The organism is Kitasatospora sp. NPDC028961, from assembly GCF_055564815.1.
The window spans coordinates 1-49,833 of sequence record NZ_JBVHVO010000030.1; the positions used below are offsets into that span (position 1 = coordinate 1).

44 protein-coding genes and 1 pseudogene are annotated in these 49,833 nt (G+C 75.1%); 14 read left to right on the forward strand and 31 right to left on the reverse strand.

The window, feature by feature from the left end:
- The coding region (locus tag ACZ4UX_RS31720; protein ID WP_465709149.1) for a helix-turn-helix domain-containing protein at window positions 1–468 on the reverse strand (468 nt) is incomplete at its 3' end.
- Between the two features lie 132 nt (window positions 469–600).
- On the opposite strand from ACZ4UX_RS31720, the gene ACZ4UX_RS31725 reads away from it, so the two are divergent.
- Together ACZ4UX_RS31725 and ACZ4UX_RS31730 are read left to right on the forward strand one after the other, a co-directional pair.
- Entirely contained in the window at window positions 601–1,059 is a 459-nt protein-coding gene (locus tag ACZ4UX_RS31725) for an ATP-binding protein (RefSeq protein ID WP_465709150.1), read from the forward strand.
- Entirely contained in the window at window positions 1,049–1,219 is a 171-nt protein-coding gene (locus ACZ4UX_RS31730) for a hypothetical protein (RefSeq protein ID WP_465709151.1), read from the forward strand. The genes ACZ4UX_RS31725 and ACZ4UX_RS31730 overlap by 11 nt, the downstream gene beginning before the upstream one ends.
- A 62-nt stretch (window positions 1,220–1,281) precedes the next feature.
- On the opposite strand, the gene ACZ4UX_RS31735 is transcribed toward ACZ4UX_RS31730, so the two are convergent.
- Window positions 1,282–2,919: an amidohydrolase gene (locus ACZ4UX_RS31735; RefSeq protein WP_465709152.1), complete on the reverse strand. Its 1,638-nt coding sequence runs from the start codon at window positions 2,917–2,919 to the stop codon at window positions 1,282–1,284.
- Between the two features lie 62 nt (window positions 2,920–2,981).
- Window positions 2,982–4,508: an APC family permease gene (locus tag ACZ4UX_RS31740; RefSeq protein ID WP_465709153.1), complete on the reverse strand. Its 1,527-nt coding sequence runs from the start codon at window positions 4,506–4,508 to the stop codon at window positions 2,982–2,984.
- Between the two features lie 136 nt (window positions 4,509–4,644).
- Between ACZ4UX_RS31740 and ACZ4UX_RS31745 the strand changes: the two genes are divergently transcribed.
- Window positions 4,645–5,379: a TetR/AcrR family transcriptional regulator gene (locus ACZ4UX_RS31745; RefSeq protein WP_465709154.1), complete on the forward strand. Its 735-nt coding sequence runs from the start codon at window positions 4,645–4,647 to the stop codon at window positions 5,377–5,379.
- On the opposite strand, the gene ACZ4UX_RS31750 is transcribed toward ACZ4UX_RS31745, so the two are convergent.
- From ACZ4UX_RS31750 to ACZ4UX_RS31775, 6 genes are all read right to left on the reverse strand, one after another.
- Window positions 5,359–5,799: a hypothetical protein gene (locus ACZ4UX_RS31750; protein ID WP_465709155.1), complete on the reverse strand. Its 441-nt coding sequence runs from the start codon at window positions 5,797–5,799 to the stop codon at window positions 5,359–5,361. The genes ACZ4UX_RS31745 and ACZ4UX_RS31750 overlap by 21 nt on opposite strands.
- Window positions 5,800–5,940: 141 nt before the next feature.
- Window positions 5,941–6,591, reverse strand: coding sequence for a hypothetical protein (locus tag ACZ4UX_RS31755; RefSeq protein WP_465709156.1), 651 nt, complete (start codon window positions 6,589–6,591; stop codon window positions 5,941–5,943).
- Window positions 6,588–6,896 carry a hypothetical protein gene (locus tag ACZ4UX_RS31760; protein ID WP_465709157.1) on the reverse strand — a complete coding sequence of 103 codons (309 nt, stop codon included), beginning with the start codon at window positions 6,894–6,896 and terminating at the stop codon, window positions 6,588–6,590. The genes ACZ4UX_RS31755 and ACZ4UX_RS31760 overlap by 4 nt, the downstream gene beginning before the upstream one ends.
- A 306-nt stretch (window positions 6,897–7,202) precedes the next feature.
- Window positions 7,203–7,949: a hypothetical protein gene (locus tag ACZ4UX_RS31765; RefSeq protein WP_465709158.1), complete on the reverse strand. Its 747-nt coding sequence runs from the start codon at window positions 7,947–7,949 to the stop codon at window positions 7,203–7,205.
- An 89-nt stretch (window positions 7,950–8,038) separates the two neighbouring features.
- Window positions 8,039–8,635, reverse strand: a complete 597-nt coding sequence (locus tag ACZ4UX_RS31770; RefSeq protein ID WP_465709159.1) for a PadR family transcriptional regulator — start codon at window positions 8,633–8,635, stop codon at window positions 8,039–8,041.
- Between the two features lie 37 nt (window positions 8,636–8,672).
- Window positions 8,673–10,721 (reverse strand): oxidoreductase, encoded by a 2,049-nt coding sequence (locus ACZ4UX_RS31775; RefSeq protein WP_465709160.1) that lies wholly within the window; start codon window positions 10,719–10,721, stop codon window positions 8,673–8,675.
- 248 nt (window positions 10,722–10,969) lie between these two features.
- Between ACZ4UX_RS31775 and ACZ4UX_RS31780 the strand changes: the two genes are divergently transcribed.
- Window positions 10,970–12,250, forward strand: coding sequence for an FAD-dependent monooxygenase (locus tag ACZ4UX_RS31780; RefSeq protein ID WP_465709161.1), 1,281 nt, complete (start codon window positions 10,970–10,972; stop codon window positions 12,248–12,250).
- A gap of 60 nt (window positions 12,251–12,310) precedes the next feature.
- Here ACZ4UX_RS31780 and ACZ4UX_RS31785 read toward each other — a convergent pair whose 3' ends face one another.
- Window positions 12,311–12,886, reverse strand: a complete 576-nt coding sequence (locus ACZ4UX_RS31785; protein WP_329490340.1) for a TerD family protein — start codon at window positions 12,884–12,886, stop codon at window positions 12,311–12,313.
- A 152-nt stretch (window positions 12,887–13,038) separates the two neighbouring features.
- A complete protein-coding gene (locus tag ACZ4UX_RS31790; RefSeq protein WP_465709162.1) occupies window positions 13,039–14,004 on the reverse strand; it encodes a LysR family transcriptional regulator in 966 nt (321 codons plus the stop codon).
- A gap of 104 nt (window positions 14,005–14,108) precedes the next feature.
- Between ACZ4UX_RS31790 and ACZ4UX_RS31795 the strand changes: the two genes are divergently transcribed.
- Window positions 14,109–14,876 carry an SDR family oxidoreductase gene (locus tag ACZ4UX_RS31795; RefSeq protein WP_465709163.1) on the forward strand — a complete coding sequence of 256 codons (768 nt, stop codon included), beginning with the start codon at window positions 14,109–14,111 and terminating at the stop codon, window positions 14,874–14,876.
- A 121-nt stretch (window positions 14,877–14,997) separates the two neighbouring features.
- Entirely contained in the window at window positions 14,998–15,291 is a 294-nt protein-coding gene (locus ACZ4UX_RS31800; protein ID WP_329490337.1) for a hypothetical protein, read from the forward strand.
- A gap of 111 nt (window positions 15,292–15,402) precedes the next feature.
- On the opposite strand, the gene ACZ4UX_RS31805 is transcribed toward ACZ4UX_RS31800, so the two are convergent.
- Both ACZ4UX_RS31805 and ACZ4UX_RS31810 read right to left on the reverse strand, forming a co-directional pair.
- The gene (locus tag ACZ4UX_RS31805; protein WP_465709164.1) at window positions 15,403–16,959 is read right to left on the reverse strand and encodes a glycerol-3-phosphate dehydrogenase/oxidase; all 1,557 of its coding nucleotides are present in this window, start codon (window positions 16,957–16,959) and stop codon (window positions 15,403–15,405) included.
- Window positions 16,960–17,094: 135 nt separating this feature from the next.
- Window positions 17,095–17,835, reverse strand: a complete 741-nt coding sequence (locus tag ACZ4UX_RS31810; RefSeq protein ID WP_465709165.1) for a TetR/AcrR family transcriptional regulator — start codon at window positions 17,833–17,835, stop codon at window positions 17,095–17,097.
- Between the two features lie 20 nt (window positions 17,836–17,855).
- Between ACZ4UX_RS31810 and ACZ4UX_RS31815 the strand changes: the two genes are divergently transcribed.
- Both ACZ4UX_RS31815 and ACZ4UX_RS31820 read left to right on the forward strand, forming a co-directional pair.
- Window positions 17,856–19,478 carry an FAD-binding oxidoreductase gene (locus tag ACZ4UX_RS31815; protein WP_465709166.1) on the forward strand — a complete coding sequence of 541 codons (1,623 nt, stop codon included), beginning with the start codon at window positions 17,856–17,858 and terminating at the stop codon, window positions 19,476–19,478.
- Window positions 19,475–20,389, forward strand: coding sequence for a diacylglycerol kinase (locus ACZ4UX_RS31820; RefSeq protein ID WP_329490333.1), 915 nt, complete (start codon window positions 19,475–19,477; stop codon window positions 20,387–20,389). The genes ACZ4UX_RS31815 and ACZ4UX_RS31820 overlap by 4 nt, the downstream gene beginning before the upstream one ends.
- Window positions 20,390–20,477: 88 nt before the next feature.
- Here ACZ4UX_RS31820 and ACZ4UX_RS31825 read toward each other — a convergent pair whose 3' ends face one another.
- The 3 genes from ACZ4UX_RS31825 to ACZ4UX_RS31835 all read right to left on the reverse strand — a co-directional run bounded on the left by ACZ4UX_RS31825 (window position 20,478) and on the right by ACZ4UX_RS31835 (window position 22,599).
- Window positions 20,478–21,071, reverse strand: coding sequence for an HAD family hydrolase (locus tag ACZ4UX_RS31825; protein ID WP_465709167.1), 594 nt, complete (start codon window positions 21,069–21,071; stop codon window positions 20,478–20,480).
- A gap of 185 nt (window positions 21,072–21,256) precedes the next feature.
- A complete protein-coding gene (locus ACZ4UX_RS31830) occupies window positions 21,257–21,583 on the reverse strand; it encodes a hypothetical protein (protein WP_359805349.1) in 327 nt (108 codons plus the stop codon).
- Window positions 21,584–21,675: 92 nt separating this feature from the next.
- Window positions 21,676–22,599: a DUF6891 domain-containing protein gene (locus tag ACZ4UX_RS31835; RefSeq protein ID WP_465709168.1), complete on the reverse strand. Its 924-nt coding sequence runs from the start codon at window positions 22,597–22,599 to the stop codon at window positions 21,676–21,678.
- Window positions 22,600–22,765: 166 nt separating this feature from the next.
- On the opposite strand from ACZ4UX_RS31835, the gene ACZ4UX_RS31840 reads away from it, so the two are divergent.
- Window positions 22,766–22,978: a hypothetical protein gene (locus ACZ4UX_RS31840; RefSeq protein ID WP_329490330.1), complete on the forward strand. Its 213-nt coding sequence runs from the start codon at window positions 22,766–22,768 to the stop codon at window positions 22,976–22,978.
- A 61-nt stretch (window positions 22,979–23,039) separates the two neighbouring features.
- Here ACZ4UX_RS31840 and ACZ4UX_RS31845 read toward each other — a convergent pair whose 3' ends face one another.
- On the reverse strand, window positions 23,040–24,617 hold the full coding sequence (locus ACZ4UX_RS31845; RefSeq protein ID WP_465709169.1) for a hypothetical protein: 1,578 nt from the start codon (window positions 24,615–24,617) through the stop codon (window positions 23,040–23,042).
- Between the two features lie 470 nt (window positions 24,618–25,087).
- On the opposite strand from ACZ4UX_RS31845, the gene ACZ4UX_RS31850 reads away from it, so the two are divergent.
- Window positions 25,088–25,339, forward strand: coding sequence for a hypothetical protein (locus ACZ4UX_RS31850; RefSeq protein ID WP_465709170.1), 252 nt, complete (start codon window positions 25,088–25,090; stop codon window positions 25,337–25,339).
- 31 nt (window positions 25,340–25,370) lie between these two features.
- Here the strand turns inward: ACZ4UX_RS31850 and ACZ4UX_RS31855 are convergent, their stop codons facing one another.
- The 7 genes from ACZ4UX_RS31855 to ACZ4UX_RS31885 form a co-directional block, all read right to left on the reverse strand.
- On the reverse strand, window positions 25,371–26,732 hold the full coding sequence (locus ACZ4UX_RS31855) for a DUF2252 domain-containing protein (protein ID WP_329490327.1): 1,362 nt from the start codon (window positions 26,730–26,732) through the stop codon (window positions 25,371–25,373).
- 165 nt (window positions 26,733–26,897) lie between these two features.
- Complete coding sequence (locus tag ACZ4UX_RS31860; protein WP_465709171.1) at window positions 26,898–28,493, reverse strand: multicopper oxidase family protein; 1,596 nt, start codon at window positions 28,491–28,493, stop codon at window positions 26,898–26,900.
- Window positions 28,490–28,972: a hypothetical protein gene (locus ACZ4UX_RS31865; protein ID WP_465709172.1), complete on the reverse strand. Its 483-nt coding sequence runs from the start codon at window positions 28,970–28,972 to the stop codon at window positions 28,490–28,492. Before ACZ4UX_RS31865 ends, ACZ4UX_RS31860 begins: the two co-directional genes overlap by 4 nt.
- Window positions 28,973–29,427: 455 nt before the next feature.
- The gene (locus tag ACZ4UX_RS31870) at window positions 29,428–31,986 is read right to left on the reverse strand and encodes an ABC transporter permease (RefSeq protein WP_465709173.1); all 2,559 of its coding nucleotides are present in this window, start codon (window positions 31,984–31,986) and stop codon (window positions 29,428–29,430) included.
- Window positions 31,983–32,777 carry an ABC transporter ATP-binding protein gene (locus tag ACZ4UX_RS31875; RefSeq protein WP_329490323.1) on the reverse strand — a complete coding sequence of 265 codons (795 nt, stop codon included), beginning with the start codon at window positions 32,775–32,777 and terminating at the stop codon, window positions 31,983–31,985. Before ACZ4UX_RS31875 ends, ACZ4UX_RS31870 begins: the two co-directional genes overlap by 4 nt.
- Window positions 32,778–33,052: 275 nt before the next feature.
- Window positions 33,053–33,841 (reverse strand): aminotransferase class IV, encoded by a 789-nt coding sequence (locus tag ACZ4UX_RS31880; RefSeq protein WP_465709174.1) that lies wholly within the window; start codon window positions 33,839–33,841, stop codon window positions 33,053–33,055.
- Window positions 33,842–33,909: 68 nt separating this feature from the next.
- Window positions 33,910–34,917: a GNAT family N-acetyltransferase gene (locus ACZ4UX_RS31885; RefSeq protein WP_465709175.1), complete on the reverse strand. Its 1,008-nt coding sequence runs from the start codon at window positions 34,915–34,917 to the stop codon at window positions 33,910–33,912.
- A 274-nt stretch (window positions 34,918–35,191) separates the two neighbouring features.
- Here ACZ4UX_RS31885 and ACZ4UX_RS31890 point away from each other — a divergent pair.
- Together ACZ4UX_RS31890 and ACZ4UX_RS31895 are read left to right on the forward strand one after the other, a co-directional pair.
- Window positions 35,192–36,268, forward strand: a pseudogene (locus tag ACZ4UX_RS31890) (glycosyltransferase 87 family protein); the annotation flags it as partial.
- A 101-nt stretch (window positions 36,269–36,369) separates the two neighbouring features.
- Window positions 36,370–37,551, forward strand: coding sequence for a glycosyltransferase family 4 protein (locus tag ACZ4UX_RS31895; protein ID WP_465709176.1), 1,182 nt, complete (start codon window positions 36,370–36,372; stop codon window positions 37,549–37,551).
- Between the two features lie 63 nt (window positions 37,552–37,614).
- Here ACZ4UX_RS31895 and ACZ4UX_RS31900 read toward each other — a convergent pair whose 3' ends face one another.
- From ACZ4UX_RS31900 to ACZ4UX_RS31910, 3 genes are all read right to left on the reverse strand, one after another.
- The gene (locus tag ACZ4UX_RS31900) at window positions 37,615–38,271 is read right to left on the reverse strand and encodes a response regulator (RefSeq protein WP_465709177.1); all 657 of its coding nucleotides are present in this window, start codon (window positions 38,269–38,271) and stop codon (window positions 37,615–37,617) included.
- Window positions 38,256–39,575, reverse strand: coding sequence for a sensor histidine kinase (locus ACZ4UX_RS31905; RefSeq protein WP_465709178.1), 1,320 nt, complete (start codon window positions 39,573–39,575; stop codon window positions 38,256–38,258). Before ACZ4UX_RS31905 ends, ACZ4UX_RS31900 begins: the two co-directional genes overlap by 16 nt.
- Window positions 39,576–39,646: 71 nt before the next feature.
- Window positions 39,647–40,036, reverse strand: a complete 390-nt coding sequence (locus tag ACZ4UX_RS31910; protein WP_465709179.1) for a S26 family signal peptidase — start codon at window positions 40,034–40,036, stop codon at window positions 39,647–39,649.
- A gap of 623 nt (window positions 40,037–40,659) precedes the next feature.
- Here ACZ4UX_RS31910 and ACZ4UX_RS31915 point away from each other — a divergent pair.
- Entirely contained in the window at window positions 40,660–41,862 is a 1,203-nt protein-coding gene (locus ACZ4UX_RS31915) for a carbohydrate-binding protein (protein ID WP_465709202.1), read from the forward strand.
- Between the two features lie 58 nt (window positions 41,863–41,920).
- Here the strand turns inward: ACZ4UX_RS31915 and ACZ4UX_RS31920 are convergent, their stop codons facing one another.
- From ACZ4UX_RS31920 to ACZ4UX_RS31930, 3 genes are all read right to left on the reverse strand, one after another.
- Window positions 41,921–44,872 carry a hypothetical protein gene (locus ACZ4UX_RS31920; RefSeq protein ID WP_465709180.1) on the reverse strand — a complete coding sequence of 984 codons (2,952 nt, stop codon included), beginning with the start codon at window positions 44,870–44,872 and terminating at the stop codon, window positions 41,921–41,923.
- A 2-nt stretch (window positions 44,873–44,874) separates the two neighbouring features.
- Window positions 44,875–46,785 (reverse strand): HSP90 family protein, encoded by a 1,911-nt coding sequence (locus ACZ4UX_RS31925; RefSeq protein WP_465709181.1) that lies wholly within the window; start codon window positions 46,783–46,785, stop codon window positions 44,875–44,877.
- A gap of 116 nt (window positions 46,786–46,901) precedes the next feature.
- Window positions 46,902–47,927: a hypothetical protein gene (locus tag ACZ4UX_RS31930; RefSeq protein WP_465709182.1), complete on the reverse strand. Its 1,026-nt coding sequence runs from the start codon at window positions 47,925–47,927 to the stop codon at window positions 46,902–46,904.
- A gap of 624 nt (window positions 47,928–48,551) precedes the next feature.
- On the opposite strand from ACZ4UX_RS31930, the gene ACZ4UX_RS31935 reads away from it, so the two are divergent.
- Window positions 48,552–48,878 carry a hypothetical protein gene (locus tag ACZ4UX_RS31935; RefSeq protein WP_465709183.1) on the forward strand — a complete coding sequence of 109 codons (327 nt, stop codon included), beginning with the start codon at window positions 48,552–48,554 and terminating at the stop codon, window positions 48,876–48,878.
- A gap of 110 nt (window positions 48,879–48,988) precedes the next feature.
- Here the strand turns inward: ACZ4UX_RS31935 and ACZ4UX_RS31940 are convergent, their stop codons facing one another.
- Window positions 48,989–49,657 (reverse strand): enoyl-CoA hydratase/isomerase family protein, encoded by a 669-nt coding sequence (locus ACZ4UX_RS31940; protein ID WP_359805307.1) that lies wholly within the window; start codon window positions 49,655–49,657, stop codon window positions 48,989–48,991.
- Between the last annotated feature and the right edge of the window lie 176 nt (window positions 49,658–49,833).

A 49,833-nucleotide genomic window follows, 5' to 3' on the forward strand; every position in this document is an offset into this window, starting at 1 on the left:
CTGATCCACCTGCTCCGTCGACAACCACGGGCGGCGCATGTTGTACAGGGCCCGCGCATGCGCTTCTGTCTGCAACAGGCCAGGGACTGCGATCACGCTGTACTCGTGGATCTCAATGGCCCGGGCCTCTTCCTTGGTGAAGGCCTTCGACCATGCCGGATGCCGCGTGCTGACGCGGATCTTCGCTTTCATCACATCGCCCGCGACAACCTTGAGCGCTCCGCCCGCGCCGAGGAGCTCGTCGGCGGCGTTCAAGAACTCGACCCGTGCCGTCCTCCGCCCTCGCTCGACCGCTCCGACAAGGTCCTCGCCGTATCCGACGCGCTGAGCGAACTCCTTCTGGGTAAGACCGGCTCGCTCACGGAACAGCTTCACCAACTTCCCCACCGCACTGAAGAACTCCGCGACCCCCTCGGAACCCTCCGGCAGTTCGCCGTCCTCGAACACCACGCGCTCATCGCCGCCCACAGCAACCACCCCGTCGTTTCGATCGGTTAATCCTCAGCCAACCGACAAGCCGACACTCCGCGCCCGGACAAGCACTCTCCGTACTCGCCCGATCCATGGTCAGACTACTTCCGAGGGACCAGGCTTTGTCACATGAAGTCCGAAATTCCCCTCGACACAGCGACCCCCCGCGCCCACACCGCGCAGCTCACCGCCTCCCCCAAAGGGGCCTCGATCGGGCGCCGGATCGCGAGACAACAACTCACGGCCTGGGGGCTCAACTCCATCGCCACCGAGACCTTCCACTCCGCGCTGCTGGTGATCGCCGAGCTGGCGGCCAACGCCAGCACCCACGGACGGGTGCCGGGCCGCGGGTTCGAGCTCGCGCTCCGCCTCGTCGACAAGCCCCCGGGCGGCGCCACCCTCCGCATCGAGGTGTCCGACTGCCGGGGGGACCGTCACCCCACCGTCCCCGCCTCCTGCGCCGCCCACGCGCAGTCCGGGCGCGGGCTCACCCTCGTCGGCGCGCTCGCCGACCGTTGGGGCAGCATTCCCCGCCACCCCAACGCCAAGACCGTCTGGGCCGAACTCGACCTCCCCCATGCCGCCTGAACGCCCCGGTACCACCCAGGCCACGGTCCTGACCGCGCTCCCCCTCGCCCTCCTGCTCGCCCTCCTCGTCTGGGCGCTCCCCCTCACCGCGCGGCACCATCACCCGGCCCGGCCGCGCCCGGCGCCGAGCGCTCCGACCGCTGCCCCCACCCGCCCCTGAAACCGGTGCTGCACAGGAAGTCGGACCGGCCGACTTCCTGTGCAGCACCGGTCTGCGGGGCATCAGCCCTTCGCGTAGACCAGCTGACCGCCCACGTACGTCCGCTCGACCCGGGTGGCGGCGATCTCCTCGGGCGGGGTGGCGAAGAAGTCGCGGTCGAGCACCACCAGGTCCGCGAGGTGTCCGGTCCGCAGGCTGCCCGCGTCGTCGTGGCCGTTCACATGGGCGGATCCGGCCGTGTAGGCGGCGAGGGCGGTGGCGAGGTCCAGCCGCTGCTCGGGGAGGAAGACCCGGCCGTCGGTCGCGTCGGGTTCCATCCGGTTGACGGCGACGTGGATGCCGGCGATCGGGTCCGGGCTGCTGACCGGCCAGTCGCTGCCCGCCGCGAGGGTGGCCCCGGCCCGCAGCAGTCCGCCGAACGGGTACTGCCAGGCGGCCCGTTCGGGGCCGAGGAACGGGATGGTGAGCTCGTCCATCTGGGGCTCGTGGGCGGCCCAGAGCGGCTGGATGTTCGCGATCGCGCCGAGGGCGGCGAAGCGCGGGAGGTCGCTCGGGTGGACCACCTGGAGGTGGGCGAGGTGGTGCCGGGTGCCGCGTCGGCCGTTGGCGGCCCGGGCGACCTCGATGGCGTCGAGCGCCTCGCGGACCGCGCGGTCGCCGAGGGCGTGGAAGTGCACCTGGAAGTCGAGCGCGTCCAGGGCGGTGACGTAGCCGCACAGGGCGGCGGGGTCGACGAAGCTGAGGCCGGAGTTGGCCGTCGCGCAGCCGCAGCCGTCCAGGTAGGGGGTGGAGAGCGCGGCCGTGAAGTTCTCGGCGATGCCGTCCTGCATGATCTTCACCGAGCCGGCCCGGAACCGGCCCCCGGTCAACTGCGCACGGCGGGCGACCAGTTCGGAGATCTGGTCGGCGCCCCGGTTGCGGTCCCACCAGAGCGCGCCGGTGACCCGCGCGGTCAGCGTGCCGGCCTCGGCGGCGGCGGCGTAGGCGTCGGACGGGTCCGGCTGGCCGTTGAAGATGCCCAGCAGGGCGTCCTGCCAGCCGGTGATGCCGAGCGAGTGCAGGAGTTCCTGCGCCCGGTGCAGTCCGGCCAGCCGCCCCGCCGCGTCGGTCGGCGGGACGAGCCGGGCGACCAGGCCGGTGGCGCCCTCCTGGAGCATCCCGCTCGGGGTGCCGTCCGGCTCGCGCTCGACCCGGCCGTCGGCCGGGTCGGGGGTGTCCCGGGTGAGCCCGGCGAGTTCCAGCGCCCGGGTGTTGGCCCAGGCGCCGTGGTGGTCGCGGTTGACCAGGTAGACCGGGCGGTCGGGCACGACAGAGTCGAGCAGTTGCCGGGTGGGCAGTCCGCCCGCGAAGCTCTCCATCGACCAGCCGCCGCCGGTGATCCATGTCCGGTCGGGGTGGGCGGCGGCGAACGCGGCGACGCGGCGCAGGTACTCGTCGGCGCCGACCGTCCCGGTGAGGTCGCACTCGGCCAGTTCGGTGCCGCCGAAGACGGCGTGGATGTGCGAGTCCTGGAAGCCGGGGATCAGCAACCGGCCTTCGAGGTCGACGACTTCGGTACCGGGGCCGATCAGCTCGCGGACCTCGTCGTGGCCGACGGCGGTGATCCGCTCGCCGGTGACGGCGAGCGAGGTGGCGCGGGTGCGGGCCGGGTCGCCGGTGTGGACGGGACCGTTGGTGAAGACCAGGTCGGCCTTGGACATCGGTGGTGCTCCTGGGAGTTCGGCGGCCGGGGCGCGGCCGGGGTCGGGCCAGTAGTCGGGGGTCAGGCTGCGGGGGCGGCCGCCGGATCGGCGGGGGCCGGGTCGGCCGGTGCCGGCGGGTCGAAGTAGGCGGACTTGCGGTGGAAACGGGACCACGCGGCGGCCACCAGCCCGGAGCCGATCATCAGCACCGGCACGGACAGGCCGAACCAGCCGTTGTCGGCGGAGAGTTCGAAGTGGTCCGCGGAGTCGTACAGCATCCAGCAGAGATACCCGCCCACCGCCAGCAGCACCGCCGCGCCGAGCAGGGGGGCGACGACCGCCCGCAGGCCCTCCAGCGGTGAGGTGCGCAGCAGGTGCCGGAAGCGGACCGCCGCCGCCACCGCGGTGAGCGCGTAGTAGAGCGCCACCACGATGCCGATCGCGTTGACCGTCGCCGAGATCAGGTCGTTCACGGTGGGGATGACCAGCGAGAGCACCGCGAGCAGGATGGCCGCGCCCGAGATCAGCAGGGTGCCGGCGGCGGGGGTGCCGTAGCGGGGGTGGATCCGGGTCCAGACCGGGCCGAGCGTGCCGTCCCGGCCCATCGCGTACATGCCCCGGGCGGTGGGGATGACGGAGGCCTGCAGCGAGGCCACGGCGGAGAAGGTGAGCGCGATCAGCGGCAGCGCGGCCAGCGGCTGGCGGGCCAGCTTCTCGCCGAGGTACGTCAGCCCGTGCGCGCCGTTGTCCGCCAACTCCTCCATCGGCAGCACCCGTTGGAAGGCCGTCCCGGCGAGCAGGAAGAGCAGCAGCATCACCGCCAGTGCGATGAAGCCGCCGCGGGAGGCGTCACCCGGTTCGCGGACCTCCTCGCCGATGCTGAACACCGACTCGAAGCCCCAGTAGCAGAACACCGCCAGCACCATGCCCTGCGCGAGGGCGTCCACGGACGGGATCGCGAAGGGGTTGTACCAGTCGAGCGAGAACGGCTGGTCGCCGGCGAACAGGCCGTAGCCGCAGAAGGCCAGCAGCACGACGTACTCGAAGACCAGCAGGTACTTCTGCAGCCGGGCGGCGAGCTCCAGGCCGCGCACCGCGACCAGCGCGGCGGCCACCAGGACGACCATGCCCAGCAGGGTGGCCTGGAGGGTGGAGTCCGCGTCCAGCCGCAGGCCGGCGACCGAGCGGACCCGCGCCTGGCCGAGCAGCTGGATCAGTGCCGAGCCGGTCACCGTCGTGGTGTAGGCCATGAACACCACGGTACCGACGGTGTTCACCCAGCCCGTGAGGAAACCGAGCCAGGGGTTGAGCACCCGGCCGACCCAGGTGTAGCTGCTGCCGGAGTCCGGGTCGACGCGGTTGAGCCGCCCGTAAGCGCCGGCGATGCCGAGCACCGGGAGGAAGGCCAGCAGCATGATCGCCGGCAGGTGCAGGCCGACGACGCCCGCCATCAGGCCGAGCCCGATGCCGATGCTGCTGGTCGCCGCGGTGCTGGAGGCGGCGAGGACGATGCCGCCGACCACGCCGACGGACTTGGGCAGCGGGCCCTCGGGGGTGGGCGCGCCGGCTCTCGGGGTGTCGCCGGAGTCCTTGACCGTCGTTGCCAACGGATCACCGCCTTGATCGTGGGGGGGGGAAGGGGTGGCGGCCGGTAGCTGTCCTGGCCGTGGCGGCCATGAAAGCCTCGCCCCGGTCACACGTCAATGCTGTTGTCATAAGGCGCGATGCCCTAGGCTCCCCGCCATGACGGAACGCGTGGTCCCCGAACCGCAACGGCGGCGCCGGAAACCGACCAAGCAGGGCACGGTGCTGTCCGAGCAGGTCATCGTGGCCACCGCCCTGCGGCTGATCGGCCAGCACGGCGCGGCCGCCCTCACCGTCCGCCGCCTCGGCGCCGCACTCGGCGCCGACCCGAGCGCGGTCTACCGGTACTTCCACAACACCGACGACCTGCTGCTGGCCGTCGCCGACGAACTCATCGGCCGCGCCCAGCACGGCCTCGCCCTCACCGGCGACTGGCGCACCGACCTCCACGCGATCGGCATGCGCGTCCACGCCGCCTACCTGGCCCACCCCCAGGCCGCCCAGCTCGCCGCCCACCGCACCACCGGGCGCGACCACGAGACCCGGGCCGTCGAGACCATCCTCGGCGTGCTCCGCTCAGCCGGCTTCCCCGACCACGAGGCCGTCCGGATCTACCACGCCTTCATCGACCAGGCCCTCGCCTTCGCCGCCCAGGACGCCGCCGCCCTCGCCCTCCCACCCCCGGCCCGCGCCGCCGACCTCGCCGTCTGGCGCGTCCGCTACGGCCGCCTCACCCCCGCCACCCACCCCAACATCGCCGCCACCGCCCCCCTCCTCATCACCGACATGGACCGCAGCGGCTACCCCTTCGCCCTCGACCTCCTCCTCGAAGCGGCATCCACCCGCCTCGCGAAGCACGGGGGCGGCACACCCTCAACGGCCGCCGGCCACTGACGGGCCGACCGGCGCAGGCATCACCAGCCCCGCGTAGACGACACCCAGAAGCGACAGCACCAGGAACGGCCAGGCACCCGCCAGCAGGAAGAGCAACGGGGGCGCGGCCAGCAGGAGGGCGACGACACCCCGAAGATCCCGCCCTCTGGCCGCAGCGAACGCCACTACGAGGAGCAGGATCAGCCCCGGAACGGTCACGCATATCAGGATCATCAGCAGAACCGTGTAGTACCCGACCGAGCCGTTCTGCGAGAACCCGTCGACATCAAGGCCGTTGGGCGCAAACGCGGCGAACAGCAGCAGGGGCACATACACCGGCGCCACACACACCGCCGCATACCTCACCACCGCCCGCCCGAACCAACCGGCCGTACGCCCTAATCCACTCAGCACCCCGAGACGACCTGCCCCTTCATCCATGGCGCTGATCGTAGGGTCTCCTGCATCCCGCCCGGACCGGCGCCCCTACTCGACGAGGAAGAACACGCCAGTGACCGCCCGCCCCAAAAGGGAGCGGGCGGTCACCGAAGGAACCCGACCGATATTCGACAAGTTTCGACGTCAGGCGCGCATTTCTAGGTCGACCTTTCCCGCCAGCTGTCGCATGCTCTCGGCGGCCCCGTCAAACGATGACTCCTCAACACCCACGACCTCGACGAGGTACTGCCCATACCTCAGCAAAATGCCCCACTTCTGGCATTCGGTGCCCTCCGACAGAAGGCATGCGTACTCTTGATCATCGGCACTACGGCTGCCGGACACCGAGATCGATTCAACCTGACCGTAGCGCGAGTACCGGCTCTTGAGGTCACCGGACCGGAACACCAGCCACGCCCACGTCGGCGAACCGAACCGCATGACCGTCTGACTGACCCTCCCCTTCGATGGATCCGAAGCATCTCGCACGAAGGAACGTTCCCGCCGCTCGTCCAAGCCCCGCATAGAAGGAGCACCGGGGTCCCGATCTTCCTGCCTCTGCCACGGCCCTTCAGAGACCGGCGACTCAAGAAGAAAGCCCGCAACCGGCCTGTCCTCCCGCCACTGCCCCACCAGGGGAAGGTTCCACAGGCAGATCCCCATGAGGACGATCACAGCAGCTGCTGTCGCGATTACTCGCCCGACCCGAGACTTGAACACTGAACCGATCACTTTCTTGGCGTCATCTCGTCGCGCATGACGCCACTCAAGAAGCTCGCGATATTGGCGGATCAAGATGTCCTTTGCCTACGCAGCAGCTTTCCATCGTCGCAGCTCTGATCAGGGTCCTCGGTCAGGCCCAAAGTGATGCCGTTATCATCCTTCTTGATGTCTGCCGAAATGCTGCAAGAAGGCTGCACACCGTCACCACCGGGCATGAGACTGATAGTGGAGCTCTTCGGGTCGCTGGTCCTTGCCACGTGGGTCCGCTCACCCAGGAGCAGCCACTTTCCCGCCGCCAGCTCTTCGGCGCATCCGCCCTGCAGTGAGATCAGCTCGGAGATCCCCTCCGACTGGAAGGTCCCCCCTTGCTCGACCACCAGACGAGCCCCCTCCCCATTGGTCCAGCTCCCGACAACCTCGTCCTGAGATGCCTCGAAGGGCGAACCGCCGGCCGAACACCCGCTCATCAGCAGCCCTATGCTCCCCAACACACAAGCAACTCGGAAAGATCTCTGACTCATTGGCCCCCACGCCCAGATTCGAACACGGTACGCAGCTTGCGCCGCCCACCGCCAGCCGCACCTCACGTCGACCGGGAGGAGCTGGCCGAAGGTCCCGGCGCACGCGTGCGGCCCCCTCCCGAGTGGTGCTCGGGAGGGGGCCGTTCGGCGTTGTCGAAGGGGTCAGACGGAGGCGGGTGGGGCGGTGGCGGTGCCGGCGGTGGTGCCGAGGGTGCGTTCGGCCTTGGCGACGGCGGCGCGGTAGTAGAGGGAGGCGAGTTGGGAGGAGGGGTCGTCGCGCTGGTAGAAGCCGTAGGAGAGGGCGACGGTGCCGAAGCGTTCGACCGCGAGGTAGCCGCTGAGCGGCACGCCGGCGAGGGTGCCGTCGAGGCGGACGGCGGGGGCGTCCTTGCGGTCGCCCAGGGTGACGGGGGTGACGGTGAAGGTCACGGAGGCGTCGGTGCCGTCGTTGAAGGTGAGGCTGTGGCAGTCGGTGAACGCGTCGGACACCACGGTGAGGTCGCTGGTGAGTTGGGTGGCGTCCTCGGCGGTGAGCGACTCGGTCAGCATCGGATTGCCGTCGGGACCGTCGAACTCGATCTCCTGGTGCGGCAGTTGAGAGGCCGGCCCGGATTCGTTCCCGTTCAGCAGCGCGCGGAGCGTGTCGCAGCCGGCGACCGGGGAGGCGCCGCCCGCCGCCGTCGGGCTGTCGGCGACCGGGACTTCGGAGAAGTTCGGGCCGAGTTCGGTGTTGCTCAGCAGGGCCGCCTTCAGCTGGTCGGCCGTGGGGAGCTGGCCGGCCGGCGCGGCCGCCCGGATCGTCACGGCCGACGGGGCCGCGGAGCCGGTGGCGATACCGGCCGCCCCGAGGGTGAGCACGGTGACCACGGCTGCGGCGGTGAGGGCGAGGAGAGGCCTCGGGTGAGACATACGGCCCCCGATCGGGAGTCGGGCAGGGACAGGCACTCAGTGTCCCACCGGGCCTGCGGCCGCGCCCGCCCACGCGGCATCGTCGCAGGTCAGGCCTTAGGGAGGTCAGGTCGGGACGGGTCTACGGGCAGGGCGGCCCGGGTCTCGGCGAGCCACTCCACCCAGAAGGATTCCAGCCCGATTCCGGCCCGCAGTACGGCGTGCCGCAGCCGGTCCCCGTCGGCCGGCTCGTTGCCCTCGGCGGGCCGGCCACCCTCCGCCGTCCGCTCCGACGGGAAGTCCCGCCGCTCGATCTCCCGGTAGTCGGCCAACTGCGCACGGTGCAGCGCGAGGTGGCGGGCCAGCTCGGCGTCGAGCCCGGCCGTGCCGACCACCGCCGCCGCGCGCAGCCGCAGCAACAGCGGCTCGCGGACGGCCTTCGGGTCGTCCCCGCCGGCCGTCCACCGTTCCAGCTCGGCACGCCCTGCGGGCAGGACGTCGTACTCCTTCTTCTGCCCCCGCACCGGACCGTCCTGCGGGAGCGCCCGGATCAGCCCGGCCGTCTCCAGGCGGCCCAGCTCCCGGTAGATCTGCTGGTGGGTGGCGGACCAGAAGAACCCGATCGACCTGTCGAACCGCCTGGTCAGCTCCAGCCCCGAGGACGGCTTCTCCAGCAGGGCGGTCAGGATGGCGTGCGGCAGGGACATGCCCTGATCCTAGATCCCACCGGAGCACCCGCCCCCGTCAGATCGTGGCGGCCAGTTCGGTGCCCTGCTTCACGGCGCGCTTGGCGTCGAGTTCGGCGGCCACGTCGGCGCCGCCGATCAGGTGGGGGGTGATGCCGAGCTCGCGCAGGGCGGCGTCCAGGTCGCGGCGGGGTTCCTGGCCGGTGCAGAGGACGACGGTGTCCACGGGCAGGAGCTGCCGTTCGCCGTCCACGACGAAGTGCAGGCCGGCGTCGTCGATCAGTTCGTAGCTCGCGCCGGCGACCATGGTGACGCCGCGGTGCTTGAGCTCGGTGCGGTGGATCCAGCCGGTGGTCTTGCCGAGGCCGGCGCCGACCTTGGTGGCCTTGCGCTGCATCAGGTGGACGCTGCGCGGGGGGCGGGGCGGCTCGGGGCGGGTGAGGCCGCCGCGCTCGCGGTACTCCGGGTCGATGCCCCACTTGCGGTGGAACACCGGCGGGTTGAGGCTGGCGGCGTCGCCCTGGTCGGTGAGGTACTCGGCGACGTCGAAGCCGATGCCGCCCGCGCCGAGGACGGCGACCCGCTCGCCGACGGGCGCGCCGTCGCGCAGCACGTCCAGGTAGCCGACGACGCTGGGGTGGTCGATGCCCGGGAGGTCGGCCGGGGTGCGCGGGGTGACGCCGGTGGCGAGGACGATCTCGTCGAAGCCCTCGGCGGCGAGCCGCTCCGCGTCGACCAGTGCGCCGAGGCGCAGCTCGACCGCCAACTCGGACAGCCGGGTGCGGTAGTAGCGCAGCGTCTCGTCGAACTCCTCCTTGCCGGGGATCCGCCGGGCCACGTTCAGCTGCCCGCCGACGGTGTCGGCGGCATCGAACAGGGTGACGGCGTGGCCGCGTTCGGCGGCGGAGACGGCGAACGCGAGCCCGGCCGGGCCGGCGCCGACGACGCCGATCCGCTTGCGCCGCTTGGTCGGTGCGAGGACGAGTTCGGTCTCGTGGCAGGCGCGCGGGTTGACCAGGCAGGAGGTGATCTGCCCGCTGAAGGTGTGGTCCAGGCAGGCCTGGTTGCAGCCGATGCAGGTGTTGATGGCGGCGGAGCGGTCGCCCTGCGCCTTGGCGACGAAGTCGGGGTCGGCGAGCAGCGGGCGGGCCAGCGAGACGAGGTCGGCGCAGCCGTCGGCGAGCAACTGCTCGGCGATCTCGGGGGTGTTGATGCGGTTGCTGGTGACGAGCGGGATGCCGACCGAGCCCATCACCTTCTTCGTCACCCAGGCGTAGGCGCCGCGTGGGACGGAGGTGGCGATGGTGGGGATCCGCGCCTCGTGCCAGCCGATGCCGGAGTTGATGATGGTCGCGCCGGCCGCCTCGACGGCCTGGGCGAGCCGGACGACCTCGGCGAGGGTGGAGCCACCGGGGACGAGGTCGAGCATGGAGAGGCGGTAGACCAGGATGAAGTCGGGGCCGACCCGCTCGCGGACCCGGCGGACGATCTCGACCGGGAAGCGCATCCGGTTCTCGTAGGCGCCGCCCCACTCGTCCTCGCGGTGGTTGGTGGCGGCGGCGGTGAACTCGTTGATCAGGTAGCCCTCGGAGCCCATGATCTCGACGCCGTCGTAGCCGGCCCGCTGCGCGAGGGCGGCGCAGCGGACGAAGTCCTCGATCGTCTGCTCGACCTGCTCGGCGGTGAGGGCGTTCGGCACGTACGGGCTGATCGGGGCCTGGAGGGCGCTGGGCGCGACCAGGTCGGGGTGGTAGGCGTAGCGGCCGAAGTGCAGGATCTGCATCGCGATGCGGCCGCCGGCGGCGTGCACGGCGTCCGTGACGACGCGGTGCCGGTCGGCCTCCGCCTCGGTGGTGAGCATGGCGCCGCCGCCCCAGGGCCGGCCGGCCTCGTTGGGGGCGATGCCGCCGGTGACGATCAGGCCGACGCCGCCGCGGGCGCGCTCGGCGTAGAACGCGGCCATCCGCTCGAAGCCGTTCGGCGCCTCTTCCAGGCCGACGTGCATCGATCCCATGATCACGCGGTTGGGGAGGGTGGTGAAGCCGAGGTCGAGCGGGCTCAGCAGGTGCGGGTACGGCTTCCGGGCCCGGTGGGGGTCGGTGCTCATCGGCGTCTCCTGTGCGGCGTGCGGCGGCTCGTTGTTACCACACGGTAGGGGACGTGGAGCCGAGTATGCAACTAGTTGCATAAACGCGCCCTACGGGGGGCGACGGCCGGCCCCGCCCGGCCACGGCCGAAATTGCCTGACCCCCCGTCAGCTCGGGGCCGGATGTGCGTAGGGTTCCTCCTCGGCGGGGGTTCGCAGGAGCCCCGGGACCGGTGGGGGTTCGGAGGAACCCCGGGGAGGGGACGACTGTGCGAGGCGGATCGATAGCCGTGGTCGGCGGCAGCATCGCGGGGTGCGCGTTCGCGCGGGCGGCCGCCCGGGGCGGGGCGGAGCGGGTGGTCGTACTGGAGCGCAGCCCCGGCAGGCTGGAGGACCGCGGCGTGGGCCTCTGCGTGCTGGAGGACCGCTTCGCCGAACTGGCGGGCGCCGGCCACCTCGACGACGGCATGCGGTGGCACCGGCTGACCGAACGGCACTGGCTGGCGCGCGATCCCGACGGCGGGGGCGGACCGCGCGGGCGGCTACTCTGGGCGCAGGGGATGCCGTTCCGCTCCTACCACTGGGGCGTGCTCTGGCAGTCGCTGCGCGAACGCACCCCGGACAGTGTGGAGTTCCGGCTCGGCGAGGCCGTCCCCGCCGTCGGGAACGGCACCTCCGGTGCCGGCGCCCCGGGCACCGGCACCGACCACGCCTGGGTGACCGGCGCGGCCGGCGGACGCGAGCCGTACGACCTGGTGGTCGGCGCCGACGGCTACCGCTCGGTGGTCCGCGAGGCCGTCTGCCCCGAGGCCCGGCCCGAGTACGCGGGCTACGTCTGCTGGCGCGGCAGCTTCGACGCCCGGCTGCTGGACGGGCTGCCCGGCGGCGCGGCGCTCTGGCCGGAGCACGAGGTGATCACGGTCTGCTACCCCGGCGGCCAGGTGGTGCTCTACCGCATACCCGGCCTGACCCCGGGCTCCACCCAGGTCAACTTCGTCTTCTACGCGCCGACCCCGGCCTGGCTGCGGCCGGGTGACCCGACCAGCGTCCCGGCCGGCGCGCTCACCGGCGGGCAGTTCGAGGAACTGGCCGAGCTGGCCGAGCGGCACCTGCCCTCCTACTGGGCGGGGGTCGTCGCGCTCTCCCCCCGCGAGCGGACCTTCATCCAGCCGATCTACGACCTCGCGGCGCCGCGCCGGACCGCCGGGCGCCTGCTGCTCGCCGGGGACGCGGCCACCGTCGTCCGCCCGCACAACACCAGCGGCGCGGTCAAGGCCGTGCAGGACGCCTGCGCCTTCGAGGACGCCTGGCGGGCGGCGGACTCCTGGGCGGAGCTGCTGCCCGCGTACGACCGCGAACGCGGCACGGTGGGGCGGGAGATGGTCGAGGTCGGCCGGCGGCTCGGGCGGGCCCAGGTGACCGGGGCGCCCGACTGGGCGACCATGGACGAGGAAGCGATGACCGCCTGGTGGCGCCAACAGGTCGCCGGTACGGGCGGGTTCGGCGGCCACGCGCTCGGTCACCCGCCGGCGGGGCGTCAGAACCCCTGAGTGTCAGGGTGATTCACCCCCGGACCGGCGCGCCGGCGGTCCGGGGGTGGCGCCGGCGTCTCAGACGTTGACGCCGTAGTCGGTGGCGATGCCGCGCAGGCCGGAGGCGTACCCCTGGCCGATGGCGCGGAACTTCCACTCGGCGCCGTTGCGGTACAGCTCGCCGAAGACCATCGCGGTCTCGGTCGAGGCGTCCTCGGAGAGGTCGTACCGGGCGATCTCCTGGCCGTTGGCCTGGTTGACGATCCGGATGAACGCGTTGCGGACCTGGCCGAAGCTCTGCAGGCGGGCGTCGGCGTCGTAGATCGACACGGGGAAGACCACCTTCGCCACCCCGGCCGGCACCGCGTCGAGGTCGACCCTGATCTGCTCGTCGTCGCCGTCGCCGCCACCGGTCAGGTTGTCGCCGCTGTGCTCGACCGAACCCTCGGGGCTGCGCAGGTTGTTGAAGAAGACGAAGTGCTGGTCCGAGACCACCTTGCCGAGCGCGTTGCAGAGCAGCGCGCTCGCGTCCAGGTCGTAGTCGGCCCCGGTGGTGGTCCGCACGTCCCAGCCCAGACCGACGATGACGGCGGTCAGGCCCGGCGCCTCCTTGGTCAGCGAGACATTGCCACCCTTGGCCAGCGAAACTCCCACGATGCCCTCCTCGGTTGCTCTCCCTCCGAAAGAATCTACAACACTGTAGAGATCACGAGAATCCATCCGACCTGATGCGCCCCCGTCGTGCGCCCCTGGCAGCACCCACCCGCGCGCCCCGGCTGTCCGACCCGCTCCCCGCACGTCGCCGCCTACTCACCGGGCTCAGCCGCCGCCCCCGCCTCGACCGCCCCCGCCGCGACCGCCGCCGCCCCCGCGAGCAGCTCGGCGACGTGCGGCGGCAGCAGGCAGGCCTGCCGCGCCAGCAGGTCGACGAAGGCCGCCGTCAACGGATCCGGCCGGGTCCGGGTGTACGCCGCGAGCGGGCGCCGCACGGGCGGCTCGGGCAGGCGGACCAGGCCGTCGAAGCCCGGCGGGACGAGGTTGGCGGGCACCAGCGCCGGCCCCAGCCCGGCCGCGGCCAGCAGTGGCGCGGCGGCCGTCTGCTCGGTCCGCACCGCGGCCCTCGGCCGGAACCCGGCCTCCGCGCACGCCCCGTCGAGCAGGTCGGCGAGGCCGTTGCCCGGCGCGTAGTGCACCCAGTCGCACCCGGACAGGTCCGCCAGCCGGACCACCCGGCCCGCCGGCACCGCGTCCGGTTCGGCCGGCAGCGCCAGCACGAACTCCTCGACGCCCAGCTCCCGGATCGGCCCCTCCCAGTCCGGCGGCGGCGTACCGACCGCGGCGTCGGCCTGACCGGCCGCCATCGCCGCGCGCAGCTCGTCGTTGTGGGCGTACTCGCGCAGCCGGATCCGCACCTTCGGGTGGAGCCGGCGCCAGGCCCGCAGCACCGGCGGCAGGATGCCGAGGCTGATCGAGTAGACGGTGGCGAGTTCGAGCTCGCCACCGTCCAGACCGGCCGCGAGACGGGCCGCGGTGCGCAGGCGCTCGGCGTCGGCGAGCGCGGCGCGGGCGTGCGGGAGCACCGCCCGGCCCATCGGCGTCAACCGGACGGCACGCGGCAGGCGCTCCAGCAGCGTCCCGCCGACGGCCCGCTCCAGCGCCCGTACCTGGTGCGAGAGCGCGGGCTGGGTGACGTGCAGCAGCTCGGCGGCCCGGGTGAACGAACCGGTGTCGACGACGGTCACCAGGTATTCGAGCTGTCGGAGAGTGGCCATGCACAGAGTTTATGGCTCGGCGAAAAGACAAGCCTTGGACGCATCGGTGCAGCTCGGCGCAGGGTGGAACTCGAAACCGCCCCCCTTCTCCCGGAGTATCGATCATGACCGCCACCTCCCCTGCCACCGCGCCCGCCCTCGCCCCCGCCGCCCTCGACGGGCGCCGCGTCGTGGTCGTCGGCGCCGGCTCGAACACCGGTCGCGCGCTCGCCCGCACCGCCTCCGCGGCCGGCGCCGAACTGGTCCTGGCCGGCCCCGACCCGCGCAAGCTGGAGTGGACCGCCGGCGAGCTGTCCGGCCCGGCCCGGGTCGTCCCCGTGGACCTCACCGACGAGGCGTCGATCGCCGCCCTCGCCGCCGCGACCGGCCGGTTCGACCATCTGGTCTCGACCGCCGCGATGCCCGCCAACGGCCCGCTCGCCGATCTCGAACTCGCCGACGTCCAGCGCGCGTTCGCGGCCAAGGTGGTCGGCCCGCTGCTGCTCGCGAAGCACCTGGCCGGCCAGGCCGCGACCGACGGGCCGGACGGCGCCTCGTTCACCTTCTTCTCCGGCGTCGCCGCCTGGCGCCCGGCGCCGGCCCGCACGGTGATGGCCGCCACCAACGGCGCGCTGGCCTTCCTGGTGCAGGCCCTCGCGGTCGAGATCGCCCCGGTCCGGGTCAACGCCGTCTCCCCCGGCATCGTGGACAGCGGCGCCTGGGACCGGATGGGCACCGACAAGGAGCCGTTCCTGCGCGCGGTCGCCGAGCGCAACCCCGCCCGCCGGGTCGGCAGCCCGGACGACCTGGTCCGCGCCGTCCTCTTCGCGATGGCCAGCCCGTTCGTCACCGGAACGGTCCTGCACGTGGACGGCGGCGGCCGCCTGGTCTGACCGCGAAGGCCGTGGGCGGGGCGCGGCGCCCCGCCCAGGTGGCGGAGCACGCGCTCCGGCCACGCCGTGAGGTCCGGCCTAGACTGGCCGTGCGGGCCAGGACCCCCGCGCGGGAGGTGCCATGCGCCGCCGGTACAGCTTCCACCTCGACCGGGCGGGCCGGTCCGTCACCGTGAACGTCCGCTCGGGCTGGATCACCGAGACCGAACTGCTGGTGGACGGCCGGGAGTGTGCCTTCCACCGCGTCCACGGCCACGGCCTCTACCCGCTCACCCTGGCCGTCCGGCTGCCCGAGGACCCCCCGCTGCCGGTCTCGGTCCGGCTGGAACGGACCGGCTCGGCGGAGCACCCGCTCACCTGCACGGTCGACCTGGACGGCACCGTCCACCCGGTGCCGGAACGCGTCGAGCAGTGAGGCGTTCCGGCACCGGGCGTTGAAGGCCGGGCGGCGAGGGCCCGGCGGTGAGGCTCGGGCGTTCCGGCACCCAGCGGCGAGGGCCCGGCGATGAGGACCCGTGGCCGGCCGCTACCCCGCCAGGGACTGCTCCACGATCTCCTCCACCGCCGCGCGGGCCCGGGCAGCGTCCGCCGCGACCAGCCCGATCCGGGTCCGCCGGTCGAGCACGTCCCCGGCGTCCAGGGCGCCCTCGTGCGTCACCGCGTAGGCGATCTCGGCACGGGTCACGTCGATGCCCTCGGCGATCGGCTCGGCGCCGCCCGCCGCCAGGACCTCACGGGCCGCGCCGCCGTGCCGGGCGAGCAGCGAGGCGGGCACGGCGCCCTCCGGCACCGGCCGGCTGTCCCGGTGCCCGGGCGCGCCGACCAGGGGCAGCCGGGCCGTCCAGCAGTCGCGGGCCGGCAGGCGGCGCAGGCGGACGGCGGTGTCCACCGCGTCCTCGGCCATCCGCCGGTAGGTGGTGAGCTTGCCGCCGACCACCGTGATCACCCCGGACGGGGACTCCAGCACCGCGTGCCGGCGGGAGATGTCCGCCGTGCTGCCGCCGCCGGTGTCGATCAGCGGCCGCAGTCCGGCATAGGCGCCGCGCACGTCCGCCCTGGTCAACTCGGTGGCCAGGGCCGCGTTGACGGTGTCGAGGAGGAAGTCGAGCTCGGCCTCGGTCGGCTGCGGCTCGTCCGGGACCGGTCCCGGCGCGTCCTCGTCGGTCAGCCCGATCGCCACCCGGCCGAGCTGCTGCGGCAGCGCGAAGACGAACCGGCTGGTCGAGCCCGGCACCGGCACGGTGAGCGCGGCGACGGGGTGGCCGAGCGCGGCCGCGTCGACCAGCAGATGGGTGCCCCGGCTGGGCCGCAGCCGGATCGACGGGTCGACCTCGCCCGCCCAGACGCCGGTGGCGTTGACGACCGCGCCGGCGGTGACGACCAGGGACTGCCCGGTCAGGCTGTCGACCAGCCGGACCGAGCTGCCGGTGACCTCCTCCGCCCGGACCCGGGTCAGCACGGTGGCGCCGTACTGCGCGGCCGTCCGGGCCAGTGCCACCACCAGCCGTGCGTCGTCGACCAGTTGGCCGTCGTGCGCGACCAGCGCACCCGCCAGGCCCACCGACCGTACGCCGGGCACCAGTTGGCGGGCCCGGGCGGCGTCCACCCGGCGCATCCGGGGCAGCACCGCCCCGGGCGTGCGCGCGCTCACCCGCAGCGCGTCGCCCGCGAGGAAACCGGCCCGGACCAGCGACGCCTGCCCGGGGCGCAGCAACCCCGGGAGCAGCGGGACGAGTTGCGGCAGCGGGCGGACCAGGTGCGGGGCGGTGCGGGTCATCAGCACGCCGCGCTCGACGGCGCTCTCCCGGGCCACGCCGATCCGCCCGGAGGCGAGGTAGCGCAGGCCGCCGTGGACCAGCTTGGAGCTCCACCGGCTGGTACCGAAGGCCAGGTCGCGGGCCTCGACGAGGACGACGCGGAGTCCGCGCGCGGCCGCGTCCAGCGCCACGCCGACGCCGGTCACTCCGCCACCGACGACCAGCAGGTCGACAGCCGGGGTGGCGGCGAGCGCGTCCAGCTCCACCTCCCGCCGGCGGGAGCTGAGTCGGGTGGTTCCGGCGAAAGGCCCGGCGTTGATCGTCATGGCGCGAGGTATCCGTTCGTCACGGCGTGCAGGGTAGGACGCGAGCGGTCAGGGGGCGTTCGACCGCGGGGCAGGCTGGCGCGAGGCAGGCGGCCGCGCGGCGGGCCGCCGTCCCGGCCCGAACCCCGCGAGCGGTCACGGCGCGAGGTATCCGTTCAGCGCCCGGGCCAGCTCGCGCCGCCAGGCCGCCTCCGGCAGCAGCTGCGCCACCATGCGGTGCGACTGGACGGTGGACTGGGCGATCAGCAGCACCATCGCGGCCAGCTCGACGGGCTCGCCGGCGCGGACCGAGCCGTGCGCCTGCCCCTGCTCGATGCCCCTGCGCAACGCCTCCAGCAGCCCGAGCTGGCTGGTGCCGAGCCGCTCGACGACGTACTCGAAGAGCGCGTCGGAGTCGGCCGAGCGCAGCAACGCGGCGAGCACCGGGTGGTCGCGCAGCCGAACGGCGACCTCGACGACGCCCTCGACGAAGGCGGCGCGGTCCTCGCCCACCAGCGGGACGGTGGCCTGGGTCGCCAGGATCTCCCGGGTGAGCAGGGCCCCGATCACCGCCCGGACGTCCGGCCAGCGCCGGTAGACGGTCGGCCGGCTGACCCCGGCGCGCCGGGCGATCTCGGCCAACTGCGTGCGGCGCACGCCGAGATGGACGATCAGCTCGGCGGCGGCGTCGAGAATGGCGTCATCGGTACTGCGCGGCTCGGCCGCACGCGGCTCGGCTCCCGGCGGCTCGGCCGCACTCGACTCGGCTCCACGCTGCGCAGGGCCGCGCGACTCCGCGCCGTGGGACTCGGTGCCGCGGGCCTCCGCGCCGTGGGACTCGGTGCCCGCCCCGGGGCCGACCGGGCGGCCGTCGTGATCATCGTTACTACTTGACATGATGTGTGAAACTGTAACGCATGGCACCTGAGACGCAAGCGGGACCGGCCCACGCCGCGCTGCCGCTCCCCCCGATGAAGTGGGACGCCTGGGGCGACCCGGCCCTCGCCAAGGAGCTGTCGGCCGACATCAAAGCCCTGCTGGCCGCCGCCCTCGGCGTCACCGGCGACGCGGCCCCCGGGCCCGCCGCCGAGGAGGTCACCCTGCGGCCCTCGCGGCTGACCGAGGCGGACCTGAAGGCGCTGGCCGCCGTGGTCGGCGAGACCCACGTCAGCGCGGCCCCCGCGGACCGCCTCCCCCGCGCGGGCGGCAAGTCCACCCCCGACCTGCTGCGCCGCCGCAGCCGCGAGCCGCAGGACGCGCCGGACGCCGTCGTGCTGCCGGGCGGCGAGGACGAGATCGCCGCCCTGCTCGCGCTCTGCGCCGAGCGCCGGATCGCCGTGGTCCCGTTCGGCGGCGGCACCAGCGTGGTCGGCGGGCTCGACCCGGAACGCGGCGGCCTCACCGCCGTCGTCTCGCTCGACCTGCGCCGCCTCGACGGGCTGCTCGACCTGGACGCCACCTCCGGCGAGGCCGTCCTGGGCGCGGGCCTGACCGGCCCGGCGGCCGAGGCGCTGCTCGCCGAGCACGGCTTCGAACTCGGCCACTACCCGCAGAGCTTCCGCTTCGCCACCATCGGCGGCTTCGCGGCCACCCGCTCCTCCGGCCAGGACTCCGCCGGGTACGGGCGCTTCGACGAGATGGTGCGCGGCCTGCGGGTCGTCACCCCGGCGGGCGTGCTGGACCTCGGCCGCGCCCCCGCCTCCGCCGCCGGCCCCGACCTGCGTGAGCTCTTCCTCGGCTCGGAGGGCACGCTGGGCGTGATCACCGCCGTCCGCGTCCGGATCCACCCGGTGCCCGCCGTGAAGGCCTACGAGGCGTGGTCCTTCCCGGACTTCGCCACCGGCGCGGCCGCACTGCGCGCGGTCGAGCAGCAGGACACCGGTCCGACGGTGATCCGGCTCTCCGACGAGGCCGAGACCATGGTCAACCTCGCGATGACGGAGAAGATCGGCGGCGAACCCGCCGTCACCGGCTGCCTGGCGGTCACCGTCTTCGAGGGCTCCGCCGACCAGGTCGCGACCCGTCACCGGCTCACCCGGGACGTCCTGCTCGCCGCTGGCGCCACCTCGCTCGGCGAGGCACCGGCCCGGGCCTGGGAGCACGGCCGGTTCAACGCGCCGTACCTGCGGGACTCGCTGCTGAGCGCAGGGGCGCTCTGCGAGACCCTGGAGACCGCGACCGACTGGCGACGGCTCGCCGACCTCCGCCTGGCGGTCACCACCGCGCTGACCGGCGCCCTGCCCGGCGCCCTCGTGCTCTGCCACATCTCGCACGTCTACCCGACCGGCGCCTCGCTCTACTTCACCGTCGTCGCCGCGCTCGGCGAGGAGCCGCTCGCCCGCTGGGCCGTCGCCAAGCGCGCCGCCGGGGACGCCATCCTCGCCAACGGCGGCACCATCACCCACCACCACGCCGTCGGCGCCGACCACCGGCCCTGGATGGCCGAGGAGATCGGCGAGCTGGGCGTCCGCATCCTGCGCGCGGTCAAGGCCGAGCTGGACCCGGCGGGCATCCTCAACCCCGGCAAGCTGATCCCATGACCGACCGGAGAACCATCACCCGGGTCGTTCTCCTCACCAACCCGGCCGCGGCCGCCGGCCACGCCGAGCCGGCGGCCCGCCGTGCCACCGACCGGCTGCGCGCCCTGGGCGTCGAGGTCGACGCCCGGGCGGGCTCCTCGGCCCAGGAGTCGCTCGACCTGGCCCGCGCGGCCGTCTCCGCCGGCTCCTGCGACGCGCTGGTGGTCGTCGGCGGCGACGGCATGATCAACCTCGGCCTCCAGGCCGCCGCGGGGACGGACGTCCCCCTGGGCGTCGTCCCGGCGGGCACCGGCAACGACCACGCCCGCGCGTACGGGCTGCCCCGCGGCGAGCCGGAGGCGGCGGCCGACGTCATCGCCGCCGGCCGCACCCGCACGGTGGACCTCGGCCGGATCACCTCGGCGGACGGCACGCGGCGCTGGTTCGGCTCCGTCCTCGCCAGCGGCTTCGACTCGCTGGTCAGCGACCGCACCAACCGGCTGCGCTGGCCGCACGGCAGGATGCGCTACAACCTCGCCATCCTGGTCGAGTTCGCCAACCTCCGCCCGCTCCCCTTCCGCCTCACCCTCGCCGACGGCACCGTCATCGCGCGCGACCTCACCCTCGCGGCGGTCGGCAACACCAGCAGCTACGGCGGCGGCATGCTCATCTGCCCCACCGCCGACCCCACCGACGGGCTGCTCGACATCACCCTGGTCGACGCCATGCCCCGCCACCGCATCGCCCGCTTCTTCCCCACCCTCTTCAAGGGCACCCACGTCGATCACCCGGAGGTCACCACCCACCGCACGCCCTCGCTGCGGATCGACTCCCCCGGCATCACCGCCTACGCCGACGGCGAGTTCATGGCCGCCCTGCCGGTCGACGTCGAGGCCGTCCCCGGCGCCCTGCACCTGCTCACCCCGGCCTGAAGACCGGCCTGAACACCGGCCTGAGACCAGTCTGAGACGGGCTGAGGCCCGGCCCGGGCTGCCCCGTCCGCCGGGCGGGGCAGCCCGGTCACCGACCCCCGGGGCCGGGCACCCGCACGGATGCCATACCGGCGGCGGTCGCGGCCTCGATCCCCAGGCCGGTGTCCTCGAAGACCAGACAGTCCCGCGGGGCGACGCCGAGCAGTCGGGCCGCCAGCAGGAAGGCCTCGGGGTCGGGCTTGGCCCGCGCGTAGTCACCGGCGCACACCAGGGTGTCGAACCGGTCGAGCAGGCCCAGCACCGTCAGCGAGGCCGCCACGGACTCCCGGGTGCTGCCGGAGACGACCGCGCTCGGGAGGCCCGACCCACGGGCGTGCTCGATGTGCGCCGCGATGCCGGGCACGGCGGTGAGCTGCGGCAACAGCGCGCGGTAGAGCTCCTCCCGGCGACGGGCGACGGCCTCCACCGGCATCGCCAGCCCCTGCGCCGCGTTGAGTTCGGCGATGATGTCCGCCACCGGCCGGCCGCCCCACGCGTAGAACAGGTTCTCGGGGAAGGCGCAGCCCCATTCGTCGAGCGCGTGCTTCCAGGCCCGGTAGTGCAGTGGCATCGAGTCCGCGACGGTCCCGTCACAGTCGAAGAGGTAGGCGCGGAACTCCCCGGCGGGCAGCGGAATGATCATCACCCCAGGCTATCCCGGCCCTTTTCCCGGCACCGCACGCCCCGACTTCGGTAGGACTCGCCGCGACGTCCGGGCGATGAGCTGAGCGTCCCCGGCCTCCGCGCAGGGGGTCGGACCGGCCGACTTCCTGTGCGGAGGTGCCGGACGGAGGATGCCGGGGCTGCCGGGGCCCTACCTCCCGGCGGTCACCAGCCGCGGGACCGGTCCGCCGCTGCCGCCCGCAGCCGCCTCACCTCGGCGATCAGGCGGGGGACGTCCTGGCGGGCGGCCGCGATGAAGTCGATGTCCGCGTCGAGCCTCGGGTCCTGTCCGGGCAGTTGGGCGCCCTCGACGAAGCGGCTGACGTAGATCTCGTCGTCCGGCTCCGCCTCGGGGCGGACCTGGATGAAGCTGTCGCCGCCGACGCCGTGGCGACCCTCCAGCCAGGCGGTCCACGGGCCCGGCGCCGCCGCGGCGGCGCGCCGTTCCATTGCGCTGAGGTCTTCCTCTGTCAACGGTCCGTCAGCTGTCATGCGCCGATCCTCCCGTCACCCCGCCCGGATGTCCACGTGCCGGGCCCGGGACGGGTGTCATCCGGCCGGTCCCGAGGAACGGGTGCGCGCGGTCAGCCGACGAGCCGCCGGCGCCAGTCCAGCGGTCGCACCTCGACGGCACTGGCCGGGTCGCCGTCCCAGTCCGCCGGCAGGCCGGCCACCGCCAGGGCGGCCACCACCTCACGGCCGACGGCGGCGGTGGTCTCCGCCGAGTCGTCGAAGCCCCCGTAGTACAGCGACAGCCCGTGGCCGGCGGCGGCCGCGTCGGTGCTCTGGGAGTGGAAGTAGACGAAGCCCCGGGCGTCCGGCGAGCCCGCGCCGGCGATCTCGGCCTGTCCGCAGGAGTGGCAGCAGGTGAAGTTCTCGCGGGCCGTGATGCCGGCCGCCTCCAGTGCCGTGAAGGCACGGGTGAGCCGGTCGGCGTCCGTCTCGCCCTCCCAGCCGGCCTGTTCCTCGGCCCGCTCGCGCCACATCCGGTCGACCAGGGCCCGGGCCTGCGCGGGCGAGACCGGTCGCCGGTCACCCTTGACCAGGTAGTCCTCCGCCAGTTCGGCGAGTTCGGCCCGGGTCGCGTAGCCGCCGGCCAGGCTCTGGCGGAGGCGGTCCTCCAGCTGCCTGCGGTCGTCGTCGGGCAGCTCCAGCGGCGGCGCCGGCGTCTCGGGCGCCGGTGTCAGGTCGAGCCGCCGCCAGGCCAGGCCGGTGTCCCAGCCGTCCGCCCGGCGGGCCCAGCCCGTCATCGCGGCGATCACCGGACCGGGGTCGTCGAGCAACACCCGGAAATGGCGGTCGTTCGAGCCCTCGCGGTGCTCCAGGGTGTAGTCGCCACCGGCCTCGTGCCAGACCTGGACGAACACCTCGGCGGGGCCGGCCATCCGCTCCACCACCAGGAAGCGGTCGCCCGGCCCGCCGATCCGGTGCACCAGCGCGGCCAGCGCCTCGGCGGTCACCCGAAGGTGCCGCTCTCCGTTCTCCGTCTGCACCTCGATCGCCGGCATGCGGGCCACTGTCGCACAGCCCACTGACACGTCGTCCGGGAGGTCCCTGCCGCACAGGGGACACCTGCCTCATGTGTCCGGGACTCCGGGCACCGAACCATGGACGCATGCCCCCCACGGGACGCTCTTCCCCCGACCCGGGGAAGTCGTCCGGAAAGGAAGCTCCGTGGCCATCCTCGGACAGTCCAACTGGCGGTACTGCGGCAAGTGCTTCGGCCTCTGGTTCAACGGGAACCCGACCAACGGCGTATGCCCCGCCGGCGGTGCGCACACCTCCTCGGGCAGCTTCGACTACCTCCTGCCCGCCAACAACTTCAGCGGCGTCGCGCCCGCGGGCGCCGGGAAGGAGGCCGCGACGGAGGACGACGACGGCGCCTGACCCCTCGCACGCCGCGGACCCCGGGCCGATTCGGCCCGGGGTCCGCGGTACGGACGACGAGTCAGCCCTTCGCGGCCGGCGAGGGGAGCGCACCGGACACCAGCGGCCACTCGCGGTGGAACGGCGGCAGCGGGAGCTTGCCCTCGAGGATCGGGGTGCCGAAGACCTTCAGATGGGCGAGCAGCGCGCCGTTCAGGTCGACCCCGCCCAGCAGGGCCCAGCTGCCCTGGAGTTGGGGCGCGCCGCCCGGGACGTCCACGGTGAGCGAGCCGTCGGCCCGGGCCCGCAGGTACGGGGCCACGGTGGCCTCGACGCCGACCGTGTCGTACAGGCCGACGCTCACCTCGGCGCCCAGCGCGGCCCGGGCGGCCGCCTTGCCGGTCAGCCGCACGTGGACCGGGGAGACCTTGGTGTCGGCGGCGTCGGTGGACGAGGTCCAGCCGTGCCCGCCGGCGTAGTCGGCGTGCACCGCCCAGGTACCGGTGACCTCCTGTTCGGCCTCCAGGTGGACCTGGCCGTCGGCGCTGACCTCCAGGTAGCAGGTGAGCCCGAGGTTCACCACGACCGGCAGACCGGCCACCGTGATGACCGGGCTGGCCTGGAGCTTGGCGAAGGGCACCCGGATCGGTGCGGCGCCGGTGTCTCGGGCGAAGTCACCGGTGACCTTCCACTGGGCGTGGGCGCCCAGGTCGAAGCCGATCGACGCGGTGCGCGGACTGCCCACGCCGGCACCGTGGTAGGCGAAGCGCACGGCGGGGTGGAGCTGGAGGGAACCGGAGGCGTCGGCGCTCACCCCCTCCGGGAGCGGGATCGGCGCCTTGACGTCGACCTCCAGCGTGCCGGACGCGTCGGCCGTGGTGGTGCCGTTCTCCCGGCCGACGGTCGCCTTGACGTCCTTGACCAGGGGCGTCACCTTGATCGCCTGGGGGTCGACGGCCACCTTGCCGTCCGCCTCGGCCCCGCCGAGCAGTTCGGTCAGTGTCGCGGGCCGGGTCGCCAGGGAGACCGACCCGCCGCTCGCCGAACGGACGGCCGTGACGGCGACCAGGGCGCCCTGCGGCGCGGCGGCGGTCGGCGGGCTGGCGATCAGCTGGCCGGGCCGGACGGCCTCGACCGCGGCCGTCGACCCTGGCGAGGGGCTCGCGAACGGGGTCGCGGACGGGCCCGCGGACGGGCCCGCGGACGAACCGGCGGACGGGCTCGCCGACGGACCCGCCGAGGGCGCCGACGACCCCGCGGCCGCCAGGACCGCCGTACCGGCGGCCGGGTCGTACGCGGTGAGCTGGAGGTTCCGGGCCGCCGGGGAGACGGCCGCGCCGTCCGCACCGGGCACACCGACGGCGGCCTGCTGCGCGCCCGGTTGCGCGGCCGCCACCGGCAGGGTGGTGGTCGCCGGACGCCCGGCGGCGGTGGGCACGCTGGCCGGGGCGGCGGCCCGGGCCTGCGGCGAACCGGTCGGGGTGACGGCGGCGACCGGGTGGCCGGCACCGGAGGCCGGGGCGGCGACCGGGGCACCGCCGGTCGCGTCGGCCGTCGGGGAGCCCGGCCGGTCGCCCGAGGTCGGCCCGCACGCGGCGACACCGAGCAGCACCAGTGAGACGAGGGCAGGGCGGACCGCCATGCCGAGGGAACTCTTCAACAGGACTCTTTCGGAGCGGCGGACGAGGACACGACCGCCCGTGATCAGTGGAGGCAGGGAGGCGGCTCGCACGGCCGCGCCGCCATGTTACTGACGAGGAATCACCTTGTCGAAGTCATGCACATGCCCCACCGGCACCCGCAACGGTCCCCAACTCATCAGCTGGAGAGACGAGTTGACGCCACGGAGACGCGCCGACCCCGACCTTCGACGGGCCTCGGTCCCCCGCCAACCCGTCGACCGGCGGGGTCCGCACCCCCGCCGACCGGGTGGCGCCCGAGCCCGTCGGCCGGCCGCCTGCGCCCGCTACGGCGGCCCTCGCCGGCACCGGGCGGCGCTACGACGGCCGGCTGCCGTGCCCGCCGGACCCCGCCGACCACCGGTCCGGGCTGCTGGACGTGTGAAAGGCGGCGGCCGGGGCGGGCCGTGACCCGGAGGCGATCACCCCCGGCCTCTTCGTCTCGGTCCGCGTGGCCGAGGACGTGGCCGCCGGCCGTCTGGCGCTCGACGCCTACGCACGGGCCGACTACGGCCTGCCGCTGGAGGAGTCGGAGCGGATCCAGGCGGTCGTGACCGGCCCGCCGGAGGACGTCGTGGCCGGCCTCGCCCGGTACCGGGACGCGGGGGCCCGCCATGTCGTCGTCCGCCCGGTCGCGCTCGACCTCGCCGACCAGCGCGACCAGCTGCGACGGCTCGCCGCACTGCTGCCCGAACTGGCCTGACAGCCCTGCCTGGAGGACCGGGCGGCCCGGGTCAGATCCCCCGCTTCGCCGTGATCACCCGGTCGTCGATCGCGGACAGCAGGGCGGCGTGGTCGGCCTCGGTCCGGTCGGCGTAGCTGACGGCGAAGTCGGCGATCGCCTCCGCGAAGGTGTCCGACGAGCCCAGGTAGCCGGCGATGGCGAGCCGGTCGCCGGAGCGGGCGTGGGCGCGGGCCAGCGCGCGGCCGCAGAGGTCCGCGTAGTCCCGCAGACCGGACCTCGTCATGTCGGCGATCTCCACCGAGCCCTTCATGTCCCGCAGTTGGCGCCCGTAGTAGTGGCGGCCGGCCGGGCCGGTGGTCCAGCCGAGGAAGATGTCGCTGACGGCCTGCATCAGGTGCTGGCCGACCACCACCCGGCGGCCGCCGTGGGTACCGGTCACCTCGGCGTCGACCCGGCTGCCGGCGGGCAGGTGGTCCTCCAGGACCGACCGGGTGGCCTCCTTGACCTGGAGGAAGAGCGGGTCCCGGGCGTCGCGCCCCTCCAGCAGGATGATGTAGCACCGGGTCCCGACACTGCCGACGCCGACCACCTTGCGCGCCGCGTCGACGAACTGGAACCGGTCGAGCAGGACGCGGCGGTCCTCGCTGAGGGTGGCCCGGTAGTCGCTGAAGATCTGCCCGACGGCACCGAACTCGTTCTTCGTCAGCGGCTGGATCAGCGGCGGCTCGCTGATGATGTGGCGCTGGCCGTCCCGTTCCTCGGTGAGCTTGCCGAAGGCCTGCAGGCTGGTGCGGCGCCGGGCGTGCGCCATACCGGCCTCGACCCGCTTGCGGCGCTTGGACCTGCTGATCAGCGGGAGGAGGTCCTCGGTGTCGATCCGGGCGTACCAGACGTCGAGTTCGCCCATCGCCGCCAGCCGCCGCATCGCGGTGGCGTAGCCGAGGGCGGCGGTCAGCGCGGCCCGGCGGACGTGCGCCTCGTCGTTGCCGTTGTCGCGGGCCGCGACGGCGGCGCTCGCGGCGAGCCGTTTGACGTCCCACTCGAACGGGCCGGGGTAGGTCTCGTCGAAGTCGTTCAGGCCGAAGAGCAGCGCCCGCTCCGGCGAGGCGTACATGCCGAAGTTCGCCAGGTGGGCGTCACCGCAGAGCTGGACCGTGATGCCGGTGTCGGGGACGGCCGCGAGGTCGGCGGCCAGCACGGCGGCCGCGCCGCGCAGGAAGGCGAAGGCCGAATCGGCCATCCGGCCGTAGCGGATCGGCAGCAGCTCGGCGACCCGGTCCGCCCCCTGCCGCTCCAGCACGGCGATCGGATCGGGCCGGTCGGCCGCGGGGATCCAGCGGCCGTGGGCCGAGCGCGAGACCCGTTCGCGGGCGGCCCGGCCGCGCCGGCGGCGTTCGGCGGGACTGGTCATGCGCGCGCTCCTCGGTCGGACGGCAGGGCCGGTGCCCCTCCCGCGACGCTAGGTCAACCGCCGGGGCCCGGCACGTCGAGGCGCCGGCGGGCGGGACGGCCGCCCGCCGGCGCGCGGCCGAACGGGTGAGGGGACGGAGCGGTGGCCACCGGCCCGGCCGGCGTGCTACTCCACGACGAAGTCCGCCATCATCGCCATGTCCTCGTGCTCCAGGTTGTGGCAGTGCAGCATGTACGTCCCCGGGTAGTCCGTGAAGCGAACCAGGATCTCCACCGACTCGGCCGGCCGCAGGTCCACGGTGTCCTTCCAGCCGGCGTCGTAGCGGCCGGGTTCGGCGCCGTTGCGCGAGAGCACCTGGAAGGGGTCCAGGTGCAGGTGGACGGGGTGGTGGACGTCGGTGAAGAAGCGCCACTTCTCGACGGTGCCGAGGGCGGGCCGGGCCAGCGAACGGCCCGGCTGGTAGGGCTGGTTGTTGATCGTCCAGCCGTCGTTGCGGCTGCGGCGGAAGCCGAAGGTCCGGGTGGTCACGGCGGCGGCCGGATCGAGCCGTTCGAGGGTGCAGAGCCGCTCGGGCACGGCCGAGTCGTCGGTGACGGTCCGCGAGGACACGTCGAACACCATCACCTCGGCGTCCCGGTCGGTGCCGAACCGGTTCATCAGGCGGACCGACGTCCCCGGCGGGTAGCGGGCGAAGTCGACCACCAGGTCGAAGCGTTCGGCCGGGGCGATCTCCAGCGCGTCGTGCGCCAGCGGGGCCTCCAGCAGGCCGCCGTCACCGCCGATCTGCACCAGCGCGTCGCCGCCGGAGGGCTGCGGATCGAGCTCGAGGCGATAGAGGCGGGCGTTGGAGGCGTTCAGCACGCGCAGCCGGTAGCGGGCGCGGTCCACCGCGAGCCGGGGCCAGGGGGCGCCGTTGACCAGGATGACGTCGCCGAGGACGCCGTTCATGTAGTCGTCGGTGACGCCCGGGACGGCCAGCGCGGCATCGGTGGCCGGGTACTGGAAGGAGCCGTCCTCGGCGAAGGAGCGGTCGGCGAGCATCAGCGGGACGTCGCGTTCGCCGCGCGGCAGCGGCAGCGCGTCCTCCTCGTCGTCGTGGACGAGGTGGAAGCCGGCCAGGCCGCGCCAGACGGCGGGGCCGGTGAAGCCCATCCGGTGGTCGTGGTACCAGAGCGTGGCCGCGCGCTGGTGGTTCGGATAGGTGTAGGTGCGCTCGCCGTCGGCGGTCCGGGCGGCGGCCGGGTCGGCCGGGTGGTGCTCCATCCCCGGCATGCCCGCCATCCCGGCCATGTCCTGGGCGCCCCGGGCACCGCCGCCCCCGACCGGCAGCAGCAGGTCAGTCGGGTAGCCGTCGCTGTCCGCCGGGGTGTGGCCGCCGTGCAGGTGGACCACCGAGGGCACCGGCAGCTCGTTGCGGTGGCGGACCACGCTCTGCCGCCCGGCCCGCACGGCGAAGGTCGGGCCGGGGAAGCTGCCGTCGTACGTCCAGGCCTCGGTCCGCAGGCCGGGCAGGATCTCCAGCCGCGCGCTCCGCTGGGTGATCTCGTAGTAGTCGGTGGTGCTGTCGGTGCGGACCGGTTTCAGTACCGGCGGCACCGGGAGCGGCACCTGGAACGGGGCGGGCGGCTCCATCGCGCTGAGCAGCAGCCGGCCCGGCCGGGCCTCGGCCAGCAGCCGGGTGGCCGAGGGGAGGGCGAAGGCCCCGATCCCGCCGGTGCCGACCACGGCCGCGCCGATGCCCAGGAACCGGCGGCGGTTCACTGGGCGACCTCCACCGGTCCGCCCGGGCGGGGCAGCCGGCCGGCGCCCTCGGGGTCGGCCGCGGTGGCGCCGGCGCGGGCCGGCAGCGGCAGCCGCCAGGCGCCGGCCAGGCCGGCCAGGATGCCGCCGACCAGCAGCACACCGAGCACCACGTGCACCCCGATCGCGCGGTTGTAGCCGACGGCGGTCTGCAGGGTCACCGTCGCCACCAGGAGCACCGCGAGCCACAGCGGCCCGCGCGGGCCGCGCCGGTCACGGCCGGGCCGCCGGACCAGCGCCCCGGCCACGAGCTGGCAGCACGCCGCGACGAGCACCGCCCGCGCGGCGGCCTCGTGCAACGCGAGCGACTCGTAGTGGCCGTTGAGGTAGCTGCCGGCCAGCACGGTCTGCAGGACGGCCAGCGCGGCCAGCGCGGTGGCGCTCGCCCGCAGCAGGATCAGCGGCCGACGGGGCACGGGGGCCACGGGAGGACTGCTCATGGGTGGGCTTCTCTCTGCTCGGCCGTGAGGCGGGAACCGGTGCGGAAGGGTGCGAAGGGGCTGCGGAACGACGGCGGAGGGAACGGCTGTGGAGGGAACGGCTGCGGAACCGGTGCGGAACGGGTGCGGGAACGGCCCGGCGGGCCTGGGCGGAGAGGGAACGGGAAACGCCTCCGGAGGCGGCTCGGCCCCGGACGGCGCGGCCGACACCGTAACCGACCGGGCTCCCGGATCGGTGGCGCCGAACCGGGGGCAGGTCGATCACCACCCCGTTGCGCCCGCCTGGGCCGGAGCCCTCACCCGAACGGGCGGTACGCCACCCGCGCGCACCGCCCGTCCCGCCACCCCGAGGCCGCCCCGAGGCCCAAACCCCCACCCCCCGGCCCACCCGAACGGGCGGTACGCCACCCCCGCGCACCGCCCGTCCCGCCGTCAGGAGCCCCCAGGGGTCCGCGCTACTGCCGGCCCCCGCCCGCCGCCACCGGGTGGGCCCGCAGCAGGAGGCGGGCCGGCAGGCCGGTCGAGCCGAGGCAGAGCAGCACCGCTCCGGCGGCCAGCGGCAGCGCGAGGCCGACCGGGATGTGCGGCGCCGAGCCGGTGATGCCCCGGGTGATCGGCAGCAGGGTGATCCAGGCGATCACCGCACCGACCGCCAGCCCGGTCGCGGCGACCAGCAGCGCCTCCCAGCGCATCATGCCGCGCACCTGACGGCGGGTCGTCCCGGCCAGGCGGAGCAGCGCCACCTCCCGGCGGCGGTCCAGCACCGTCATCGCCAGGGTGTTGGCGGCGGTGACGGCGGCGAAGCCGCCCAGCACACCGGCCATCACCGCGTTCGCCCAGGCGCCGATCTCCTGCGCCTTGTCGGCCTGGGCGACGAAGCCGGCCCGGTCGGCGACGGTGGTCGCGCCGGCGCCGGAGAGGTTGCCCAGTGCGGCGGCCACGGCGGCCCGGTCGGCACCGGGGGCGTCCGCGACCAGCAGCTGGCTGTCGTAGCCGGCGGTGACGTGCTCCGCGACGGCCGCCCGGGGCAGCAGCACCTGGCCGAAGCCGAGGCCGCGCTCGTAGGTGGCGACCACGGTGGGCTTGACCGGGGTGCCGTCACCGAGCCAGAGCGGGGCGCGGTCGCCGACCGTGACGCCGAGGGCGTCGGCCAGACCGGCGTCCAGGGCGACGGTGTCGGCCGAACGGGCGAGCTCGGCCAGCGAGCCGCTCTTCACCCCGAGGTCGAGCACCGCGGGGAGCTTCGCCGGGTCGCCGCTGATGCCGAGCGTGTTGGCGGTGCCGAGCATGCTGCCGTCGCGGTACACCGTGCTGGTGCGCAGCACGCCGACGGCGGCGTCCACGCCGGGCACCTTGGCGGCGCGGTCGGCGCTGCCGGCGGGCAGGCCGGGGCCGGTCGAGCCGACCACGTGGTCGGCGGTGATGCCGGTGCGCACCTGCTCGCCGGTGACGTGGGTGATGGTGCTCTGCATGAAGAGCAGGGTGCCGCAGAAGGCGGTGACCATGACGATCGGCGTGATCGCGGAGGCCAGCCGGCGGGCGTTGGCCCGGGTGTTGTCGACGGCGAGCGAACCGGGCGCGCCGGCCCCGGCCCGCAGCGGGAGACCGAACACCCCGGCGGCGACCCCGGCCACCCAGGGACCGAGCAGGGCGACGGCCATCAGGAAGCACATCACCACGCCCAGGGCGGTGTTGGCGGCCTTCGAGCCGTCCAGGCCGGCCGCGACGGCGGCGAGCGAGACACCCCCGGCGGCGAAGAGCAGCCCGACCACGGTCCGGACCTTGCCGGGCCGGCCTGCCTCGACCGCCGCCGCGCCGAGGGCCTGGCTGGGCCGCAGCCGGGACGGGCGGCGGGAGGCGAAGAAGCCGGCGGTCAGCGCGGCGATCGTGCAGGTCGCCACGGCGGCGAGCATCGGGATCGGGCCGACGTCCAGCGGCACGGCCGCCGGGACGGCGCCGCGGTCGGCCAGCTCGCCGAACCACCAGCGGGCCAGCGCGAGGCCGGGGAGGATGCCGAGGGCGCCGGCGATCGGTGCCACCAGCACCGCCTCGGTGGCGATGGTGCGGCGGATCTGGCGCGGGGTGGCGCCGATGGCGCGCAGCAGGGCGAACTCCCGGGCCCGCTGGCCGGTCGCCAGGGCGACGGTGCTCATCACGACGAACACCGCGGTCATGGTGGCGATGCCGCCGAAGGAGCCGCCGAGGGCGGTGAGCATGGTCCGGCTCTCGGCGAGCAGCGGCTGCTCGACGGCGCCGCGGGCGTCGCCGGTGAGCACCTCGGCGTCGCCGCCGACGGCCTGGCGGACCTGGGCGGCGAGGGTCTTGGCGGTGACGCCGTCGCGGGGGACGACGGCGATCGCGTCGACCCGGCCCGGGTGACCGGAGATCCGGTCGGCGACCTGGTCGGCGAACCACGCGGTGGCGGCCGGATGCTGCGGGCCCGCCCCCGGGGAGGCGGCGAGGCCGGAGATCCGGTAGGTGCCGGCGCCACCGGGCCCGGTCAGTGCGAGGGTGGCGCCCGGCGCGAGGTGGGCGGCGTGCGCGGTGTCGACGTCCAGGACGACCTCGCCCGCGCCCGGCGCACGGCCCTCGACCAGCTTCTCGCCCGCTCCGGCGATGCCGAGGGCGGCGATGCCCCGGCCGGTCAGACCGGGCAGGCCGGGGGCGGAGCCGGCCGGGATCGGGAAGGCGGTGTCCGGCCGGGCGGCCGCGACGCCGGGCTGGGCCGCGATCCGCCCGGCCAGCGCCGCGTCGAGCCGGGCCCGCTCGGGGACGGGCAGGCTCTCGACGTCCTCGTCCCCGCCGGTCTTGACGGTGATCTCGACGGCCGCGTCCGGCGCGACCAGCACCGGGGCGGCGGCGTAGCGGCTCGGCGGCACGCTCGCGGTGAGGCCGGTCTGCAGCAGCGTGCCGCAGGCCGTCACGATGGCCGCGCCGAGCAGCAGGGCCAGGAAGGTGCCGACGAAGGAGGCCGGCCGGAAGCGCACCGAGGCGCGCGCGAGTCCGTTGCTCATGCCGCCGCTCCGACCGGGCGCGCCGCCAGCGTGACCATGCGGTCGGCGACGGCGTTCGGGTCCGGGTGGTACAGCTCGCCGGCGAACGCGCCGTCGGCGAGGAACACGGCGCGGTCCGCGAAGGAGGCCGCCACCGGGTCGTGGGTGACCATGACCACGGTCGCGCCCATGGTGTCCACGGCGCGGCGCAGCAGGCCGAGCACCTCGTGCGCGGTGCGGGTGTCCAGCGCGCCGGTCGGCTCGTCGGCGAAGACCACGTCCGGGTCGGTGATCAGCGCGCGGGCGATCGCCACCCGCTGCTGCTGGCCGCCGGAGAGCTGGCCGGGCCGCCGGCCGGCGTGCTCGCCGAGACCGACCTGGGCGAGCAACTCCCGGGCCCGGGCACGGTCCTGGCGCTCACCGGCGAGGCGCTGCGGGAGCAGCACGTTCTGCTGGACCGTCAGCGAGGGCAGCAGGTTGAAGGACTGGAAGATGAAGCCGATCCGGCTGCGGCGCAGCTTGGTGAGCCGGTTCTCGCTCAGCCGGGTGATCTCCTCGCCGCCGAGGTAGACCTCGCCGCCGTCCGGGCGGTCCAGGCCGGCCGCGCACTGCAGGAAGGTGCTCTTGCCGGAGCCGGACGGCCCCATCACCGCGGTGAAGCTGCCCCGGTCCAGCGACAGGTCGATCCCGCGCAGGGCGTGCACGACGTCGCCGCCGCGGCCGTAGCTGCGCCGTACCGCCCGCAGCTCGATCGCTGCGTGGGCGCCGGGGCGGCCGTACGGCTCGGTCTGGGGGTGCTGGCGGCGTGCCATGGAGGGGCCTTCCTTCGGGAATCGTCGCTGGTCGTCGACGTGTTCCAGCCTAGGAAGGGCGGGTGCTCCGAACCATGGAGGCCGCTGGCGGACGGACCGGGGGGTTATCCCCACCCCGTTCCTCCGCCTTGCCCCCGGCCCGGAGCCCCGGAGTTCTTTCGGGGCTCGTCGGAGTCCTACGGACCGACGGAACTCTCGGGACTGGAAGAGCGCTTCGGACCGGAGGAGCGCTTCGGACCGGCGGAGCGCTTCGGACCGGACCGGTGGGGCCCGGCTCAGAGCAGGTCGCCCTCGATCCGCCGGTACGCCGCGCCCAGCGGCGCGAGGACGGGGTGGGCGGGGTCGAACGCCGTCCCGTCGATCGCGGCGATCGGCCGGACGCCGACACCCGCGTTGACCGCGAAGGCCGCCACGAACCGGTCCAGGCCGGCCGGGTCGACGCGCTCGCGCCGCTGCGGGCCGGGGTGCGCGGCGGCGAGCAGCGCGGCGGTGACGCCGGGCAGCGCGGGGCCCTCCGGCCAGACCACCTGCCGGCCGTCGTGGAAGCCGACGTTCCAGGTGGCCCCCTCGGTGATCCGGCCGTCCTCCCCGGTCAGCAAGGCATCGTCGTAGCCGTCGAGTTGGGCCTGCCGGCGCAGTCCGACCAGACCGAACAGGCCGACGTGCTTCACCTCGGGCAGCTCGCGCCGGTACGCGGCGGTGCGCACCCGCAGCGGACCGGGGGCCGCGGCCGGGGCCGGGCGGGTGGTCACCAGCAGCCGGGGCAGGGCGGGCGCGGCCGGGCGCTCCAGCCCGAGCGCCGGATCGAACACGGTGACCCGGACGATCACCGGAGCGCCGTCCGCCGGGAGCACCCGGCGGATCCGCTGCCGGACCAGCTCCCGGTCCAGCTCGGCGCCGAACACCGTTCGGCAGTCCCGGACCAGGCGGTCCAGGTGCAGGGCCAGGCCGCGCACCCGGCCGGACTCCACCCGCAGGGTGGTGAAGTGCCCGTAGTTCAGCAGCCCCAGGGCGGCGAGCTGCCCGGGGTCGGCAGGCGCGCCGTCGATCTCGATCTCAGCCATCCCCCGAGTCTCCCAGCCGTCCGGCCGCGGGTGTGCGCGGCCGTCCGCGAACGGTGGTGGGGGCGGCGTCACGGCCCCTGCGGGGCGGTGCTCGGCAGCCGGTCGGCCGGGCCGGGCACCTGCGGGGCCCGGTCCGACTCCCGCAGGACTGGCCGCTCCGGCCCGGCGCCCTCCCGCCGGTAGGGGGAGACGACGCGCCGGCCGGCGTCCCGCGCGAGCCGCTCGAAGTGCTCGATCTTGTACGCGAGGCCCTCCGGCTCGCCGGTGTCGGACCAGCGCCAGGCCTCCGCCCACCACTGCGGACCGCGCACCAGCGGCCGGCCCGCCAGCGCGAGGTGCAGGGCGAGCGTCGAGCGGGCGAAGTCGTGCACCCACCCGTCGCTCTGCCGGTAGGCGGCCGTCTCGTCCAGGCGCAGCCACCGGCCCTCCCGCCCGGCGGCGAGCAGCGGCACCCAGCCGTGGCGGGCGTCGGAGACCAGCAGGAGCAGCCGGTCGTCCTCCTCGCGCACCCGGTAGGACGGCAGCTGCGGCATCCGGGCGAGGCCGAGGGCGTGCTTCCAGGAGACCACCCAGAGTCCGCGCCGCAGGTAGTAGCGGACGGCGTGCTGCCAGGTCCAGTGCGCGTCCAGGCGGTAGCCGGGCATCCCCTCGGCCGCGGCCGCCCGGTACACCTCGTCGAGCACGGCGGCGGCGTGGCCGCGGCCGCGCGCGCCGGGGCGCAGGTAGAGCGAGGAGACGGCCAGTTGGCCCGGTCCCCTGGTCCAGTTGTCGACCGCCACCGTGCCGACCGGCGGCCCGTCCCGGCCGTCCGGGCCGTGCACCCAGTAGCGGCGGCGGTAGAGCCCACCGTCGGGCCACTCCCGGCCGCTCTCGCCGAGCCGCTCGCGCAGCACGCGCTCGGCCTCCGGGGTCAGGGCGTCCGGGTCCACCCGCTCGCCCAGCTCGCCCTCGGCACGGGACGCCACGTCCCAGAGCTCGAACCGCCGCCCGTCCCCGCCGTCCACCGTCCGCAGCCGGGGCACCGCCGCCAACCGCTCCTGCGCCCGCTCCACCGCGGCATCCCACGACCTCACCACGGGACCACGATAGCGAGATTCGCCACCGAACGTGTTTCCGCCGTCACCGAACGTCAGGACGAAGGGGGGCGGGCGACGAAGGTAGGGGAAACCCGACCCCAGGTCTCGACCTGGCCGTCATGACCCGGCCGTACTGCGCCGCTGGAATGAAGGGGTGCTGAATCACCGAGGCAGACGCGACCACCGCGACCGGGGCCACCATCGACCCGGAGGAGCCCAACTCACCTACCGGGCCGGGTGGTTCGACCGGCGAGCACCGTGGTGCGCCGGCTGGCTGACCGCGGCCGGCTGGGCGGCGGCCTTCCCGCTCGTCTCCGGGCTCGGGCCGCACCGCAGTTGGGGCACCATCGCCGCAACGGGCTATCTGGCGGCGGCCGTTGCCGTACTCGTGCTGCCGTGGCGTCTGGCCCGCTCCTGGTCCGTGGCGGTGGCCCTGCTCGGGGCCCTGGCCCTGCCGCTGCTGCGGCTGGTGCTGACCGGTCAGGGGCAGAGCGAGGTCGCCGTCATCGAGCGGTCCGCGGAGCTGCTGCTCCGGCACGGCACCCCCTACCTGGCCGATCCGCACACGGTCTCCGAGTACACGCCGTACCTGCCCGGCATGGCGCTGTTCGGGCTGCCCCGCGCGGTGCTGGGCGCACAGGAGTGGCCGGCCCGACTGCTCGGGGACGCCCGGCTCTGGTGCGCCGCAGCGTTCCTGGGCTGCCTGTTCGCGGCCGGCCGCCGGCACCGGCCCGCGCTCGCGGCGCTCACCGCCTCGCCGCTGGTCGCGCTGCCGCTCTGTGTGAGCGGCGTGGACCTGCCGATGACCGGCCTCTGCTGCCTGGCCCTCGCCCTGGCCGCCCGGGGCCGCCCCGGCGCCGCCGGGCTGGCGCTCGCCGCGGCCTGCGCGCTCAAGTGGACGGCCTGGCCCGCGGTCGCGGTCGTCGCGGCCCTGCTCGCCGCCACGGCCGGCCGGCGGGCGGCGCTGCGCGCCACGGCGGTCGCGCTGGCGGGCACGGCCGCCCTCGTCCTGCCGGGGGCGCTGCGCTCGCCCGGCCCGATGTTCCACCAGGTGTTCGCCTTCCCCACCGGACGCGGCCCGCTGCCCACCCCGGCGGGCAGCCCGCTGCCCGGCCGGCTGCTCGCGGACCTCGGCCCGGCCGGCTGGTACGCCGCGGTGACGCTGCTGCTGCTCGGCGGACTGGCCGTCGCCGCCTCGCTGGCGCTGCGCCCGCCCCGGGACGCCGTCGGCGCCGCCGACCGGCTCGCCCTCGGGCTCTGCGTGGCCTTCCTGCTCGCACCCGCCGGGCGGTTCGGCTACCTGGCGCTACCGCTCCTGCTCACCCTCTGGGCCCGCTCGCAGGCCCCCACCGCTCCCCGCACCGGCGCCCTCGCCGACGCGCTCACCGATCCGCTCACCAATCCCCGAACCGATCCGCTCACCGACCCCCGAACCGAGGTTGCACCGACCCCATGGCCGGCACACTCATCATCACCAATGACTTCCCGCCCCGGCAGGGCGGCATCGAAACCTTCGTCCACGCCCTGGCCACCCGTCTGCCCGCCGACGAGGTCGTCGTCCTCACCTCGGACGAGCCCGGCGCCGCCGCGCACGACGCGGCCCTCCCCTTCCCGGTGATCCGCGACCGGTCCCGGACGCTGCTGCCGACCAGCAGGGTCACCCGGCGGGCCGCCGAGATCGCCCGCGCGCACGGGTGCGACCGGGTCTGGTTCGGCGCCGCCGCCCCGCTCGCCGCGATGACGCCCGGGCTCCGGCGGCAGGCCCCCGGGATCGCCCGCACGGTCGCCACCACGCACGGCCACGAGATCTGGTGGGCCCGCACCCCCGGGGCCCGCCGTCTGCTCCGGCGGATCGGCGACCACGTCGACGTGGTCACCTACCTCGGCGAGTACACCCGGGCGCGGATCGCCCCCGCGCTCGGGCCCCGGGCCCGGCTGGAACGGCTCGTGCCGGGTGTGGACGCGGAGCGCTTCCGGCCGGCGGGCGCGGGCGCGGCGGGCGCCCCGGACACCGGCGCGCCGATGATCCTCTGCGTGGCCCGGCTGGTCCCCCGCAAGGGTCAGGACGCCCTGATCCGGGCCCTCCCGCTGATCCGGCGGACGGTGCCGGGAGCGGTCCTGGTCCTGGTCGGCCGGGGCCCGGACGAACGGCGGCTGCGCGCCCTCGCCCGGCACCACACCGAGCCCGGCTCGGTGGTCTTCGCCGGCGGCCGGGAGCACGCCGCGACACCCGCCTACTACGCGGCGGCGGACGTCTTCGCGATGCCGTGCCGCACCCGGCGGGCCGGTCTGGAGGCGGAGGGCCTGGGCATCGTGTTCCTGGAGGCGGCGGCCGCCGGGCTGCCGGTGGTCGCGGGCCGGTCCGGCGGCGCGCCCGACGCCGTCCTCGACGGGGTCACCGGCGCCGTCGTCGACGGCCGGAGTCCGGCCGCCGTCGCGGACGCGGTCGCCCGCATCCTCGGCGCCCCGGCGGCCGACCGCGCCCGGATGGGGGCGGCGGGACGGCGCTGGGTCCGGGCGCAGTGGTCCTGGGAGGCCTCCGCCCGCCGCCTCGCGGAGCTGCTCGACCCGGCGGGCCCCGACCCGGCGAGCACGGACGCCGCCGCCCCGGAGGGGTCCGTCCGCCGCGGGTGAGGCGGCACCGCCCGCCGGGTCGGGCGGGTCCGCGCCCGCTTCCGGGAGGAGCCGCCCCGGGGCCTACTCCCCCCGCAGGTGCGCCAGTACCGCCAGCACCCGGCGGTTGCCCTCCGCCGGGTCGAGGTCGAGCTTCATGAAGATGTTCCCGCAGTGCTTGACCACCGAGGCCTCGGTGATGCCCAGCCGCCCGGCGACGGTCTGGTTGTTCAGCCCCTCCGCCATCAACGCCAGCACCTCCCGCTCGCGCGGGGTCAGCCGGGCCAGTGGCCGGTCCGCCGCCTGCTGGCGGAGCAGGACCCGGACCACCTCGGGATCGATCACCGTCTGACCGGCCGCCACCCGGCGCAGCGCGTCCAGGAAGTCCGCCACCTCGCCGACCCGGTCCTTCAGCAGGTAGCCGAGCCCGGCGGGCTGCGCGCCCGCGGCGCCGAGCAGCCGGGTGGCGTACGGGGTGGCCACGTACTGGGAGAGCACCAGCACGGGCAGGCCCGGGTGGCGTTCGCGCAGCTCCAGGGCGGCCCGCAGGCCCTCGTCGTGGAAGTCCGGCGGCATCCGGACGTCGGTGAGCACGAGGTCGGGGCGGTCCGCGTCCACGGCGGCGGCCAGCGCGGCCGCGTCGCCGACGGCGGCCACCACCTGGTGGCCGCCACGGGTCAGCAGCTCGACCAGCCCGGCCCGGAGCAGCACCGCGTCCTCGGCGATCACGATCCGGAGCACGGCACCTCCACCCGGAGCCGCGTCGGCCCGCCGATCGGACTGGTCACCATCAGCCTCCCTCTCAGAATCGCGATCCGGTCGGCGAGGCCCTGCAGCCCCGCCCCGGCGGCCGGGTCGGCCCCGCCGCGGCCGTCGTCCGTCACCTGGAGCACCAACCGGCCGTCGTCGACCCGGCCGTGGACGGTGACCGCGGTGGCCCCGCTGTGCTTGGCCGCGTTGGTGAGCGCCTCGGTGACGGTGAAGTAGGCCGTCGTCTCGACCGGTCCGGGCAGCCGGTCCGGCAGGTCGATGTCCACCGCGACCGGGACCGGGTGGCGCAGCGCGACCTCGGCGACGGCGGCGGCCAGCCCGTGGTCGGTGAGCACCTGCGGGTGGATGCCCCGGACGAGGTCCCGCAGCTGTTCGAGCGCCTGCCGGGCCTCGCCGCGCGCCCGGTCGACCAGCGCGAGCGCCGGGTCGTCGTCCGCCCGCCCGCGCAGCTCGTACGCGGCCAGCCCGAGGGTCATGCTGAGGGCGACGAGCTGTTGCTGGGCACCGTCGTGCAGATCGCGTTCGATCCGCCGGCGTTCGGCCTCGAAGGCGTCGACCAGGCGGGCCCGCGAGCGGGTGAGTTCGAGGACCTGCCGGCCGAGGCCCTCCGGCCGGGGTCCGAGCAGGAACCGGACCAGCCGGACCCGGCCGGCGGTCAGCAGCGCGCCCGCGTACCCGCAGAGCAGCAGGCCGGCCAGTCCGACGGCGGTCGCGGGGAGCGCGGCGGCGGGACCGGGGACGGCCCGGCCGGGGATCAGCATCACGGTCTCGGGGGCCAGCGCCCAGACCACCAGCGGGCTGACGACCAGCGCGCCGCAGAACACCAGCAGGGCCGTGAAGGCCAGGTCGACGACGCTCAGGACCAGGGCGAACAGGGCGGTGTAGCCGAGCTCGCGCCAGGTGGCGCGCTCACGCAGCCTGGTCCGCAGCCGGGCCCGCCGGCCGACCCCGGGCAGCGCGCGGTGCGGGTCGGGCACGGGCACCGGCTCCACCAGCCGCAGCCGGCGGCGCTCCAGCGCGCCGACCGGGATCCCGGCGAGCGCGACGCCCAGCAGGACCACCAGGCCGACCCCGACGACGGACAGCCCGGTGCCGATCAGCAGCAGGGCGGCGAGCAGGGCCAGCAGCAGCGGCCCGAACACCGCACCCCCGAGCACGTGCCCCCAGCAGCGCCACGGGGTGGAGGTGAACGGGAAACGCAGCGGGCGCGCCCGCAGGGCCGCCAGGACCGCGACGGCCTGCCGCCCCTCCACCACCCCCCGGTCCACCCCCATCCGGCCACCCTAACCGACCACCCCGCACCCACCCCGACCTGCCCTTCCACCCCCACACCCCCGGGGCCGCGTCAGCCGCGCAGCGGGACGCCGTCCAGGACCACGCCGACGGTGCTGGTGGCCGGGACGGCGCCCCAGAGGCGGGAGTCGGTGCTGAAGGCGGGGTTGTCGCCGAGTAGGACCACCCGGCCGCCGGGGACGACGGTGGTGCCGGCCGCGGCGCGGACCGGGTCGGGCACCGGGTCGCCCGGCAGGGCGGCGAGGCGCTTCACCAGGAGCCGCCGCGGGCGGCGGCCGGCCGGGACGGCGGCGAGGCGGTGCGACACGATGACGCTGGTCGCTCCCCGGCGCAGTTCGCGCAGGCTGTCGTGGATCTCCTTCTCGGCGGCCGCGTCCAGCCCGGCGCTGGGCTCGTCGAGGATCATCAGGTCGGCGTCCCGGCGCATGAACGCCCCTGCCACGGCGAGTCGTTGCCACTCGCCGCCGGAGAGCGAGTGGCCCCAGCCGGTGCCCGCGCCCTCGGGCAGGGCTTGTCCAGACCAACTTCGATCACGTTCGAAATCGGGTGCGGACCACGCTCGGAACCGGAGCATCCGGTTCCATCGAAGGAAAGCGGGGCGGCAATCACGACGTACGGAAAGGGGACGGAAAGGGGGCACAAAAGGGGTCAAGGGCGGATCCGGGAGGGGGGTCGGGAATGCCCCGGAATCCAGGGCCGAGCCGGGGCGACCACCGGACGTCCGGTCGGCCGGCCCTGGGAACCGCCGCCGGGGCCGTCACCGGCGCGCGCCGGGCCCCGACCGAAGGCTTGACCGTCCCATTGGTTGACGGCGGTTTCCGGACAGGTCTATACCAGTGGAGGCCGTCCACACGCTCCCCCCGTGGCACGGCTGTCGCGCCCACCGCGTCTCCCCCACGTCGACGCGGGAAGGCCTTCCCCCGCCGTTTCCTGGAGAGGTTCCCGATGGAACGCGCTCTTCCCCCACAGCAGTTCACCCCACCGACCGGACCTCGGGCCCGGCCCTCGCACCGCACGCCCCGGGACCGCCGGGCCGCGGTGGCGGTGGCCGGGGTGCTCGGCCTGGTGGCCGGCGCCGCGGCCGCGCTGGCCGGCGGCGGCGCCGCCGCGGCCGACGTCACCACCTCGGCCGCCGGGATCGGCAGCAACTGGTACGCCTCGGCGCCCTATCTGATGCCCGAGGACAACAGCCCGCCGGACGCCGCGGCGGTGATGGACGCGACCGGCCAGAAGGCGTTCCAGCTGGCGTTCATCCTGGACAAGGGCGGCTGTTCCCCCGCCTGGGGCGGCACCTCCTCGATCGACACCGACACCACCATGCCGGCGGTGATCCAGACCGTCCGGGCCAAGGGCGGGGACGTCTCGGTCTCGGTCGGCGGCTACGGCGGCAACAAGCTCGGCCAGGGCTGCGGAACCCCGGAGGCCACCGCCGCCGGCTACCAGAAGGTGATCACCAAGTACCAGCTGAAGGCGATCGACTTCGACCTGGAGGAGCCGGAGTACGAGAACACGGCGGCCATCCACAACGAGATCGGCGCGGCCCGGATCCTCCAGCAGAACAACCCCGGGCTCTACATCTCGATCACCACCGCCGGGACCGGGGCGGGCACCGGGTGGTTCGGGCAGCAGATGCTCAACGAGGCGAAGGCGCAGGGCTTCACCCCCGACAACTACTCGATCATGCCGTTCGACGGCGGATTCAACGGCGCGGCCGCCCAGACCGCCGCCCTGGTCGCCTTCAACGGGATCCTCCGGACCACCTTCGGCTGGACCGAGGCCCAGGCCTACGCGCACGAGGGCGTCTCGCTGATGAACGGGCGCACGGACGCCGCCGAGTACTTCCGGCAGGCGGACTTCCAGACCGTGCTGGACTTCGCCCTCGCCCACAAGCTGGCCCGGTACACCTACTGGTCCGTCAACCGCGACCGCCAGTGCCCGGGCACGGTCGACCCGGGGCTGTCCGGCTCGTGCTCCAGCGTGGCGCAGAGCGACTGGGACTTCACCAAGTTCACCGTGCGGTTCGCCGGCGCCACGCCGCCCACCACCCCGCCGACCTCGACGCCCCCGACCACGCCCCCGACCACCCCGCCGACCAGCAACCCGCCGGGGGCCTGCGCCGACCCGGCCTGGAGCGCCACCACGACGTACACCAACGGCAGCAAGGTGTCCTACAGCGGCCACAAGTACCACGCCAAGTGGTGGACGCTCAACGAGAACCCGTCGGCCAGTGGACAGTGGGGCGTCTGGTCCGACGACGGCCCCTGCTGACGCGGGGCCGCCCGGTGGGCCCGCCGCCGCTCCCGGCGGTGGCGGGCCCACCGTCACCTCACCGCTCCTGCGCGCCGATCCGCTCGCGCAGGCCGGTCAGGATGCCGGCCGCCTCGTGCAGTCCGAAGCCCCGGCAGCGCTCGGCGGCGGCGGCGAGACGGGCCCGGGCCTGCTCCGTCCGGCCGAGGTCGGTGCCCTCGATCAGCCCGGCCAGCCGGACGGCCTCGGCGCGCGGCGTCTCGGCCGGCTCCCCGCCCGCCTCGTAGGCGGTGACCGCCGACTCGGCCTCGGCCAGTGCCTCCTCGTGCCGCCCGGCCACCGCGTACACCCGGGCCCGCTCGTAGTGGACGGCGCCGCGCAGGTACCAGGGGGTGTGCGGCTCGCCGTCGCGCTCGGCGGCCTCCCGGACGGCGTCCGCCTCGGCCAGCCGCTCCAGCGCCTCGGCCAGCCCCTCGGGGCCCTGCCGCTGCATGGTGATCCGGGCGAGATCCCGGAGCATGCCGGCGATCTGGTCCGGCCTCGGCGCCTTCGCGTGCGAGGCGAGGGCCCGCTCGCGGGCCGTCCGGGCGGCCTCCCAGCGGCCCGCCTCCGCCAGCGCGAGGACCGCCTCGCCGGCGACCACGGTGTGGGTGTGCTGCTCCTCCCAGCCGGCCACCTCGTCGGCGAGCCGCAGGTACTCCTCCGCCGAGTCGCGGAACTCCTCCAGCGCGAACAGTCCGCGCGCGAGGTCCAGCCGGGCCTGCGCGAGCATCCGCTCGTCCAGGTCGGGCGCGGCCGGGTCGAGCAGCACCGACTCCAGGACGGCGACCGCGTCGGCCGCCCGGCCCGCGTCCCGCAGCAGGTCGGCGAGCTGGAGCCGCACCTGGGCGGCCTCCTCGGCGCCCGCCGGACCCTTGCGGTCGAAGCGCGCGGCGGCCTGCGAGAGCGCCCGGACGGCCGCGCCGTTGTCCCCGAGGTGGGCGCAGGCGTGGCCGAGCATCATGTACGTCGCCCCGAACGGGTACGAGTCGTCCGCCCAGCGGGTGGCCTCGGCCAGCGCCCGGTGGAAGACCTCGACGGCCTCGGCCCGCTCGCCGTTCTGCAGCAGCACCTGGCCGAGCAGGCCGAGCACCCGCGGCGTGTGCCAGGGCAGCTCAGCTGCGTCCAACTGCTCCAGGACGCCGCGCAGTTCGGCCACCGCCTCGGCCATCCGGCCCTGCCGGGCGGCCACATCGGCGCCGTACTGGCGGGCGGTGGCCGTGCGCCGGAGCGAGCCCCGCTCGGTGCTCTCCCGCCGGTACGCGGCGACGGCGTCCTCGAAGCGCTCCAGCGTCCCGGCCGGGGGCTCGGGCAGCGCCCGGACGAGGTCGTGGTGGGCCGCGAAGGCCCGGCACTGCAGCACGATCAGGTAGTCGTCGGTCGTGAGGGCCGGCCCGGCGGCTGCCGCGTCCGCAGCCGGCGGCGCGGCGAGCAACGCCTCGGCCTCGGCCAGCGCCGCGTCCAGGGCGGGCCAGTCGGAGGTCGCGCCCTCGACGTCGCCGAGTTCGACCACCAGGGCCCGGGTGCGGACCACCAGGGCCCGCCCGGCCAGCCCCGCCCGCTCGAAGAGGTCGGCCGCCTCCAGCAGCGCCGCCCGGCCGCCCGTCCAGTCGTCCCGCTCGATCGCGGTATGGGCCCGCTGCTCGGCGAGTTCGGCCCGCAGCCGGGCGGCGCTGCCGGCCGCCGTGCCCTCGGTGTGCCGGTAGTCCGCGGCGCCGAAGCGCTCGGCGACCCGCTCCCAGAGGCGGTCCGCGTCCGGGTGGCCCAGCAGGTGCAGCTCGCGGGCCCGGACGACCAGGTCGGCGAAGTCCGCCGGCTCCGGCTCGGCGGCCCGCGGCGGCGCCGCCGGGGTGGCCGGCGCGGCCGACAGCTCCGGGGCGCTCGCGGCCCGCACCCCGAGCGCGAGCGGCTCGGCGAGCAGCGGGCGCCGCTCCAGCCGGGCCCGCCGGCGCGCGCCGACCGCGTCGGTGCCGTTGCGGGCGTCGAAGCGGGCCGCCAGCGCGTCCGCCTCGGTACGCAGGTGGGCGAGGAGCGAGTCCACCGTCCAGGCGGCGCCGGGCGGTCCGCTGACGGCGAGCCCGCCGTGGCCGCCCCGGGCCAGCCCGGCGATCAGCACCTCGACGCCGGTCAGGAAGTCGAGCCGGCCGGCCTGGTCCCCGGTGACGCCGAACAGGTCGCGGTTCTCGGCCAGGATCTCCAGGCCGCGCGGCTCGTTCCCGGACAGCGCGCAGAACTCCACGTGCAGGCCGACCGCCCGGGCCATCCCGGACTTGCCGCGGGCGAACCGGTAGCCGACCAGGTGGCTGGAGCGCGCGTCGTCCAGCCGGCCCTCGCGCAGCAGCGGCAGCAGCGCGTAGGCGTGGCTGAGGTAGGGCTCCTCGGCGCAGGTGCTCTCGCCCTCGAAGACCGGCCGCCAGGCGTCCAGCGCCCGCCGGTCGTCCCCGGACCGCACGTGGTAACCCGCCTGGGCGCGGATCTCGCAGGCCCGGCAGTCGCTCAGTTCGCTGCGCGGCCGGGCCGCCCACAGCTCGAAGGCCTGCTCGGTGTCGATCCCGGTGTGCGCGGCCAGGTGGTACCGCTGCGCGTAGTACGGCTGGAGGCCGTGGCCGGCGGCCCGGTAGCGGTCGCGCATCTCGGTCTGCCAGCGGCGCACCGCGTCCAGCGGGACGTCGGGGGTGCCGAGCAGCGCGGTGGCCACCCACTTGAACCGCCAGAACACCTGCTGGCCGGCCCACTCGCCGAAGCCGTCGCGGTCGGTGTCCCAGAGCTTCAGCACCCGGGCGAAGACCACCGGGGTCTTGCTCCGCTCGCCGTCGTACTCGTAGGCCTCCATCAGTTCGAGCAGCGCCATCGCCCGGACCGCGGTGTCGTCGAACTGCTCGGCGGCGTCGACCAGTTCCTCCGCCGTCACGGTCCGCAGCCGGCCGTACGGGCGGGCGTCGTTCTCGCGCAGCGCGGCCATCACCGCGTCGACGCTGTCCAGTACGTCCACGGTCAGGACTCCTTCTGCGGGTCGGCGGCATCACGGCCGGCGGCGGCGCGACCGGCCGACTCGTGGCCGAGCATCGCGTGGTCGAGCAGGCTGATGAACGACCGGTTGAGCAGGGCGCTCTCGCTGGACTTCAGCGGGCGGCGGGTGAGCAGCACGGCCTGCCCGTACAGCGCCTCGACGGCGGTGACGGTCAGTTCGCGGTCGCCGATCGAGGCGGCCCGGCGCACCAGCGGGTTGAGGTGGTTGAGCACCAGTTGGGCGCGCGGTGCCTCGGCGCGCAGCGAGCCGAGGATGTCGGCCCACAGGCCGTCGGCCTCGTCCGCGAGCTGGGCGCGGGTGCGCTCGTGCCGCGCCTCCCGGTTGTCCAGCAGCAGCGCGGGCGCGCTGGTCGGGTGGAAGCTGCGCAGCGCGACGTCGCAGTCGAACCGGCCGACCACCTCGCGGGCCACGGTGAGGAACGCCGCCGCGGCCAGCTCGGCCGCCGGGTCGACGGTGTCCAGGTGGGCGGTGACGGTGCCCGGGTCGAGGTCGGCCACCGACGTGCCGGGGCGGATCTCGGGCAGCCGGTGGACGAGGTCCCGGTCGTAGGTGTAGCCGCCGTTGACCACGCCGAGGCCGGCCGCGGCCGCGATCGGGGCGACCTGGCGGAACTCCTCGACCGTGCGCGTCACCAGGACGACCGGGTGGGCGCGGGCGAACTCGTCCAGGGTGACATTGCCGTCGGTCGTCTCGAACGGCAGCCAGGGCAGCAGCATCCGCAGCAACTCGTCGTCGTAGCGCGCGAGTTCCTTGACGGCGAGGTGGTGCACCGAGATGAAGCGGTGCAGCAGGGCCGGATCGCTGGCGGAGAGCCCGGTGAGCCAGTCCCGGATGCGCGCGCCGAGGGCGTCCCGGACGGCGGCGAGCGTCTCGTCCGCGTACAGGCCCTCGCGCGAGGCGGTGGGGCGCAGGCTGTCGGTGTCGACCACGCAGCGGACGAAGAACGCCCAGTCGGGCAGGAGTTCGTCGGCCTGCTCGGACAGCAGCATGCCCTTGAGGTGGACCCGGTGGCCGGAGCGGCGGGACGGCGGCACCGCGTCCGGCAGGACGTAGGCGACGCCGCGCAGGCCGACCAGCGGCAGGTCCAGCTCGATGGTGTCCAGCGGGGTGAAGTCGAAGGTGGTGCGGCAGTAGGTGGCCAGTGCCTCGCGGCGGGCCAGCGGGGAGCCGTGCCGCTCGGCCCACGGCGGGGTGCGGTCGACCCGGGTGGCGGTGCCGCGGCCGTCGACCACCGTCACCTCGTGGCGCAGCAGGCCGCCGAAGTCCCGGGCGAGCGCCAGGACGCGGTCGGAGCGGGTCCACTCGGCGGCGTCGGCGCGCGGCGCCAGCCGGACGGTGGTGCCGGGCTCGGGCTTGGCCTCCGGCGGCAGGGTGCGGATGGTGTAGCGGCCGTCGGAGCCGCCGCGCCACTCGATGACCGGCGCGTCCGGGGTGGCGGCGGAGCGGGTGACGACGGTGATCTCGTCGGCGACCACGAAGCAGGCCAGCAGCCCGATGCCGAACTGGCCGATGAAGTCCCCGCGGGCGCGGGCCAGGCCGGCGCCGTCGAGGCGGCCGTCGGCGTCGCGCTTGGAGCTGCGGCCGATGGTGGCGAGGAAGGTGTGGACGTCGGCCTCGGTGAGGCCGATCCCGGTGTCGGTGACGGTGAGGTCCTGGTCGGCGTGGACGGTGATCCGGGCCGGCGAGGCCGGGTCGAGCGCCTGGCGGGCGGAGATCGCGTCGACCGCGTTCTGCAGCAGCTCGCGCAGGTAGACCCGGGGGCTGGAGTAGAGGTGGTGGGAGAGCAGGTCCACCAGGCCGCGCAGGTCCACCTGGAAGGTGTGCGCGCTCGTCGGGTTCTCGGAAGGGGACACCGCAGGCTCTTTCGATCGCATCGGGTGTGGGGCGGGAGTGGCGGGGCGCCGGAGCGCGGCCCGGCCGGGCGGCTGGACCGGCGGGTCGGGCCGTCGGGCCGAACCCTCGGGCCGGGCCGGTGGGCCGAACCGGTGGGCTAGCGGGCGCAGCGGTCCCGGTGGGCACGGAAGATCTCGGCGGGGTCGCCGGACAGGTAGTTCCACGGGGCCTCGGTGACGGCGCCGTCGAGCGCCTCGAACAGGAGGTGCGCCGTCCTCGGCTGGTCGGCCAGCGAGAAGGCCATCGCGAAGGTGTTGAAGGCGGCCTGCCAGCCGCGCGGGCGCGGGTAGTCGGCGTGCAGCACGGACCGCCGCAGCGCCTCCTGGAGCGAGGCCAGGACGGCGGGGCCGGTGAGGTAGGCGTGGTCCTCGCCGTCCGGGAGGTCCAGCCAGTGCTCCAGGTGCGCGAGCGCGACCAGTTCGCCCAGCGGACTGCCCTCGGGAGCGGCCAGCATCGCGGCGCGGGCGAAGGCGTGCATCTCCTCGTGCGAGCCGCCCCACTTGGCGCAGAGCTGCTGGAGGCGCTGCTTGTGCGAGCCGAGGTGGCCGGGGTCGCGGCGCAGCGCGGCCTCGAACCGGTACCGGGCGACGTCCGGACCGAGCGAGGCGCCGCGGCCGCTGATCTGCAGGAAGTACCAGGGGGCGAGCCACCGGGGCTCCCGCTCGGCCACCTCGAACAGCTGCTCCTCGGCGGTGCCCAGCCGCTCGTGGAACAGCCGCCACTGCTCCTCGGTGACGTACTGGGCTCGCGCACCGGTGCGCGCCTCCCAGGCCCAGGAGACGTGCCGGGCGCCGGAGAGCAGCAGCGCCAGTGCGTCCTCGGGCCGGTCGGCGGCGGCCCGGGCCGTCCACTCCTCCACCCCGGCGACGTCGGAGAGCGCGACCAGCAGCCAGGTGAGTTCGGCCCCGTCCGCGACGGCGGCCAGCGCCGGGCGCAGCGACGCCCAGTCCCCCGCGGCCGCCTGGGCCAGCATCAGCCGCAGCTCCTCGTCACCGTGGGCCGGGTCGAGCGCCGGCACCGCCGCCGGGCGCGCGGCGGGGCGCCGGGCGAAGCCGAACCCCCGACGGCCGTCGGCCCCGCCTCCGGCAGCGCCCTCGCCGGAACGGCGTCGGAAGAACGACATGGTGTGGCCCCCTCGAACAGCATCGGCTTCTTTCGTACGGCTGCGCACTGGCCGCCCCAGACGCAGTACATATCACGGGCGGACGACATCCCGTCCGCCGGGCCGACCTCGAAGCGCAGGTCACGACCGTGGTGGCATACCCCGGCCTGGTATGGGGACGCAGCATCGCGCGCGGGGCGCGGCGGGCCGGCCGGCGCCCGGGCTCCGGACACCGGCCGACGGGACCGTTCGAGGACCGGCGATCCGGCGCGGTGCGCGCCCGCACGGTGAGCCCGCGCGCTGCACGGTCGCCAAGTCGGTGCGGAGGCGCTCCTGGCATTCGGCGCACATCCGCCCCCCGCGCTCCAGGGGCTCCGGCGCCGGGCCCCGGCCGGCCTCCATGACCGCGGAGGCTGCGGGCCGCCGGGGGCGAAGGCCGGCACCCCGGCGGTGGCCTCCGAGCGAGTGGGACCCGTTCCTGCGGACAGATCTGTCGGCCCGGGTCCGATCGGCCGCGCGACCACGGCAACGGAAGCCGGGCGCATCGGAGTTGTCGCCGTACGACGGTGACCTGTTGCTGCCAGTCAGAAGTGTGCCACCGGCGCTTCGGACCACGGGAACCGTCGATCAGTCACGCTGTCGTAGATGTACGTGATTCGCGTCCGGCTGGAGACGGCGGGTGGCCCCCCGCCCGTCCGACCGGTGGCGGCGGCGACCGTGCGGGACGCACTGGAGCGCGTGCTCCGGGAGCCGGCCCGACTCGACCACGCCCGGATCCGGACGACGCCGGAAGCCCTGGACGCGGTGGCGTTCGTCTCGGCCCCCGGCCTGCTGGCCGCCGAGGCCGGGCTGCGCGCCGCCTGCGTGGAACTGTCCCACCCCCAGGGCCCGTTGGCAGGCTGGCTGCTACGGCACTGCGAGGCCGACTCCTGGCTGGCGCTCGGCCTGCACGAGCAGCCGACGTACCGCTGAGCCCGGGCTCGCGGCCGACCGGCCCCGAGCGCGGGCCCCGGGCACCGGCACCCCGCGCACACGGGGGCCGGCCGCCCGGCCACCTGTCACGCGCTCACGCGCTCACGCGCTCACGCCACCGTCGGCGTGCGGAGCGAGGCGAGCGTCTCGGAGTACAGCATCTCCTTGATCTGCCCCCGGACCGGCCGGGTCTTGCCGGCCAGCGCGCGGGCCCGCTCGACCGCGGTCCCGAGCAGCGCGTCGAGGTCCGCGACCTCGTCGACGATCCCGGCCGCGAGCGCCTCGCCGCCGCCGTAGCGGCGTCCGGTGGTCATCGCCTCGTGGGCCGTCCCCGGCGCCAGCCGGGCCCGGATCAGATCCGACATGCCGCGCTGGAAGGGCAGGTCGAGATCCACCTCCGGCAGGCAGAAGTACCCCCGGTCGGCCCGCATCACCCGGACGTCGTGGGCCAGCGCCCACATCGCCCCGGCCGCGAAGGTGTGCCCGTTGAGCGCCGCGACGGTGACCACCGGCGAGGCCAGCGTCCGGGCGAGCAGCGCGTGCACCCGGTCCAGGTAGCCGGCGTACTGGTCGCCGTGGTCGAGCAGCCAGGCCAGGTCCAGACCGTTCGACCAGTACTTGCCGCTTCCCACCGTGACCAGCGCGCGCGGCCCCTGCGCGCCCTCCACCTCGTCGAACGCCGCCTCCAGAGCGGCGAGTCGGTCGGGGTGGAAGAGGTTCTCGTCGTCGGGGTCGAGCCGCAGGACGAAGACCTCGCCGTCCTGTTCCAGCTTCGGCATGCGTCGCTCCTTCGCGTAGTGGCGTCCCCGCCCGCGGGTGCGGGCGGGGCTCCGACGGCCGCGGGGGGGAGGGGGGGGGGGGGGGGGGGGGGGAAAAGGGGGGGGGGGGGGGGGGGGGATAGGGACCGGCAACTGGCCGCCCCCACAGCGGACCTTCTCTTCCCACGTCCCAAATA

Excerpts from the sequence above, each read along its gene's own strand:
- ACZ4UX_RS31725 (WP_465709150.1), top strand. The coding sequence starts at position 601 with ATGAAGTCCGAAATTCCCCTCGACACAGCGACCCCCCGCGCCCACACC.
- ACZ4UX_RS31730 (WP_465709151.1), top strand. The coding sequence starts at position 1,049 with ATGCCGCCTGAACGCCCCGGTACCACCCAGGCCACGGTCCTGACCGCG.
- ACZ4UX_RS31735 (WP_465709152.1), bottom strand. The coding sequence starts at position 2,919 with ATGTCCAAGGCCGACCTGGTCTTCACCAACGGTCCCGTCCACACCGGC.
- ACZ4UX_RS31745 (WP_465709154.1), top strand. The coding sequence starts at position 4,645 with ATGACGGAACGCGTGGTCCCCGAACCGCAACGGCGGCGCCGGAAACCG.
- ACZ4UX_RS31750 (WP_465709155.1), bottom strand. The coding sequence starts at position 5,799 with ATGGATGAAGGGGCAGGTCGTCTCGGGGTGCTGAGTGGATTAGGGCGT.
- ACZ4UX_RS31765 (WP_465709158.1), bottom strand. The coding sequence starts at position 7,949 with ATGTCTCACCCGAGGCCTCTCCTCGCCCTCACCGCCGCAGCCGTGGTC.
- ACZ4UX_RS31770 (WP_465709159.1), bottom strand. The coding sequence starts at position 8,635 with ATGTCCCTGCCGCACGCCATCCTGACCGCCCTGCTGGAGAAGCCGTCC.
- ACZ4UX_RS31775 (WP_465709160.1), bottom strand. The coding sequence starts at position 10,721 with ATGAGCACCGACCCCCACCGGGCCCGGAAGCCGTACCCGCACCTGCTG.
- ACZ4UX_RS31790 (WP_465709162.1), bottom strand. The coding sequence starts at position 14,004 with ATGGCCACTCTCCGACAGCTCGAATACCTGGTGACCGTCGTCGACACC.
- ACZ4UX_RS31795 (WP_465709163.1), top strand. The coding sequence starts at position 14,109 with ATGACCGCCACCTCCCCTGCCACCGCGCCCGCCCTCGCCCCCGCCGCC.
- ACZ4UX_RS31800 (WP_329490337.1), top strand. The coding sequence starts at position 14,998 with ATGCGCCGCCGGTACAGCTTCCACCTCGACCGGGCGGGCCGGTCCGTC.
- ACZ4UX_RS31805 (WP_465709164.1), bottom strand. The coding sequence starts at position 16,959 with ATGACGATCAACGCCGGGCCTTTCGCCGGAACCACCCGACTCAGCTCC.
- ACZ4UX_RS31810 (WP_465709165.1), bottom strand. The coding sequence starts at position 17,835 with ATGTCAAGTAGTAACGATGATCACGACGGCCGCCCGGTCGGCCCCGGG.
- ACZ4UX_RS31815 (WP_465709166.1), top strand. The coding sequence starts at position 17,856 with ATGGCACCTGAGACGCAAGCGGGACCGGCCCACGCCGCGCTGCCGCTC.
- ACZ4UX_RS31820 (WP_329490333.1), top strand. The coding sequence starts at position 19,475 with ATGACCGACCGGAGAACCATCACCCGGGTCGTTCTCCTCACCAACCCG.
- ACZ4UX_RS31825 (WP_465709167.1), bottom strand. The coding sequence starts at position 21,071 with ATGATCATTCCGCTGCCCGCCGGGGAGTTCCGCGCCTACCTCTTCGAC.
- ACZ4UX_RS31830 (WP_359805349.1), bottom strand. The coding sequence starts at position 21,583 with ATGACAGCTGACGGACCGTTGACAGAGGAAGACCTCAGCGCAATGGAA.
- ACZ4UX_RS31835 (WP_465709168.1), bottom strand. The coding sequence starts at position 22,599 with ATGCCGGCGATCGAGGTGCAGACGGAGAACGGAGAGCGGCACCTTCGG.
- ACZ4UX_RS31855 (WP_329490327.1), bottom strand. The coding sequence starts at position 26,732 with ATGACCAGTCCCGCCGAACGCCGCCGGCGCGGCCGGGCCGCCCGCGAA.
- ACZ4UX_RS31865 (WP_465709172.1), bottom strand. The coding sequence starts at position 28,972 with ATGAGCAGTCCTCCCGTGGCCCCCGTGCCCCGTCGGCCGCTGATCCTG.
- ACZ4UX_RS31870 (WP_465709173.1), bottom strand. The coding sequence starts at position 31,986 with ATGAGCAACGGACTCGCGCGCGCCTCGGTGCGCTTCCGGCCGGCCTCC.
- ACZ4UX_RS31875 (WP_329490323.1), bottom strand. The coding sequence starts at position 32,777 with ATGGCACGCCGCCAGCACCCCCAGACCGAGCCGTACGGCCGCCCCGGC.
- ACZ4UX_RS31880 (WP_465709174.1), bottom strand. The coding sequence starts at position 33,841 with ATGGCTGAGATCGAGATCGACGGCGCGCCTGCCGACCCCGGGCAGCTC.
- ACZ4UX_RS31895 (WP_465709176.1), top strand. The coding sequence starts at position 36,370 with ATGGCCGGCACACTCATCATCACCAATGACTTCCCGCCCCGGCAGGGC.
- ACZ4UX_RS31905 (WP_465709178.1), bottom strand. The coding sequence starts at position 39,575 with ATGGGGGTGGACCGGGGGGTGGTGGAGGGGCGGCAGGCCGTCGCGGTC.
- ACZ4UX_RS31925 (WP_465709181.1), bottom strand. The coding sequence starts at position 46,785 with ATGCGATCGAAAGAGCCTGCGGTGTCCCCTTCCGAGAACCCGACGAGC.
- ACZ4UX_RS31930 (WP_465709182.1), bottom strand. The coding sequence starts at position 47,927 with ATGTCGTTCTTCCGACGCCGTTCCGGCGAGGGCGCTGCCGGAGGCGGG.
- ACZ4UX_RS31935 (WP_465709183.1), top strand. The coding sequence starts at position 48,552 with ATGTACGTGATTCGCGTCCGGCTGGAGACGGCGGGTGGCCCCCCGCCC.
- ACZ4UX_RS31940 (WP_359805307.1), bottom strand. The coding sequence starts at position 49,657 with ATGCCGAAGCTGGAACAGGACGGCGAGGTCTTCGTCCTGCGGCTCGAC.